Raw genomic sequence first — 45934 nt, 5'->3', positions numbered from 1 at the left:
AATTTTTTTTTTTATTGGGGTCTGGGCGTCCCGCCCGTCATTGTTGGCCGGGCGGGACGCCCATCCCACTTTCAAGAGTGGAAGTTATTTAATTCTCATTCCTAAGAAGCATCAGGTTGAGCGCCTCTGACACCTGTTTTGGCGTAGCTACAGTTGACCAGCAGTCTCATTTTTATACCTTTAGCAATGCCCAATAAATTGATTAAGATGACGATAACTCCATTGTCATCAGCATGATCTGGCCCGACTGCTGCCATTTCAATCCTCAATAGTCCGTTTTAGTAGGATTTTGCTCGATCGTACTCCGGCTGTTTAATAATTTCTATATATTCATCCCAAGTCACTGTAATCCAGGTATCGGTTAGTAGTTGAGGTTTGGAGTTGACTCATCATTACCTCACCGGAAAAAATCTTTGACTTTTGAGGGAAAACTTCAGAGTATGGACGATCGCATTTTTACCATTCAGCAGTAAGGTACGCAGCGCGCACCTTACAAACTATTAACCTAGGACTATTCTGCCACTTCCTCAGATTCCGATTCTTCCGCCGATTCTTCACCAGCAGCCGGCACTAAAGCCACAGCTACGATCGAATCATCCTCATCTAACCGCTGCACCCGCACACCCGTTGCTGTGCGCGATTGAGTAGAAATTGCACTCACCGCCTGACGGATAATAATACCTCGGTTGGTAATGATCATCAATTCGTCATCTTCGTTGACAATTCGCAGGGCTGCTACCTGATCTTTACCCTTTTTCGACTTAAATTTAGTAGCCGTCAATCCTTTGCCTGCCCGTCTTTGTAGGCGGAATTGAGAAACAGGAACCCGCTTGCCGTAGCCGTTGGTGGTGATTACCAACACCGAAGGAACTTCGCTGCTAACTGTCGAAATTTCTTCAACCTCTTCGCCTTCAATTTCCTCTGCTTGCAATTCTAATTCTTCATCTTCCGTTTCCAATTCAGCACTTTCTGCCCCTTCAAATTCCGCTTCGTCCGTTTCTAATTGAGCAATATTAGCTCCCTCAAATTCGGAGTCTTCAGTTTCCAATTCAGCAATTTCGGCAACTATTGAACTGGGCAAAATGTCCATGCTAATCAACTCATCGCCCGATCGCAATTTCATTGATTTTACACCCCGCGTCGCGCGGCCGACTGGGCGCAACTGTTCGTGATTAGTGCGGAAATGAATTGCCATGCCTTGGCGCGTACCGATGATGATGCTGTCACCCACTTTTGCTCTCCGTACCCAGCGCAGTTGGTCGCCTTCTTCTAGAGAAATGGCGATTAATCCATTAGTGCGGATGTTGCCAAAAGCTGAAAGTGCGGTTTTCTTGATGTAGCCGCCGCGAGTCAACATTACCAAGTATTCTTCGCTGGTGAATTCTGTGACTGAAACCATAGAAGTGATTTTTTCTTCTATAGGAATCGGCAGCAGTTGCACCACGGGAGTGCCGCGGGCTGTCCGGGAACAGACGGGGATTTGATAAGCTTTGACAGAGTAAACTACGCCCCTGTCGCTGAAGAACAAAACGCTATCGTGATCGCAGCAGGAAAGGAAATGTTCTACTCCATCGTCTTCTTTCATTTTCGCGCCTGCTTTGCCGCGAGTAGCGCGACTTTGGGCCTCGAAAGTGCTGACTGGCATCCGCTTGATGTAGCCTTGCTCGGTGATCAGAATAATTGCTTGTTCGTTGGCAATTAAATCTCTTTCATCGATTTCTCCTTCGGCGTGTTCGATGACGCTGCGCCTAGGAGTGGCGATTTTGGTTTGGATTTCGACTGCTTCAAATTCGGCGATTTCTAAGATGCGCTCCCGACGCGCTAAGATATCTTCCAAATCGGCGATTTTAGTTCGCAGTTCTTCGTGTTCTTGCTGGATCTTTTGCGCTTCTAATGCTGTCAAACGCCGTAACTGCATTTGCAGAATTGCGTCTGATTGCTGTTCCGAAAGACCGTAATTATCCATCAATTCTTGTTTCGCTGCTGCGGAGTCGGCTGCGGCGCGAATTAGGTGAATAATTGCATCTAAGTTGTCTAGGGCAATTAATAAGCCTTGCAGAAGGTGGTCGCGTTCTTCTGCTTTGCGGAGCTCGTATTGAGTCCGGCGAGTAATTGTCTCAATGCGGAAGTCTAGGAAGACATTGAGGAATTGGGAGAGCGTAAGTAGTTGGGGTTCCCCATTTACTAGCGCTAACATATTGGCTCCAAAGTTGGCTTGGAGGGGTGTTTGTTTATAGAGGTTGTTGAGGACGACGCGGGGATAGGCGTCGCGCTTGAGTTCGATCACGATCCGCATTCCGTCTCTATCGCTTTCGTCGCGAATGTCGGAAATACCATCTAATCTTTTGTCGTTGACAAGTTCGGCAATTTTCTCAATTAGGGCTGCCTTGTTTGTTTGGTAAGGCAATTCGGTGATAATAATTGCTTCTTTGTCGGGGCGGCCGGGATGTTCGATGGTTTCAATGCCGGCGACTCCGCGCATTGTAATCGAACCGCGCCCGGTGGTGTAAGCATCGCGAATGCCGCCTCTACCCAGAATTTGCCCTCCGGTGGGAAAGTCCGGGCCGGGGATGTACTGCATCAATTCCAGGTCAGTAATTGCTGGATTGTGAATTAGTGCTACTAAACCGTCAATTATTTCGCCTAAATTGTGGGGCGGAATGTTGGTGGCCATCCCTACAGCAATCCCGGAGGAACCGTTGAGCAAAATTTGGGGGATGCGTGCCGGGAGTACAAGGGGTTCTTGCTGGGAACCGTCGAAGTTGTCGCCGAAATCAACTGTTTCCGAGTCGATGTCGCGCAGCATGGAGTCGCTAGTCAAGGCTGTGAGGCGACATTCGGTGTACCGCATGGCAGCGGGCGGGTCGTTGTCAACGGAGCCGAAGTTGCCGTGGCCGTTGATCAGGCGTTCCCGCATGGAGAAATCCTGAGCCATCCGCACCAGGGCGTCGTAAACCGCTGTATCTCCGTGCGGGTGATACTTGCCCAGCACCTCCCCCACGACGCGGGCGCATTTGCGGAAAGGTCGATCGGGAGTCAAGCCCAATTCGTTCATGGCGTAGAGAATGCGTCGGTGAACGGGCTTGAGACCGTCCCTGGCATCTGGTAGCGCCCGACCGACTATTACGCTCATGGCGTATTCCAAGTACGATCGGGACATCTCATTACCCAGATCCGTCGGGATTATCCGCGACTCAGAGGTGCTCATAGGTTGAAAAACTCCGTTAAAAATTTAAATTTGACGGCTATAAATCTCAAAAATGCGATAAAATCGGTTTGGATTCAGTAGAGCTGCCAAATATTGCCAATTACTCCTGAAATTATATCACAATTTGCCTTGGAATTTATGGGAAAGTTGCCAGAAAAATTAAGGGACGAAACCAGCACAATTGATAATTTGTCAGTTGGTGATTTTGTCAGCAGTTGGCAAAAGCTAAAAAGGTTTTTTTAGGCGATCGGGTTTCATGCTTTCGTGAGTTTTTTTGACGGCCATCTAAGAAATTAAAATGGTTACTCGATCGAAATTTTAATTTCACAAAACCGAAGGCCTTCTTAAAGCTAACTAAAAATCTAAAATCTAAAATCTAAAATCTAAAATCAGCCGATGCTACCCGTCATCTACTCCGAAGATTTCTTGCTGCACAAGACTGGAATGCTTCACCCAGAGCGACCAGAACGTTTAACGGCGATCGTCAACGCTCTGAAAGCTGCTCCTTGGGCGGATCAAATTGAGTGGCAACTGCCCACCCCAGTGGCGCAGCGCGAACAACAACTGTTATCGGCTATCAAAAAAGTTCACTCGCAAAGATACATCAAAGAAATCGAACATTTGGCTCATCGGGGAGGCGGCTACCTCGACGGTGATACGCCGATTTCTGCTGAAAGTTACGACGTAGCGCTGCTGGCGACGAGTGCTTGGCTCGATGGGGTCGATCGAGTGGTGGTTGCGGGGGAACCGGCTTTTGTGCTGGCCAGGCCGCCGGGACACCACGCTGAAAACGCCCGCGCGATGGGTTTTTGCTTGTTTTCCAATGCTGCGATCGCCGCTCACTACGCCCTGGAACAGCCGGGAATCAACCGCGTCGCCGTCCTTGACTGGGACGTGCACCACGGCAACGGCACTCAATCTTTGGTGGAAAGCTGCCGGCAAATTGGCTACTGTTCCCTGCATCAATCTCCTTGCTATCCGGGAACGGGAGATGCCGAGGAGCGAGGTGCCTACGACAACGTGCTGAACATTCCCCTCTATCCTGGCAGTGGCATTGCTGAATACCTGAGCGCCTTTGAATCTCTTGTCGTGCCTTTTTTGTCCAAATTTGAACCGGATTTGTTGATTGTCAGCGCTGGTTATGACGCTACTGCGTCCGATCCACTGGCGAGTATGACTCTGGCGCCGTCAGATTACGGTACTTTCACCGGATACTGCTTGCAAATCACCCGCCGCATCGCCTTTGGTTTGGAGGGGGGTTACGCGCTCAAAGAGTTGGCCGAGTCGGTTGTGGCGACTATTGACCGATGCCTCAATTAGCTGGAAAATTGGAAGATGGAAAAATGAGGTTGAGAAGCCATGAGGACGAGATGGAGAGTTGTTGAGGGCGATCGGGCTGCAAGGGCTTTTTTCCCTCTAACTTCTGACTTTTCCCCTATGACTTTAGTGACAAGCATCACCAATTTAAGAGATCCAAGTCACGGGGCATCAAAGTCTCGGTCACAGAGTTTTAGCCGAAAAATCACACTGTGTCAATGTTTTCGATCGCCTTTGAAGTCGCTCCCAGAGTGCATAATACAAATACAACAAGCCTGTTAAAATTTTATCTGTCTCAATCAACTAGGAGGTTTATCATGTCAGTATCCCAAATGACACTCGAAGAGTTATTTGGTCAGGTCATGTTCTCCAGTGTCGTGACTCGCCACGACCGGAGACAGCTCAGATCGGCACTCTTAGAAAGAACATTGAATGAAGATGAGTATGCCATCATCAACCGACTGCTGTACAACGTTCGCCGCGGTTGGGTAAAAATTGTCGATTAAAGACCTGGCAACCACTCTCTGTAAAGGAGTTAATACCATTTTCGATTGTCGATTTTCGATTTTCGATTAAAGAATTGGTGATGACTGATAACTATCGGGATTGAGCTCACGAGCCTACAGTTACATTTTTTGGGAACTCGTTACAAGGAGAACTTGCCAATTCGGGAAGTTTTTTGTGTTTAATAGTTGGCTCGAAAGTGTGATGTGTTTGACCAGTGTGTTAATTATCAAAATCTCGCTACACATCAGCCTATAGGTAGAGATAATTATAAAATAACAGGTTTCGGGTGCATCTCTACTTGTTGAACAATTGTGAGTTTTGAGTTGTTAACTGCAAAGTTAGAATTAACTCAAAACTCATAATTTTTTGGATTTGATATCATGTCCGATCGATTGACCGCGATTAAAGGCCAGGGCGGGTTTACAGATTTTCCCGTTTCTATTCAATATCTTGGCTCACGGGCCCCTACAGGAATCATGGTTAATTGACCGGACATGATTTGAGATGGGAGATTAAATAGTGGGAAAACTGATGAATATCAGGGTTGGGAACCGCTATAAAGCTGAGATTTTTTAAACGGATATTAAAAATCAAAACTATAAGCAGTTTCCGGTTGAGGAGGATTGTGCGATCGTTACAAGCACACCGAGTCGTATAGGTCGATCGACCATTCCGGCAATTTGAGCTCAGAAGTGTCAAAATATTAACAACCAGTTCATCCCCAAAATATATGGCTCCCGCCGTTTTAATTGAAAATCTTCAGAAACGCTACGGCACTGTAGAAGCCGTTAAAGATGTTTCCTTCAAGGTAGAACCGGGGGAAATATTTGGTTTGCTAGGCCCCAACGGTGCAGGCAAAACCACAACCCTGCGGGTACTTTGTACTTTGAGTGCGCCCGATAGCGGACGCATTGAAGTGTCTGGCATTTCTGCTGTCAGCCAGCCGAGAATTGCCAGACAAAGACTAGGCTACGTCGCCCAAGAAGTTGCTCTCGATAAGGTGCTGACGGGGCGGGAACTCCTGCAACTGCAAGCAGCGCTTTACCATTTGCCGCGCCCTAGGATTAAAGGGCGGATTGACGAAATGGTGAAACTCCTCGGTTTGGAGGAGTGGGAAAATAAAAAGACGGGTACTTATTCCGGCGGTATCCGCAAACGCTTGGATTTGGCTGCTGGATTGTTGCATCAGCCTGATGTTTTGGTGTTAGACGAACCGACTGTCGGGCTGGATATTGAAAGCCGGGTGGTGGTGTGGGATTTCCTGCGGCGCTTGCGGGAGGAAGGTACGACGGTTTTGATTACCAGCCATTATCTCGAAGAAGTTGATGCTTTGGCCGATCGCGTGGCGATTATTGACAAGGGTACAGTAATTGCTGAGGGTACGCCGGAGGAGTTGAAAAATCGGGTTGGGGGCGATCGGGTGACTTTGCGGATTCGGGAGTTTTCGCCGATCGAAGAAGCGGAAAAAGCTAAAACTCTGATGCAATCTTTGCCTTTCGTGCAAGAAGTAATTGTCAATACGGCTCAAGGAAATTCTCTCAATTTAGTAGTAACACCGCAAAGCGATGCGCTGGTGACTATTCAGCAAGCTTTGAAAGATGCGGGATTGCCTACTTTTGGGATTGCTCAATCTCGGCCGAGTTTGGATGATGTGTATTTGGCTGCGACTGGTAAGACGCTTTTGGATGCGGAGTTGGCTGCTGCTAGCAACCGCGATTTGAAGGCTGAGCAAAAACAGGCTATGCGATCGTAGTTTGAGGGAAGGGAAAAGTTCGTCAGAAACAGGCAAGATGCCTGTTCCACAAAGAGTGAATTTTCTTGTGGAACAGGCAAGATGCCTGTTCATAAACCAGTATTCCGGCGGTTTCAATCGCATCTGCACACACGAAGTCTGCCTTCGCAGACAAGCGAGATAAGTTAGCTATAATGTTAAGAGTGAATCGAAAAAATACTATAGTGATTTTGGGGGATATTAATAAATGAATCTTGTTTTGGAAGTTGAAGCGCCTCCTTTCCGAGAAGATGCAACAGGTGCTATTCGGGTGGGAAACTCAAGAGTTTTGCTGGAATTGGTGATTCGAGCTTTTCAGGATGGTGCGTCGCCGGAATCTATTGTGCAGCGTTATTCAACTGTGTCATTGTCTGATGTCTATAGTGCGATCGGCTATTATCTCCGACACCAAGAAGCAGTAGAAGCTTATCTCAATTATCGCGAGCAATTAGCCGATTCCGTGCGTCAGCGTTTGTTGGATATTCAACCGGATCTGAGCGTTGTGCGATCGCGCTTGTTAGCCCAAAAAATCTTGAGTATTTCGGCGGTTGAAACCGCGTCTACACAAACGAAGTCTGCCTTCGCAGACTAAGAGATAAACCGATATTTAAGCTGGATTTAATATCATACATCCAATACTTGCTCTGCTGTCAATGCTAATTCTGGGAAAGTTCGGGATATAATGCGATCGCTCCCTCGGTAAGCAGTCATTTGATAAACGCCATTTTCATCAAGGAGGTAAACAAAAACAGTTGGCTCTTTCGGGTTGCCCAAATAGTTTCTACTACCCAAAGCTAAATAATCGACAATCCAATATTCAGAAATTCCCAGCCGCTGATATTCATCCAGCTTGTCGATATAATCATCTTCCCAATTTGTTGATACTATCTCTACTGCTAATTGCAGCGGTTCAGTTAGTGCTGAGTAAGCGAAAGGATCTGAGTCCCAGACCGTTTTATCTACTACACTCACATCAGGATTGCGGCCTTGTTCTTTACCATTTGGAGTTAACGTCCTCACCACAATTCTGCCAGATACCCAGTAGTTGAGCTTGAGTCTTTTTACCTCGTCTTTGAAAGCGTCTGAAAGAAATTCAGCGAGGGTTTCGTGCAGTCTGATTAGTAATATTCTCACAATTTCTCCATTCACAAGTTCATAGCGGCCTTCTTCATCGGGAAGTTGCTTGACAAATTGCTCGAAACTGAGCATCTGCTTAGGTTGGGTAGGAGTTGCGGTCATGGTTTGCTCTCATTTAGCTAGATATTTAAGACTATTCTGCAACCATTTTAACATACTGTTTTAACACAGGTGGAATCGTGAAAACTGTTTCAGCTTCACAGCTCAATTTTTCGATCATTCCCCGTCTATCTAAAGATTGAATGGCTTTAAATAATTCGCCCTGCGAACCTTGACATTTTGACATGAATTGAGTAAACGAAACAGGTTCTATTTCATTACTAAGTTGCGAAATAGCCTGTTTTTCTATTTCCGACAACCGCTGATAATGCTGCTGCAATATCGGTGTCAATTCATCGCTTAAAAATACAGGTTGATAGCTGAAATATTGAGAGACTCTACCGCCAAATAAGTTGTTAATGGTTTGAGCGACTAATTTTAACCAGAGGGGATTACCTTGATAAAGGTTAATCAATTCTGGCCAGTATTCTTCATCCAACAAACCTTTTTCTATAAGAATTTCTGTTGCTGCTTCACCTAAACCGGTTAACTGCAATAAACGTACTGCTGAATTATCGTCGGTGAATGTGAGGATGTCTGAGGGTGGTTCCCAACTATTGAGAATTAAGCAGCTATTGTGGGGAATTTCGCCGATAAGTTTAAATAAGGTTCCGTAGTTTTCATATCCGGGTTTATAATGTCCTGCAAGTTGCCCGCTACTGAGAATTTGCTGCACGTCATCGAGGATGATGAGACAGCGATTTTCGCGCAATGTTTCTATTAGGATTGACAACTGAACATCGGTGTTTGTGGGGACAACCCTCTCTTCGCCCCCCCTTGGTAAGGGGGGGTTGGGGGGGTGTTGATTTGAGAGAAATTGAATGAGGGTTTTGAGGGTTGTTTCGAGGGGTGGGGAGGTGCGGAGACTGCGCCAGATGATGCGATCGAATTGAGTTTGAATTTGGGGGATGAGGTTACGGGCGATCGCACTTTTGCCGGTGCCTGCCATGCCTGTGATGGTGAGGAGGCGGCAGTTTTGCTCTAGAATCCAGGTTTCGAGGGCGGTGAGGGGTGAGTTGGGGTAGTTGTAGAATGTTCTGAGCTCCGGTGCATCTCTTAAATCGAGTCGCGGTTTCTGTTGGGTGTTGTCTTCATTTGATGTTGGTGTTGAGGGTGAGTTTTGGGGAGTTTTGGGAGGGTGGGATGTTTCTGTGCAAACGTTGATGTTACCTTTGTTTTGTACAAAATTAAAATCACCAAAATTTGAAACTTTAGAAAATTCATACCTCTCCATTGTGGAGCGCAAATTTGATTTCATTACATCTTCATCTAATATTTCTGAAAGAGTTTGCCATAACTTTGAGGCAATATTTCTGACATGGCGTTCAGTACAATGAACCTCTTTAGAAATTTCGGAGTATCTTTTACCTTGCCACGTTCCCCGTACTACTGCCTGTTGCAGATCGTCCAATCGTTTGCCGGTCTTAGCGAACACCAAGCCATCGGCCAACCTTAAGAGTTCTTGAACATCCATTTATTGGGTAAATGTAGGAGGTTTTATCTATTGTATCAGACTTTTTCTGACGTTTTATGGCTAAGAAGGACAAAATATGACTTTTAACGGCTAGCTAATTTTATTAACTCCTGGCAAATTGTGACATTATCCTACTTTCCAATACATAAAAATTAAATTAAAATTAAATCACGGGCTTTAAAACAATCTTAGGCAACCTAAAAGATTTTAACAATGTAAATCTGACAGGCGCAACTATGCCAGATAGCACCGTCCATCCCTAACGGTTAAAAAAAGTTGCTCCAAAGGTGCCTACATCCGCTACTCCAGCGGTTAAAGAAGTTGCTCGCAATGTTGCTGGATCGGTGAGCAAGTCTAGGGGATTTTAGCCTCGTGAAATGTTCGTAAAAATTTGGTAATTTCCAACAGGATAAAAAATTATGTCTAGTGCATTATCCCTACCGCAAGCTAATTTAAAAATGGCTCTCTGGCAAGTCGATGCTGATGCAATGAGTAGCAGCGACTTGTATGTGTGGTTAAATGATATCGGCTTGCCGCATGAAGTCTCGATCCGGCTGCATGAACTCGCCACATACACGAAAAAAGCTGCTAACAAAGTTTTATTCATCGGTAAAATTCTCCTGATTAAAATCATAGAATTTGTCAAAGCGCATCCTAATTTAGCGATAGGCGTTGCTGTTGGTGTCGCTGTAAGAATTTTGGCACGTTCGATACCATTTGTCGGCCCGTTATTAGAACCTTTGGCAACAGCGCTGGGTATCCCAATTGGTGCAATAGCCGGCCACCGACTCGATCGAGGCAAAGAGGTGTCTGATGGAATTATTGGAATTGTTCAAGAAATTATTGAGATTGCCAAAGCATTTTTTCAATTAATGATAGACGTTTTCAATACAATTTTCTGCAACGTCATCACTGCTTAACTGCCTAAATTAGCAAAAAGATTGAGGTCTAATATGTCTGCAAATAAAACGCCAACCAAAGAGCAACTTCTGAAGGCAATTGAGCAACTGGAAAAAAACCCACACGATAAATTAGGGATTTTAGCAGATATTGGCATTGGCGTGGTGGGGGCTGCCGGTGCTGGTGCGGCGGTGGCAGCTTTCCGTGGTGTACCAGTTCTATTTGGGTTAATAACCGTTGCACCTCCCGTAGGATTAGTTGTTGGCGGTGCAGCTTTAGGTGCTGCTGCTCTTGTAGGGGTAAAACGAATATTTGATGGCAATTTTAATTTTGATGGCAATTTTAATGAGGGAAAACAAGCAGAAATGCTTAAAAACTTAAAAGAACAGCTAAGAGATGTTGAAGCCAAAGAAAGAGCCTCTAAGCTGGAAGACAGCGATAAAACTAAATTTATTGTTTCCTTGAAAGAACCCGTCAGGCTCAATTTAATTAGCCCGCAAGACGCTCAGGATTTAATTAGCGCCGTAGAAAACGGTAAAATGGCAATCAAAGAGGCGATTAAAATGGTTGAAGATGTGGTTAAAGCTGCTAAACCATAACTGCCTTCTGACTGCGTAACCTGGGAATGCTAAGTTGTAAGTCTGCGATCGCCCTTCCTTGAGTCAAGTGCGATCGCCCCCTAATTTTCTGGAAAATAACGCTCCAAAAATTCCTTAGCCGTAACAATAGGAATCCCCTCATATTCCTGCAACACTAACAAATCCAGATCGCCCGTAACAATTGCATCAGCACCAGCAGCGATCGCAGTTCCTAAAATCATATTGTCATTAGCATCCCGTAACTCAGGCACCTCGATCGTGGAAATCGGATAAACTTCCACTAACTCTCGCGTTCCGCTCATTAAATCATTGAGATTCAACCTTAAATTCTGAAGTTTAGAACGAAATTTCTCTTTACTCAATGTGCTTTGCAGTTCATCGAGCAACTCTTCAGAGGCACACACAGTAATTAGATAAACTTCTGCTAATTTTAATATTCTATCTGGCATACCTCCCCACAACCAGCCAGAGATAAAAATATTAGTATCCAGTACAAGTTTCATTCTTGCGACTCTCTTTCCAAACGTTTCTCGCGACGCACTTCCCGCACAAGTTCGCAAATTTCTTCCATTGTCATTGGATTGGGATCTGGAGGTAAAGACTCCCTGCGCCGCCGCAGTTCCTCCCAGTCGAAACCTCCTACCTTCTCAAAAACAATACTATCTCCGGTGACAGTCACTGCATATCGATCCCCAGGCTTCAGTTGAGCCTCAATCTCAGCGGGAATTTCTAACTTACCGTCAGGACTCACAGCAACAGTAATATTAGATTGACGAATGTATTCTCGCAAGTGTTCAACAACTATATTTTGCACAGTTGCCGGCAGAGATTCCATGATTTTGACCAAAGTGGCGATCGCCCTTGATGACATAGCTTTATCCTCCTAATAAATCAAGTTTTTATTTAGCATATTTGATGAGCTTATTCTCAATTTTAGACCGATCGCCCGCCCAACACCACCAATACCTCCAGACTTGCTACTGTAAAGATAGTGAGATTTAATCAACAAGCAATTATGAGCGGTACTGTTACATCCCCCAACAACCTCAACCAGCAGCGGCCACTCTCCACGGCATCCGCTGACACATCCAGTTCCCTGCTGGCCGACTTCATCCAAGAAACACTCGCCTTAACCAAGCGCCTGTTTATTCAATTGCAGCGCCGCCCCTCCACGCTAGTTGCAGGCATTATTCAGCCGCTGATGTGGTTGGTTTTGTTCGGAGCTCTGTTTGAAAATGCACCCGCCGGCTTGTTCGGCGAAAGCCAGAATTACGGACAATTTCTCGGCGCTGGTGTAATCGTTTTTACGGCATTTGCAGGGGCGCTGAATGCTGGTTTGCCGATTATGTTCGATCGCGAGTTCGGATTTCTCAACCGCTTGTTAGTCGCGCCGTTGGCTTCGAGATTTTCGATCGTCCTGGCTTCGGCTATTTTTATCGTCACCCTCAGCTTTATCCAAACCGGCACAATCGTTACAGCAGGCGCGTTTTTGGGCGCGGGATTCCCCGGAATTGCCGGACTAGGGGCGATCACCCTAATAGTCCTGCTATTAGTTTTGGGCGTCACCGGCTTGAGTCTGGGTTTAGCCTTCGCTCTTCCCGGTCACGTAGAATTAATAGCGGTAATTTTTGTTACTAACCTGCCGCTGTTATTTGCCAGCACAGCCCTCGCGCCGCTGTCATTTATGCCAGAGTGGCTGCAAGTTGTGGTGACTCTCAATCCTCTGAGTTATGCGATCGAACCCATCCGCTACCTGTACCTGCACAGCGATTGGTCGCTAGCGAGTGTCGTGATGCAGGCTCCTTGGGGTACTGTCACCTTTGGAGGAGCGCTATTAGTGCTGCTGGCGTTTGATTTGGTGGCGCTGCTGAGCATTCAACCCCTGCTGCGGCGCCGGTTTGCTTAGGGCGATCGTTTCACCTGCACCGTCAATTCTAGGATGCCTTTCGTCCTGTCAACTTAAGCTAAAACCGATAGTCCGTCAGGGGTTGAAACAACAGCCTCCAAGCCAAAGTCCTCTTGCATAGGACTAATGACTTCTTCAGTCCTCTTTCAGAGGACTTTCGCTATGAGACAGGGAATTCATTCCCTGGCGGACTCTTGGGTAAGCGAGAGGACTGGCGGACTAAAAGCTTAAGTTGACACGACGAAAGGCATTGCCCTGTCCTTAGCCCCAGCGAAGTAATATAATATTTAGTCACAAGTCAGAATATTGTTTAGATACAATTGTTTTTTTGAAGATTCAACTAATAAATTATGAACCCCAAAACTTCCAAATCCGGCAAATTGATGATTGGGATTGCTGCAAGCGCGATCGCATCCTGTGCTCTGTTCTCGCCTCAAGCAAGCTTCGCTCAAGCCAGCGGTTTAAATAATGCCCAACCGCTGCAAGACTTTCAAACTCAAGACAATACCGACCCCTTTTCCGGCCGCAGCAGCGGAAGCGGAATATTTGATTTAATTCACAGATCCAAATTGGGCGGCGGTCGCAGCATGGAAGAATTTAATAGCGAACAGCGCCAAAATTTGAACGATGCGGCCGCCGAATTTCGGAACAAACAGCGCCTACTACTGGAAAAGCAAGCAGTACCTACACCAGGGGCGATCGCACCTACAGAAATTACCGCCCCTGTCCCTTAAATTGATTTCTTAGTCCGCGAAGGCGGACTTCGTTTGTCTAGCAGCGGTTTCAACCGCCAAGTTTTAATCTTTATTTATTAGTCCGCGAAGGCGGACTTCGTTTGTCTAGCAGCGGTTTCAACCGCCGAACGATCTAAAAACCATCCCCCTTAATCCCGTTCCAACCACGCCCGCATTTTACCCGGATTAAGCAAACCGTAAGGATCGACCAACTCTTTAAACTGCAACTGTTCCACATTAATACTTTTCATCCCTCCATCTTCCAATATATAAGTGTGAGGATTAGCAATCAGCGCGCCTTGCTCTTCATGATAGCGAATAATTTCATTGAGCCGTGATTCCGTAGTGTAGCGAACTATTTGCAAAGCCGCAGCGATCGCCCTGCCATTCATCCGCAAAAACTCCAAGTGCATCATCACCTCATCCCCATAATAATTGTACAGTTCCTCAATCAATTTCAAACCTTTATCGGCGGGAAAAAGCGTCTGTAAATAAGTCAGAGACGGGTCAGCGCTGCGAGCGTGGAGAGTTGTATGATTCCAAGTAAATTCAGCAATAGCTGCACCTTTGCTCGCTGCTTGCGCGTTTTTTTGATAGCAAATTGTGCCGCCATATTCGCGCACCAAATCTTGCAGCGGTTCCAGACAAGATTCAGCTACCATTAACAAAGCGCAGTGCTTACCTTCAGGAATCGCATCGCGGAAAGCAGCAAAATAAGCAGGAATCGGCCAAGCACAAACACAAATTAGTTTTTTGATAATTCCGTCAGCATCGCCCAAAGCTTGACCGAAGTTTGCCGATGTCATAAAATCGTCAAAAGCGACGATGATTTCCGCCCAAGGATAAGCAGGGGCGAGGGGAATTTCTAACTCAGTAATAATCCCATTTGTACCGTAAGCGTGATTGACTTTTTGCACTTCATCGCCGCGCAATTCGATGACGCGGGGCTCGTCTTCCATTGTAACGACTCGAACGGCATGAAGATTTCCCCGATCGCGCAATTGCCCATAAGTTATAGAACCAATTCCCCCGCTACCGCCGCCAATAAATCCCCCAATCGTTGCGGTGCGATAGGTTGAGGGAACCATCCGCAATTCCCAACCAGTTTCTCGCGCTTGTTTGTCGAAAACCGACATTTTCACCCCTGGTTCTACGCAAGCTAAACCCGGTTTTATCCAGCGGATACTGTTCATTTTGCTGGTATCTAAAATGACGCCGCCCTTGAGGGGAATACACTGCCCGTAATTGCCCGTTCCTGCACCTCTAACAGTTAGCGGAATTTTGAATTTGACGCAGGCCACAGCAATCCGCAAAACATCGGCTTCGCTGGCGGGACGAACTACTAAATCTCCTGTTTTATCACTTAAGAGAGGTTGCAAAACAGGACTGAAGTGATAATAGTCTTGAGATAGCTTGACAACTTGCGCGCGATCGCTAATTATTTCAATTCCCGATAGTTCCGAAGAAAAAGCATCCCAGTCAATACTTTGAATCGCAGTTGCAGTCATTTTGTTTACTCCATCCTGGGAGTATTATATATTTTCTCAAGCCGAACTTAGTAACATAAAATACTAACTGCAATCTTTCTTTAAGCATTAAGGTGCGTCCAGGCGCACCCTACACATAGAAGTTCTGCCTCCCGGACTGCTTTTTTCAATGAAAAAATCCCCCAAACACTGCCATACCGTAGTATTTCCAAGGCACTGCAACAGTGTCAAATCTAGCTTTTACCAGCATTTCCAACTGTGCCGAAAGTGTAGCTAGGCGATCGGGATTAGAATACCCGTAAGAGACACTCGTCCCCACATTTGCGCGAATTTGTGCTAAGGTTTCTCCCTGATTTAGCGCCCAATCTTCTCGCGCCGCTTGATAAATATCTTTCATTGCTGCTGATTCTGCTAAAAGAGGATCTGCATTCCAAAAACAGCCACCAGCATTTAAACTTTCGCGAATCCGTTGAAACAATTTTAACTTAATGTCATCCTCAAGATGGTGAATTGCCAGAGATGAAATGCAAGCATTGAATTTATCGCCCAAGCCTGAGAAATTTGGATTGTTTGCCCATTCTCCAAAATCCATTTCTATGCCAGTCCACCGGGCTGCGTATCCTGCAGACTCAATTTTGGCGCGGGCAAAATCAAGCATTCGCGGCGAGTAATCGACAGCAACTATTTCCGCAGACGGATAGAGTTTGAGAACTTTTAAAGTGAGTTCCCCCGTACCGCAGCCGAGTTCTAAAATGCGGTGGTTTGTGTTAGCAATGCAGCCTGCTACTACATCCAGCATTTCGTCATACTTAGGTAAAAGTCGCCGAATGCCTGTATCAAAATTGGCAGTATTGACGAAAACTTCTCCCGGCAAAATTTCGTTGCGCGCAGGTGAGGCAGTAGAGTCAGAATTCACGATCGTCAACCATAGACTACAATTGCTATCCTAACTGAAATAGAGCAAAAAGTGCGTGAAGTAGGGACAAGCCACTGCCCTGTCCTTACCCGATCATCTGTACTTCACTCAACACAAAACCGCTATATAGTTATGCGTATTTTTACGGATAAGCCAAACACTCGTGGTAAACAATAATTAACCGAAAGCATCCACGATACCCGCCACGTGATTCATCTGTCCAGAAATAAAAAACCTGTATCCGATGAAACTTGCCCCCGAATTTATCCGTGGGGTCAATGCTTCAATTCTTTAATCTAAAATCTAAAATCTAAAATCTAAAATCTAAAATCGATTGACCCTCGGTTGCACTCAGAGAGTCTTGCTTTACCCCGGACGCCAGCAAAACACTCTGAACAAGCAGTGTTATGTTAGTAGTGCATAAATTGAAATAAAGATTAAACCTCAGACTTGAGGATACCATGCGCCAATTGATTTCTCGCAGTCGGGCTGCCATCAGCCAATTAGTTTACAAACAAATTCTCCTTGCTTTGACAATTTTATTTGGTGTCGGCGTAGGGATAGCGATGGCAAGTATGTCTGAGCTTTCCTCCATCCTAACGGGATTGCAGGCGCGATTCAAGTCACACAATCAACTTACGATATCTTGCAAAATAAGTATCTGTTTGAAAACAGAGGAATTATTCACATCAAAGGCAAGGGCTATATGAATACTTATCTGCTTGCAGGCAGGCTAGTCAGCGCCGTTTCGGTTTAATTTGTTTATTATATTATGAAGGGGTCTGCTAGTTAGTCGAGAGCGATCAGTCATTAGTCAGCAGCAAGCAGCCAAGAACTAACAGTTAGTCGCTGCTGACTGCTGACGGCGGACTATTACAGGAATTACACAGGGGATGTGAGAACCCGGTTTTTGCGCGGTTGCTTCGTTGACAACCCAAAATTGATTACCAGAAACCCGGTTTTTTTCCTATGTCCTACATTAGCCATTTGCCAAATAGTAAATTTTATGCCCTTGTCAATTTTATCATTCTTGAAATTTTTCCAATCTCGCTTGTCTAGGCAAATAGCTTTGTGGGTATTTGCTAGCATTCTTGTCATAGAAGGAATTATTTTAGTTCCCTCTTATTTTCGGCGAGAAAATGAACTTTTAAGCCAACTGGAACAGGTATCTCGGGCAACTGTTGATTCCCTAGAGTTTGTGCTCCAACAAGATATTTCCGATCGCACTTTATTGCAAGAAGAAGTAAAAAATATTACTAAGGATTCTCAAGTAGTCTTAGGACTATCTATTTACCAAGCTAACGGTGAACTAATATATACACTTGGCGAACCCCCAGAAATCAGTTTAGAGCAACTAAAAGAATCTCGTATAGTTCACAATCACAATTTCGATGGCAAGAGGTACGATATTGCTTGGACGGAGCGACATTTGGGAGGCGATTACATCTTAATTGTTCGCCACGATGCTTCCACAGTCCAGCCGGAACTCTACGCATTTATCGGACGGATTGCTGTTCTAGTCATCATTATATCAGCCTTTGTCACTTCTGTGACTATGTTGTTTTTAGGGCTGACAGTAATTTCACCTATCTTGAGATTGCGCGATGACTTGATCGCTGCTGGAGACGCTTTGAGCAAAGATCGAGAACAACCTGATTTCTACTCTCTGTCTGTCAAGCGGGATGACGAGTTGGGAGAACTCATGGTCGCCTTCAATCAAATGTTTCACCGAGTATACCAGGAAATTGCACAGCGGAAACAAGCTGAGGAAGTATTGCGCGCCGAACAAGAAAAGTCGGAACGTTTATTACTAAATATATTACCAGTAATGATTGCCGATCGCCTAAAACAAGGTCAGATAAATATTGCGGACGGATTTGCCGAAGTTACGGTTTTGTTTGCTGATATTGTGGGCTTTACCGAAATATCTTCGCGCACATCTCCTGAAGAATTAGTCGAGTTGCTTAACAAAATATTTTCATCTTTCGATCGCTTAAGCGAACAATACGGCTTAGAAAAAATTAAGACGATCGGCGACAATTATATGGTAGCAGGCGGTTTGCCGCTTCCCTGTACAAATCACGCCGAATCTATTGCCGAAATGGCCCTGGAAATGCAGCAAGAAATTATGAAATTCCGCGACGAATGCGGTAAACCTCTCAATATCCGCATTGGCATTAATACTGGGCCTGTTGTAGCAGGTGTCATCGGCACTAAAAAGTTTATTTACGATTTGTGGGGAGATGCTGTGAATACAGCAAGCCGCATGGAATCTCAGGGACTTCCGGGTAAAATTCAAGTTAGCAACTCAACTTATGAATTGCTGTGCGATAAGTATTTGTTGGAAAAGCGCGGTAAAATTAATGTTAAAGGCAAAGGAGCTATGACAACTTATTTGCTGAAAGGTCGAAAATTGTAACTGACAATTTTAACCATCGCCCGGGAATAAGTGAGATGGCGGCAGACGTTACAGCGCAGCCGCCCTCGACACCAAACTAGATTTTTTTTGAACGAACCGCGAAGACGCTAAGGACACGTAGGAAGAGAAGAAGAAAGAATCAAAAATAAAAAGTTCATAAGGTCGTTATTATTGCTATATTAAAAGGCAGGTTAATATTAGTAATCGGGGCAAAAATGACTGCGAATCAGGAACAGAATTCTTCAAATTCACCGATTTGGCAGCCCTTCACGCAAATGAAAACGGCTGCCCCGCCACTGAAGGTAATTCGCGGCAAAGGAGCGGTGCTGGAATTAGCAGACGGGCGGCAAATTCTCGACTGCATTTCTAGTTGGTGGGTGACTGTTCACGGGCACAGCCATCCGGTTCTCGCTGAGGCTCTTTACGAACAAGCCCAAAAGTTAGAACACGTAATTTTTGCGGGGTTTACTCACGAACCTGCCGAGAAACTTGCCAATAAATTGCTAACTCATACGCCTCCTTCTTTAACGCGAATTTTCTTTTCTGATAACGGCTCGACTGCTGTTGAAGTTGCTCTGAAAATGGCATTTCAATATTGGCAAAATATCGGAGAAACTAATCGCACTAGCTTTATTAGTTTTGAGGGAGGTTATCACGGCGATACTGTGGGCGCGATGTCGGCTGGCAGAAGTTCGCTGTGGTGGGAATCTTTTGCACCTTTAATGTTTGCTGGGGATGTTGTTCCTTTTCCGGCAACTTTTGACGGCGATGAGGAGGTGGAAAGCAAGGAGGCCGCGAGTTTAGAGAAATTGGAGTTTTTGTTAAAGCAGGGCGGCTATGCGGGAATTTTTATCGAACCTTTGGTGCAAGGTTCTGGGGGGATGCGAATGTGCCGCCCTGAGTTTTTGCGGGCGATCGCACAACTTGCCCGCCAGTTTAATGTATTGTTGATTTACGATGAAGTAATGACGGGTTTTGGGCGCACGGGGGAACTGTTTGCCTCGGTTAAATCTGCAACTTCACCGGATATCCTGTGTTTGTCTAAAGGATTGTCTGGTGGTTGTTTGCCAATTGCTGTCACAATGGCATCGGAGGATATTTATCAAGCTTTCTGGCGAGATGAATGGGACAAAGCTTTTTTTCACGGTCATTCTTACACCGGAAATCCCTTAGCTTGTGCGGTGAGTGTAGCATCCTTGGAGCTTTTGGAGCAAAACCCCAATGTCTATCAAGGGATGGAAAAACTGCACCACAAATATCTGAATCAATGGCTGAGAAATCATCCTAAACTCGAACGGATTCGGACTTGCGGCACTATCGCAGCAATGGATGTGAAAACCGAAAGCGTTTCCGGTTATTTTAATGACATTGCTCCTGTATTGAAAGCCAGATTTCTCGAAGCGGGGTTTTTGCTCCGCCCTTTGGGAAATACGCTTTACTTGATGCCTCCCTACTGCATTTCTCCTGATGAACTCGAATCGATTTATCAGGTGATTCGTCAGGTTTTGGATACTCTGTAAACCCTTTAATTTTAGTAATGAATTTACCCAATTGGAACGATTTGGCTGACGACGCGCTGGCGGGCAAATGTCTCTCTCGCGAGCAATCTTTAGCCGTATTGCGCGCACCGGATGAGGTTTTGCTGGAACAACTAAACGCAGCTTATCGGGTGCGCCACCACTACTGGGGAAACCGAGTCAGGCTGCACTATTTGTTAAATGCTCAAAGTGGCCTTTGTCCTGAAGATTGCCATTATTGTTCTCAGTCAAAAATTTCGACTGCGGAAATTGAGAAATATCCGCTTTTAGCTAAGGAGAAAATTCTGGATGCGGCCCAACGCGCAGCAGACTTAAAAGCTGGTACGTTTTGTTTGGTGATTTCTGGCCGCCAACCCAGCGCATCTACTTTCGATCGCGTTTTGGATGCTGTCGAGACGGTGAAGGCAAATCATAACCTGAAAATCTGTGCTTGTTTGGGATTGTTGAGCGAGGAGCAAACTCACCGTTTGGCTAAAGCTGGAGTCGATCGCGTAAATCACAATCTCAATACTTCCGAATCATATCACACGGACATTTGCACCACTCACACTTTTGGCGATCGGGTGGAAACCGTCGAACACGTCAAAGCAGCGGGAATCACAACTTGTTCCGGCGGAATTTTGGGGATGGGCGAATCGGATGATGATGCGATCGATTTAGCGCTTTCGCTTCGCAAATTGGGCGTTACTAGCGTGCCGGTCAACTTTTTCATTCCGATTCCCGGCACACCATTTGCAGATGTGAATCGGTTAACTCCCCGCCAATGTTTGCGAATTCTCTGTATGTTCCGATTTTTGCTTCCCAGCCAAGAAATTCGGATTGCTGGGGGACGAGAAGTGCATTTGCGATCGCTGCAACCTCTCGGACTCTACCCCGCTAATTCTATCTTTGTTGGCGATTATCTGACAACTCCCGGACAAGCTGCCCATCAAGATTGGGACATGATTCAAGATGCGGGATTTGCGATCGAATCCCCCGAAGGTTCTCTCTTAGAGGTTGATTCAGCAGTTACCAAATCTGAACAAAAAACCCTGGTTGTTTAACTCTTATACCAGTTTTCAATCAGATGAAATAGAGTAGGACACGGCAGTGCCGTGTTCCTACCCAATATCTCTATTTCACGTTTACACATGGGCAAGAGAAACCGGGTTTCTGAGGTAGCAAATGGGTAAGCCGTAAGTTCTTAAATTGTAGCCAGAAACCCGGTTTCTACGGTTTACCTTCTTCAATCTAAAATCTAAAATCTAAAATCTAAAATAATACAAGAGGGGGAAATTGTGGACAAACGCGAAGAAATTACGATCGCAGAATACCAGCTAACTGCCGAATCTTTCCGAGAAGGAACTTGGCATCACGACGTATCCCAAAATCGATCCGCATTGACCGCTGCTATGCCCCGCAATCCCGGTAAAATTCTCGATATAGGATGCGGGCCGGGACGAGACTTAGTAGCCTTCAAAAGCCAAGGACACACAGTTGTAGGCTTAGATGCAACTCCAGCTTTTGTAGAAATAGCAAAAGAGTTGTCAGGATGCGAAGTTTGGCAACAATCTTTTCTGAATCTCGACTTGCCAGAGGCAGAATTTGACGGTATTTTTGCCAATGCTTCCCTAATTCACGTTCCCAGGGACGAGATGGTAAAAGTGCTGCAAAATTTGCACAAAGCCTTAGTTGTTAGCGGTGCAATTGTCATGTCAATGTGCCGGGGAAATTGGGAGGGATACGACGAGAGACCAACGGGAAAACGCTATACAGCCGGATGGGAATATCATACTTTAGCGCCTTGTTTAGAACAAACAGGATTTGCAATTGTCGATCGCTACTATCGCCCCCCCGGCTTACCCCGCGAAGCTCAATCTTGGGTAGTAATAGTGGGCAAAAAACTCTAACGTAAATGGGAAATTGCCAATCTTTCCCCTCTCTTCCTCTGCGCCCTCTGCGGTTAAATAAAAAAACTCATTCACCAATACTTCGGACAGTTTTTTAACTGCCCTGTAAGCCTTATGGAAAAAGCCCTGCCATTTGTAAGGATTCAGGTCAAAAAAACTTAAGTGGCGGCATCTGGTAAAATAAACGGATGAAAAAGCCCGCACCCACGAGAGAGCAGAAAAAAACCGAAATCGAGCAGTTGAGCCAAGCTAAACTGGTAGAAATGGTACTGGGGCTGCAAAAAATTATTGAAGAATTGCAAGAAAAACTAGCCATTGCTACGGGCAAAAGTCGAACCAGCAGTCAGACTTCATCAAAACCCCCATCAACGGATCTACTCCAAAAACCAGAGAAACCAACAGTTAAACCAGAAGCAGACCAAAAAAAGAAACCAGGTGGACAACCAGGTCATCAGGGAAAAACCCGAAAAGGGTTTGGACGAGTAGACAGAACCGAAATTAGCTCACCGGAAATCTGCCTCAATTGTGGCAGTCAAGAATTAAGTGAAGTAATTAACATCCACTCTCAGCAAGTAGCAAGTCTAGGGCGTCGGTTCAGTATTAGGAGTGGACAAAAAAAGACTTTATGAAATTAGCCAGTGCATGAGTTCGACTTTATGCCTGGTGTAATTGGTCGAACCTTATCCATTCGAGCAATGACATGAAGATTATGAACAACAGGGACTCGCCGTAGTGAGAAGAGATTTTTCCGCAGTCAAATATAGCGAGCACGGTTAAGAAAGCCAATGACCAATAGGAGCCAGAGAGTGTTCAACTGTAGTACGTTTTCTCGGTAGTGCCCTGAAGGAAAGGATCAGAGTACGTTATGATTAGAGAAGTGTTTGCCATAGCGTGATATGACATTAGAAATTAATTGTTGCCCTAATTGTGGTGCGGAAGAAGTTAGTCGAAACGGTCAAAGTCGGCATCATAAACAAAATTATAAATGCCGAACTATTCGACAACGAGTGTCTCGATTGGTAAGAAAGAGCTTAGCCTTATCTAAAAAATTAGAAAATCATATTGCTGCCATTTGGCGCTTTGTGCATCATTACAATGCTAATTTACAAGTCTAAACCCCTACTTTCTTTGAATTCAGTTTAATTCTCTTGATGCTTTCCTTCACGGCACTACCCAGTAAACAAAGTATCTTATTGGTGTATAAAGGGAGATCCCGACAATTTAGAAAGTCTAATAGATGAGAGGATGAAGGGAAATCACAAAAAAGCCACAGATAAATATATAGAAATATTATTAGAGACTATAGAAAAAGACCCTCAAGAATTAGGATATAATTTTGGACGATGGACAGCGCAGAGATTAGCAACATACTTAGAGGAATCCACAGGAATAAAATTAAGTGGAGGACAAGTTCGGAGGATATTAAAGAAAAAAAAGTATGTTTACATCTGGGCTAAGTATAGCCTAGAGTCCAAGAGAAATACTGAAAAAAGGACAGCGTTTAAAATAAAGATAGCCGAATATTTAAAAATAGAAAAAGAATCGCCAGAACGTTTACAGGTATGGTTTTGGGACGAGAGTGGATTTAGTTTAAGAGTCACCAGAAGAAAGAACTGGTGTAAAAAAGGCAGCCGAATAAAGGTTCGAGGAGACAGAAGAAAAGGCAGAGTTAATGTAATGGGAGGAGTGAGGAATTCGGATAAAAAAAGGTGGGTACAGTTCCTCAAAAAAGGCAATTCATATAATTTTTATCAAGTGCTAAAACTCTTTTATGAAGAGCTAATCAATGAATGGGTATCAGCAGGGAATCAAGCCTCAGAATTTGCTGAAAAAGGAGCGAAAATAGTGATTATTCTTGATAATGCTAGTTTTCATAAGAAAGAAGAGTACCTGAAAATAATTGAAACAGAAATGCCTAACCTTCATTTAGAATTTCTCCCCGAATACAGCCCCGACTATAACTTAATTGAATTAGTATGGCATTCGGCAAAAGAATATATTGCCAATCGACTTTTTACATCTATTGAAGAGCTAGAGTATTTATTGCACCGCCTCTTAAATGAAGGGCAATTAATAATTAAATGGGGTCGCAAAATTAAAAATAAGGGTAATGCTTGTATCACAGTTTAAATGTGCAACAGCTTATAAGTCTTACTGATAATCTGATCCTCATCAGGAATAAACATGGGATATACAGACCATCCATCAGTTACATAAAAGTAGCAGTTCCATGCACTTACTTGGTTCCATAATGGTTCAAATGTCTTAGCACGCACGATCCCCTAATACCCATCCTAAAATTCCTGGTCGAAAGTGGTCAACCGCTGTCCACAACCAGATTTTGTCTGTTTTTTTTTTACATAAGTTTGTAATTCATCGAGCTCACCAACTTCTGGAATGACTTCAGGGTCATAAACCTCTGGTAACAGTTTTCCGACTTGTTTTACCCAATTTATTACCGTGGTATGATGAACTCCCTTAACTCGTTCTATCGCCCGTAAACCCATACCATTGACGTACATTTTTAGGCAATCACGTTTGATGCTCTCGCTATAACCAAGGGTGGGATTCATACTGATTAATGAATTGACGACCACATTGGACACAAATGTGATTCTGTTTTCCTTTCTTCTTGCCGTTTTGGCGGATATGGGTTGATTTACATTCTGGGCATTGCATAAATTATTCCTCCTATTCATACTCTAACTCAGCAACGCCAACTTTCAATATCCACCCATGTATCAGCACCGCCAATCACGGCACAAATTGAGATGGTGATAATATCAATTAATTGATGATGTCTCGTCCGCTCAATTCTTGGATCTTCTAAGTCGGAAAAATGGTCGGCGATGGTGATTTTAGGTTTGAGTTTCATAAAGGGTAAACTCTAATTAAATGTTTTGTAGGTACTCAATAATTCTTCTCCAATATACCAGATTATGTTAACATAAAGTTGAGATGCGTTCGCCCTGCAGGCATCCCGCCTGTGAATTTCTGTGAATTTCTGCGCCTCAAAAATCAAAATCCCAATTCCCCAAAAACCATAGCGGGGCAGGCCATCCAGCCCGCCCCACATTCTCCAAAAGCCCCAAAATCATTCACTTCAACCAGGCAGGATGAGCCATCAAAGCTGCAAAAGGCTGCACTCCCCGCAACTGATTCGACAGCGGCAAATGACCCCTAGGCGCGCTCAAATCCCAAATAAACTCTTGCGGGTATCGCGTCCAATTATTCCCCTTTTTCCAGCCAATTAGCGGCCACAATTTATCCCAATTCTTGCCCGAACCGAGCCAAATTTCCCGCTGCACCGAAAAGCCAAATTTGCCTTCAGAATGAACTTTCCACAGCGTATTAATTGTTTGCAAATCCGTTATCGGCAAACTCTCAACTTGGGTAAAATACAGCCACTTTCTCACAGAAGCTGTATCACCAGCCAATTCACAAAGCTTGTCTAAAGTCAAGCGATCGGCTTCTTGAAATTCCTGTAACGCCAATAATTGTTGCAGCGGAGTGTAATCAATGTTAGAGTCCGATCGCAGTGGCACAACCCCAGTCGGAAAATTCGCTTGCAAAAACTCCGTCGCTCTCGGAGAATTAGCACTGTAAAGAATTTGGTAAGCCTTACCCATTACCGCAGTCGGTGCCTCTGACTTGCGCTCTAATAAAAATTCCATCAATACATCCCAACCGGAATCTGCTATTTGTTGTTGCAGCAGTTGCAGTTGAGCTTTTTCCGAACCCGACCTCAACTGAGAGCGGAGTTCGGCTGTATCGGCCGCCGAGTCTAGAGGAGAAGTAGAAATCGAGTCAGTCATGAGAAACTATCAGCTATCAGCTATCAGCTATCAGCTATTAGCTGAAGCCCTGGTTTTCCCCCATTGTACAATGGTACTGACTCCGATTCACTTCTCTGTACTCGGATGCCTGCGCGCAACGCCGCCTGGTTTAGCCGATCGCCCGATCGCACACTTTTCGCCAATGTCAGCAATCGCAAATAAGTCTACCATCTGAAATTTACGATCGATGCCATACCAAAGAGTTTTTTTTGAACCTAGTCGTCCACGATTGAAACCCATGCAGGGAAGGAAGGCGGAAAAAAGTTTATGTCATATTCCGAGTCTTCCCACTCTTTGACCCAAAGCGGCACGGCGCCTGGGCTAGGAGTTGCAGAAAAGGTGCGTTCTTTGACTTCGATCGAGTGAAATAGCTGTTTTAAAGTATCTCCCCGATCCAAAGCTTCGCTGAGGATGTCGTCCAAGTCAGGATCGACCCGTTTGACACGGTTTTTGTCCTCCTCCAGCCACAGCAGTTTCAAAGACTTCAGATCCCTCGGACTGAGGATGCTCTTGTAGTACACGCGCTTAAGGGTTGCTACGGGCTCCAATGAACGTTCTATCCGGCGAATTTGCTGAACTCGCAGGTAGTGCCATTCCGCTAAACGCTTGCTTTCCGAAGGCGGGAGAGTACCCTTGCCCGCTGCGTGTTTGTAGTCGTATTTAATCAAGCTGCAAGCCATATTGGCTAGCAGGTGAATCAACTGTTTTTCTTTGGGTGTCGCCTGACGCCGTTCCTGGGTTCTTGTCAATACGCGCTGTCTGCGGGTAGTTTCGAGAGTATTTTCCATTGGGTTTTTACGAGATGAAATACGATTGTGCCAGATCCAAATCCCGAACATCAGAAGGTAAGGAAGTTGATAGGCGGGGAAACTCCACCAACAGACTCGCCTTACCTGTTTATTTTCCCATCCACCGTTCTCTGAAACTGATTACCACACCTGGGATTAGGTAGACTGATCTTGGGATCGAGTTTTAACTACCTCGATCAGAGGCGGTTGGGACAACAAGCACCACAACTACAACCACAACCGCATCAGAGCGAACCACACTCCGGGCGCCAATTATTTCCTGCCTTTACCCGTTTTTACCTCTTCTTGGTCCCCATCCTCATTCGTTCCAGTGTAGTTAAAGTCAGGACGACTCTCCCAAGCCGTCAAACTACTGGCTGATGAAGGTTGTGTGGCGATCGCTGAAGCGCTGGCGCTGCCTGCCTGGAAAAAGCCGAAGCCAGCCGAGGCAATTACCCCTAATACTAAGATGCTGTTTTTCATGTTCGATGACCCTGATTTGCGTAGATTGACACTTTTTGGCTCACCCGATCTGTCAGAAATGGGTTGATGCAATAGCCCACTTGTCTTCTGATAAATCTGCCTGCCATAATCAATTCAGACAGGCACACCCGCTTGCGATCGGAAACGCCAGAAGTGACGTGTTACTAATGTCCACGATCATCCACCAACCCGAATCTTTTGGGTAGTGGAGCGAAAGCCATCAGGGCGTCGATCCATCAGGGAGTTATGCCATCAGGGTGCTAATCCATCGGGTAGTTAAGCCATCAGGGCGCATCTTCTACAATTAGCCACAGACTTAACTTTTAGAGTTGAGCGAGTGGTTAGCCAGTTTCTGACCACGCCTTTAAGAATTAAACTTTTTGTGGATGCATCCTGAAAAGTTTGTTCTTAGGAATCCCCGAACGCGAAAGCCCGGGGAAAGTCAGCAGCATGGAATTCCATGCAATCTAAGTCAACTAAAAAAACGCAGATTAACGATATCTCCCACTCAAGCAGTCCTCAGCCAAACGCTGGGGTTTTTTATTGGCAGCCATTGCTCTGTCTTTTCCTCCAGCATTCGGCAAGCGCAACTGAAGGCAGAAGGTTGACGGCGCTGTGGTTATGAGTTTCCCTGCCAACATCATACCACCGGGTTAATTTTAAAGTATTATTGTAAAAAAAATGTGAAAAAAACGGCGTTTTAGCGTTTTCAATCCGAGCGAGTGAAAATTCATCTAATTATGTGAACGAGTGTAAAAAATCAAGTGGCGGGGTACAATTGGGCCGATCATAGGATTTGGGGCGAACGCTTGCAAAGATACGGTAAAGATTGACGAGAAGAAAGCTGACCTAGTAGACAATAGAGAAAGAAGAACAAAAAATTTTCCACCATAGTAAGGCCGATTCAAAAAAAAACAATGCAAATGCAACAGGCAAACTCCAAACCCTTATTGAATAAGTCATTGCCCAATCTAAAATCTAAAATCTAAAATCTAAAATGGTATCAGCGGGCCATAACTCCAATTTGTAACCTTTCGATCGCACAGCATAGGGGCGTAAAATCTTGATGAATTCCCAGATGACAGCATCCGTCAACTCAACGTACCAATATCAAGTTGGAGGCTATTTGCCTGCCGGTGCGCCCACCTATGTCAGGCGATCGGCAGACAGCGAGCTCTACGAAGGACTCAAAGCCGGAGACTTCTGCTACGTGTTGAGTTCGCCACAAATGGGAAAGTCCAGCCTGCTAGTGCAAACGGCCAAAAGGTTGCAAGCCGAAGGTACAGTTTTTGCCGCCATCAACTTGAGAAGCATCAGCAGCCCAGATATCTCCCCCCAAAAGTGGTATGGCGGAATCATGTACCGCATGGCCAGCAGTTTACACATCACAAACAGGTTTGATGCCATCAAGTGGTGGAACGATCGCGAACTGCTGCCGCCGGTGCAGCGATTGGAGATATTTATCGAAAAAGTTTTGCTCAAGTCACTTCAGCAAAATCTGGTAATTTTTCTAGATGACATTGACAGCATCAGCCGCCTAAATTTCAGTACCAAGGATTTTTTTGCTTTGATCCGGGCTTGTTACTCCAAGCGGGCAGAGCAACCGGAATACGATCGCCTGACTTTTGCTGTTATGGGAGTAGCAGCCCCCTCAGAATTGATCCGAGATCCAAGATGCAACCCTTTTAATGTTGGACGGCAAATTCATTTAAGTCGATTCCAACTGCAGGAAAGTTTGCCGCTAGCAAAAGGATTAGCCCTGAAAGCTTTTCGCCCCCAAAAAGTCCTCCAAGAAATATTAGCTTGGACGGGCGGGCAACCGTTTCTAACTCAAAAAGTTTGCCACTTGGTACTTGAATACGGGCCTTTTATTGGCAGAAATTCGGAAGCTCAGCAGGTTGAAAAACTGGTCAAACACAGAATTATTAAAAATTGGGAAGAAGAAGACGAACCCCAACATTTGATACCTATACGCGATCGCATTTTCCATAACCACTGCGACCTCACGCGGCTGTTAACGCTGTACCAGCAAGCTTTGCAACCGCCCAAGGCAACAAAACCGGGAGAATCCCAGGGAGTACCAGCAGATTACTCTCCCGAAAAACTCGAATTGCAACTGTCAGGACTGGTTGTTAAATTTGAGGGTAAATTAATAGTTTCCAACCTAATTTATCAGTCAGTTTTTAATCAGTTCTGGGTGGAAAAAGAGCTGGGAAAATTGGCTCCTTACCGCTTGGCCCTAGCAGCATGGCTGGCTTCAGACCGCGAAGATGAATCACTGTTATTGACAGGGGAAAGTTTGCAGTCAGCTTTGGATTGGGCGGAGGACAAACAATTAAGCCAAGAACACTATTGGTTCTTGAATCCCGATCGAACTTTTGGGAAAAAACCCACAGTGGTTGTCGCACAAGTTGCAGACAGCAGCGTAGACACAGATGCAGACAGCCACATCCTCACCCCACCCTCAGAGAGTCTTCCAACTGGCAACAACGAACAGAGATTGTACGATCACATCGTCTCCTGCGTGGAAACAGAATCCCCCGCACAGGTGATCGAGCGGTTCCGAAAGCTATTCATCGACGGCATGGGCTATCCCGATCGAGAGATTGAAGCAACTTTGTATAGTATAGTCTCCGTCAAGCGATCGGATCAGGACTTTAAATATCTGCTCCACCGCTGCTGCTACATCCCCATCAACCGCTGGCAATTGCAATCACAAAATCAGTTCGCGATCGCCAAGTTGGTATCTTTATTTAAGCAGACTTCTCCCCGATTCGGGATGGAATTTTACATAGTCAAGCGCTTACAAGAACAAATAAAATTTTTTAATAAAAGTGAAGAATTCCAGACTATAGAGCGCTTAGTAAAAGCCTTAGATAGAGATGCGGAACTGCAGCAACAAGATACAGATTTTCCTTTGGGCGAATTGATCTGTCGGTATCCTTATTTGTACGGCTATTCTCTACTGAGCAAGGACAGCATTGAGGAAGACCAACAAACCATCCAAAAACTGGCATTTCAAAGACAGCGACAATTTGAAACACATTTGTCTAAATATTTGAATTATATGGTTGAGCCGAGAAATACAGAAATAGGAATTGTACAGCGAGCGGCTAATCCCACACTTTTGAACGATGCAGAACTGCACTTAGCGGTCAGGGAATTTGCCGGAAAAGTAGCAGGCGATCGCACCTACAAAGAAGCGGCTCAATTTTTCCTGAGAGATTCCCGAAAAACTCCATCTTACGCCTCATTTAAAGTGGATTTATATGAATATTTAATATCGTCTATCGAACCAGAATACGGCGGGCGTCAATTTAATGACCGTTTGTACAAACAAATCAAAAATACATTGCGAGAAAATGACTCGGTGAAATTCAATAATCCATTGTTAGTTCGTACTTGCAACCAGTTGTTCAACTTCTTAGTAGTGGAAAATTCCCAACATCCCAGCCACTACGTTTTTTACGATTTGGTGTACAACCTCGGCGCCAGCAGGACAATGGGTTTACTGATGAAAATTGTGCTGCTTTCGGGCAAAGTAAAACCAGAGTTGGAAAAGCGATTTTCTATTTTGTTCAACCACTATGAAGGTAAAGCTTCTAATGAAATTATGTGGTTTGTCAAATCGTTGGAAAATTTCAATGTGGCTTTGGTTGTGAATTTTGGTAAGATGGATTTGTCTTTAGTTAAAGAGCATCTTATTTTGACTTAAAAAAAACCAACTCCCTGGTGCAGGGTTTTATAATAGTATTAATTTCAAAAAAACCAGGTAAAGCACATAAAAACCTTTGTTTACTCACGTAACCAGAGCCTGTAAAGGAGTATTTTTTACTACTCTTGAGTTAGGAAAAAAAACATGGCAAAAACTCATACTAAAACGGGCTTTCTGTGGTAGTAAATGTGAGCGATAAAATTTATGAAACTGGCCGAAAAGTAGCTAAGGGATTTAAAGAAACAATAAAAATTATTTTTGATGAATATCTACCAAAATGGAATTATCGTGCAGTTCCGACTATTTAGCAGATGCTAAAGTTATTAAATTGTCATTCCTTAGAATTAAAATTTCTCATGTAAAAGTCAAGATAGTTAATTTTATATTATCGCTCTATCCAATGGGTATTTCTAAACCCGGTACGCTATATCTAGTGGTCGTGCGTAAGTCCTGACGCTTCTTGACGAGCTTCCAGTTAATGTTTGCCCAGTCTTGAAGTGGTTCCTTTGTTCCCTACGTACCGCTAAGCATTTTGCAGCCCAGGACTTCATCAACAACTTTTGGAGTCTGCGAAGTGCCTTAATACAGCCTGTTCGGTGGTTCATGAAGTACACTATAAAGCTATATTGTGTGGTGTTAATCCTCCGGGTGCGGAGCGGCGAAATATTGGTCGATAAAACTTACAGATTGACGGGTGTATCAGCACCTTACACGGGCTAGAAGATTGTGTGTACCACATCTACATGGAATATGCTGTATCACCACGATTGGCGGCTTGATAGATTCTTTTCTGCAACTTGAACACAACTATTTCCAGCTTTCGCCAGGGAGTCTTGTTCCATTCATACATCGGTTTTACCGTGCTCATGACTTTTAGATTGCTACTGGAGGTTCTATCTTCCGAGACACCGTGGGTCTGTCTGCATATCTCCCTCGTTACAGGGGAGCTTTCGCTTTTGACCCAATCTCTCCTTGCCGTTGCATCCGGGAACGCACCTACTCTGAAAATCGACTTTTTCAGAGAGCAAACGGTAGGTTATTTCGTTCCTGTTCGTCTTTGTTTAGAGTTTTTAGGGTGGTACTTTCCAGCGAATTTATTACAGAGTGCTGAGTTGGTCAAGCTAACAATTGCCAACCCTCCGGTACATTGAAGGTAAAGTCCCTTTCTTACCAATCCTTGCCCTTTTGGGACTCAAGCGCGTATCAACCTGTTTCGCTGGTTATCGCTCACGATGGTTCGGATGTACCTTTACTTTCGCTACCCATAAACTCTTGCTCGACGGGATTCTAGAATAGGTTTTCCAGTTACCGCCTTTTCACCCCGCTTTACGAATTGATGGCTAATCGCTACCGTAGGGGTGATGCTTTCACCGCAGCACCAGCGGGATGGGACTTGAACAGTGTTCTCACCCACAAGACGAACAAGTTGTCATCTAACAAGGGATTAAAGTGCGAACTCAATCCATATTGGATTACCTTGTTAGAGCCTGAATTCCCCCCATTTCTGGGTTTCTTCAGAACGAAACGCACGCTAGAACGAGAAATATAGGAAGAAACCGGGGCAACCGGGTTTCTGAGGTTGGCGTGTATCCAGGACACGGCAATGCGATGTCCGGTGTTTAAATTGTTGACAATCGAGCCGATAATTGCTATAGCATAATAGAATCAAAAAGTTAATAGCAAAAGTCTCTAAAAATGCCTTATTTAACAGCAGCAAACGATATCAAAGCACTCATCGCTAAATTTTCCCAAGCTAAAATCCTGTGGGTGGATACAGAAATAGCAGACTATAAATCCAACCCCAGATTATCTCTGATTCAGGTGTTAGCTGACTCCACAGATTCCACGGGAGATGCCACTTTTCTACTAGATGTCTTGGATAAACCAGAATTGACCAAAGATTTCATCAACCAAATCATGGTCAATCCACATATTGAAAAAGTCTTGCACAACGCCAGCTATGACATCAGATTTCTCGGCAATGACGACGCTCAAAATGTCACTTGCACATTCAAAATGGCGACAAACATTCCCACTTACATCCTGCCATTACCCAACCGAAAACTCAAAACTTTAATAGAAACACTTTGCGGCATTGCTTATGTAGATAAAACAGAACAAAGCGGCGATTGGGCAAAGCGTCCCCTGACCCAGAATCAGCTAGAATATGCCAAGATGGACGCGGTTTATTTAGCTGGAGTGCATCGCCACCTGCTAGAAATTCTTGCCCAATGCTACCCCGAACCAGCAACGGAAAACTTGACAGCATTGGGTGAAAAATATCAGGAAATAGAATCTCGGTGGAAGCCGCTAGATTCAGAAATTGCTGAAGTGAAAGAACGCATTAAAGCAGGGATGCTGGCCCAAAAGCTCAAAGACAGTTCTTATTTTGAGCTTTCCAGTTCGATAACGATGAAAGTTGATTTTATGACGCTGGCCAGACTGATGGAAAATGAGGGAATTGAGTTAAATTTTCCGGTGACGCTGACGAAAGAAATTCAAAAACAGTTAGGCAACCTCATCGCTGATCCATCTTTGGAAGTTGAGGATATTGCTAGTTGGCGGTTAAATTCTAATGTACAGCAACGGCGGAAATCCACTAAGAAAATTGCGCCGGAACCGGAGAGTGAGGATTTAACAGTATTGGGGGAAAGGTATCAAAAAATTTTGCCTGAATGGAAGTTACTGGATTCAGAAGTTGAGCATTTGAAAGAGCGAATTAAAAAAGCAATGTTGGTGCAAAGTAAGGAAAATACTCCCCATTTTAAGTTATCCAGTTCCTCAATTTTGAAGGTAGATTTTGCTAGATTGGCAAAACTTGCGCTATCTGTGGGAGTTGAGTTAGATTTTATGGTGACGCTGACTCAATACATTCAAAAGCGGTTAGGGGAAGCTATTAACAAAATTGATGTGCAAATTGAGTATCTTACGAGTTGGCGGATGACGGCTAAGACTATGGAAGAGGAAGATGATGATGAAATCCCTTTTTAACTACTAAAATATCATGTTTCTTCTCATTTTTATGTGTTCTCTGGGGTCTGGGAGGGTGAGAAAGAGGTCTAAGAACAAGACCCAATAAGGGTTGCAGCCGGGAGCATCCCGATTTTGTAAATATAGCCTTTCTCATAAAGATGAGGTACAATAACAGCAGTGTGTAAACCAGTTAAAAATATTTGACGATGTAACTTGTCCGAACGCAAACTAAGAGTGCTTTTCCTAACTCTTGATAATTAGTAGTCTTGATAGAACGGAGAATGATTTTAAGTTTTGACCACAGATTCTCAATTGGTGAAAAATCTGGTGAATAAGGTGATAAGTATATTAATTTTGCGCCTTTCTTTTCAATCGCTTTTTTGACTTCTTCTCCCAGGTGAATAGGACAATTATCCATCACCACACAAGCACCTTTCCAGAGTTTTGGTACGATTTTTCTGATAATAAAAGCTTCAAATGTAATTGCATCAGTTCCGCCTATTAGATTAACCGATGTCAAAATTTCATTGACTGACATTGCTCCAATTATTGAGAGATTTTTGCCACGTTTAGTTGGTTTTAGTCCCTGGGTTCTTTCACCTTTTTGCATACCTAGCATATAACCTAACCATTGCCAAATTAACTCCCGATTCGTCAATGAATATTAAGTCTTTCAAACCTTACTTTTTAATGGTTTTCCAGAACTCACATCGCAGGATTTGAACTCGCTCCGTGCCTTTACCTGAAGGGAAGAGAGTTTTTTTTTGACAGTAATGTTTAAGAGTTTTATCATTCTTCCTATTGTTGCTCTACTAACGGAAAATCCCATTTTTCCATAAAGTAAATAACGGAGTTCTTCAACAGTTGCATCATTATTTGCTTCAACCAATTGGGCACTCGATGAGTAGTTGCTCCGCATTCAGTTTGCCTTTGTTTGACTCCACATCGGTCAGTTCTCGGAGTAATGTTTTTTGTTTCACGATATTGTTTAAGCAATTTTTGTACAAAACTCCGAGGCTCCAGAAAAACGCTTAGCTATTGCTTTTTGTGAAATGGGTTCAGCATGATAAGTATCAAGGATTTTTTGCCGAAAATCAATCGAATAAGCTTTGATTTTTAACAATGTATGATGTTTGGTACAAGTAAACGTGTTGTGAGTCAAGCAGATCGTGGTGTAAAAAAAATGCTATTATGTGTGGTATGGCTTTCGCGTGGCTTTACTGAACCATGTAATTAGAGTTCATTTGAGCTGATCTTCTCTGTTTGACCCTCACGAGTGAGTGTCAGTAACATGATACCTCATCTTTCGCTCGAAAGGCTATAAATTTGTAGGGGTAGTGCTAAGAGTGCCTACACCCTATCTATCGGGCAACCGGGCGTGGGATTGCCCCTACAATAATTATGCAAATGATGCGAGGATTGCTATAGCAGGCAGGGCAATCACCCTTTAGCGGCTTGTAGTTCAGGATCCTCATAAACGCTATATATGGTGTTTATGCGTAAGTCCTGAACCATTTACTCAAAATCCGTTAAGTGAAGCTATCCCGAAGGGAATCGAACAGATATCAGCCTCAACGAAATCTGCAGCATCATCGCCGAGTTTGACGAAAACGAATAGCGGTGTATTATAAACTCTATGATTAGCTATCTCAAAGGCATAGTCGCCGATATCGCCAAAGGCAGCAACCGCGTCATATTGACTCTGGAAGTCAATCACATCGGCTATGAAATCCAAATTTTGCCCCGTGTGACCGGTCAATTGCCAGCATCCGGCGAAGTCGCCCAAATTTTTACCCACCAGCAAGTTAAGGAAGACCAAATCGTATTGTACGGTTTTGGCAGCGCGGCAGAACGCGATTTGTTTCGGCAGTTGACGAGTGTCAGCGGTGTGGGTGCTCAACTGGCGATCGCACTTCTGGATACTTTAGGATTGCAAGATTTAGTCCAGGCGATCGTCGGCGGTAACACCCGCATCCTCGCCAAAACTCCGGGCGTGGGTACAAAAACCGCAGAACGTCTCGCCCTGGAACTCAAAAGCAAACTCTCGGAATGGCGCCAGCAAGCAGGTTTGACAACTTCAGTCGCGGCCGGAGTCCCCCCAGCTATTCAAGAAGAAGTCGAGATGATCCTGCTGGCGATGGGATACACTGGGGCTGAAGTCTTGCAAGCGCTGCAAACCCTCAGTCAAGACAGCACTTTGTCCGCCAAAGGTGATGCGGATGATTGGATACGTGAGGCGATCGCCTATTTGAGCCGATAATTGCCTACAATGATAATCCCCTACAATATCTAGCCGCCGGGAATAAAAACCCTGGACGGGCGGGACGCCCATCCCACAATTTTTTTTCCTGTGGGATGGGCGTCCCGCCCGTCCTAAGTATGTTTGCAATTCAAGTCTATTCTGCTCAAAAAACAAACCCATCCGTAGCAAAAATTTTATCGTTGTTATGCTTCCCCTGTGATAACATTGGAGATCGTGACAATCGTACAAAAAAAACTAAAATCAATTCATGGCTCTTACACAACAGCGCAAACAAGAAATCATGGGCGACTTCCAAACCCATGAAACCGATACCGGTTCAGCAGATGTCCAAGTCGCCATGCTGACCGATCGCATCACAAAACTCAGCGCCCACCTGAAAATCAACCAAAAAGACTTCGCCTCCCGGCGCGGTTTGATGATGATGATCAGCCGCCGCAAGCGCCTGCTGGCATACATCCAAAAGCAAAATGCCGATCGCTACAAAGCATTGATTGCCCGTCTAGGCATTCGCGGCTAAACACCAAAGCCAAAATTTGCGACAATATTCTTTAATCTTGGACAAACACCAAGACTTATTGAAAAATGTTCGAGATTTCAGGTCAGAGATAAAATATGTCCTCCGAACCACCCCGCAAGCGCTTGCCCTTTGAACCGGCAACAAATCGTAAAAAAACGCCTAAAAAGCCCCCAGAACCCCAAGCAAGCATAGCCTTAGAGTCGGATTCTGCCGACAAGCAGCCGAAAGCTAACAAAACCGGAAAACAGGCGCAATCCATCCCAGAAGTAGTCAGCCAACGCATGATATCTCGCATAGCGGTATTCTGCGGCATACCGACAATCCTGGGAATTTCCACATTTTTTGTCAGCTATTTGATAGTCAGCAAAGGCTTGTTTGATTTGCCCAACACAGCAGTATTGCTGGTAAGCATGGGCTGTTTTGGTCTAGGCGTTCTGGGATTAAGCTACGGAGTCCTCTCAGCTTCCTGGGATGAAGAAGTTTCAGGAAGCACTCTGGGGTGGGAAGAATTTAATACCAATTTTGGACGGATGCGAGAAGCGTGGCGCGCCGCGAAGCCAAAAAGTTAGTCATTAGTTATTAGTCATTAGTCATTAGTCATTAGTCAGTAGTCATCGGTGTCAACTTAAGGTTAAACCCAGTCAGAGACTTCTGTTTGACGATTAGCCCCAGATCCCCCCTAGCCCCCCTTAAGAAGGGGGGGACAAGAACTTGCTCAAAGTCCCCCTTCTTAAGGGGGATTTAGGGGGATCGAGGCTTAGGTAAAAACGGGATTTTTCGCATTCCATCCGTGTCATAATTCGTGTCTAGCCCAACTAAAAAGGCAAAAAAAATATGATTATAGTAATGAAAGCCGGCACTCCAGAAGCCGAGATCGATCGCATCGACGAAGAGCTCCGCACTAACTGGGGTTTGATACCAGAAAAAATCGTCGGCCGTTACAAAACCGTCATGGGTTTGGTGGGCGACACCGTTGAACTAGAACCGATGCAACTGCGCGAAATGAGCACCTGGATTGAAGAAGTGCTGCGCGTGGAAAAACCCTACAAACGCGCTTCTCTGGAGTACCGCCAAGGAGAAGCCAGCACAGTAGAAGTTGCTACTCCTTTAGGAACTGTGATGATCGGCTTGCATCACCCGATCGCGATCGTAGCAGGCCCTTGCTCGGTCGAAAACGAAGAAATGATTGTGGAAACGGCAATGCGCGTCAAAGCTGCTGGAGCTCATTTTCTCCGTGGTGGCGCGTACAAACCGAGAACTTCTCCCTATGCTTTCCAAGGCCACGGCGAGAGTGCTTTGGGATTGCTAGCTGCGGCCCGGGAAGCTAGCGGTTTGGGAATTATCACAGAAGTTATGGATGCGGCGGATTTAAGTGCGATCGCAGAAGTAGCGGACGTGATCCAAGTCGGGGCGAGAAATATGCAGAATTTCTCACTGTTGAAGAAAGTCGGAGCTCAAGACAAACCTGTTTTGCTGAAGCGCGGCATTTCCGCAACCATTGAAGAATGGTTGATGGCTGCTGAGTATATCATGGCTTCTGGCAATCCGAACGTGATTTTGTGCGAGCGCGGAATTCGCGGGTATGACAGGCAATATACACGCAATACCCTCGATTTGTCGGCAGTACCAGTATTGCGGACTCTGACTCACTTACCGGTGATGGTTGACCCCAGTCACGGCACCGGTTGGGCGCAGTTTGTACCTTCGATGGCGTTTGCTTCGATCGCCTCTGGTACTGATTCGCTGATGATTGAAGTGCACCCGAATCCCAAAAAAGCTTTGTCTGACGGGCCGCAATCTTTAACACCGGATCAGTTCGACAAGTTGATGGAAGAATTGGCGGTGATTGGTAAAGTCATGGGACGTTGGCCACAGCCGGTGCCAGTTTTGGCATAAAAATCGCGGTAATCAGTCAATACGCTTGGGTTAACCCAGATCCCCCCTAACCCCCCTTAAAAAGGGGGGGACAAGAATGTTCTCAAAGTCAACCCCTACTCCCCTTCTTAAGGGGGATTTAGGGGGATCTCCGAGGAATAAATAGTTTTAACGGAACCGTATTGGGTTAAATCCCCGACTTGTTAAAGAAGTCGGGGATTTTGTTATTCGGTTTTTGGAATAGAGGCCCAAGGGCGATCGTACTTCTAGGAAAGTTGGGAAATTTTGTATAATTGATATTTGAATTAATTAGCGAGAGGGCTGGGAGTCATGGTAGGCATCGGAACCAAACTCACTTTAGCAGAATTTCTAGCTTTGCCCGACGGAGATGTATATTGTGAGTTTGTAGATGGTGAAGCAGTTCCTAAAGTGTCTCCAAAATTTTTTCATTCCAGTTTACAGGGAGCTTTGTGTGACCTGATTCGTGTATGGTGTAAAGGACGCGGGCGAGTGCTTCCAGAATGGGCAATTTTGTTAAAACGTCAGGATAAAGATTGGGCACCTGTTCCCGATTTAACGTACATTTCTTATGAACGTCTGCCGAAAAGTTGGCGGCGAAATGAAGCTTGTCCCGCAATTCCTGAACTGGTGATTGAGATTATATCGCCCGATCAAAGTATGAAGGAATTTGAAGAGAAGGCGAAAGATTATTTGGCTGCGGGTGTTCCGCGAGTTTGGGTAATCGATCCAGAGGCTATTTTAATTAGAAGTTTTTTGACCGATGGTTCTAGTCAAGTTTATACGGATAATACACCGATTGTGGATGAGTTGCTGCCTGGTTTGGAGTTGACGACTAGACAGATTTTTCAGGAAGCGGAATTGATTGATTGAGGGCGATCGTACTCTGTGCAAGATATCAGTCGTAGGGTGCGTGACAACGGGAAAACTTCAACTCGCGGCGGTGGGACTATTGACTGTCAAGCACTGCGACAAAACCATAGTATTTACAAGGTAGTATGGTTTTTTTGCGCTTACCTGTTACTCATTGAATTAGCGAACACTTTGATTTAAGATTGTTTGAATTTGATTTTGTACTTGTTCGAGTTCTCGACGTTTGTCAGCCAGCCAAACCTTTTCTGCCTCGCAATCTGCTTGCTCTCGATCGCGCTTTTCCTGCTGTTCTAATAAATTTTCCCACAGCGAGATCGCTTTTGACATCGCACCGCTATTCGCATCAGCGCGATCGTCAAATACTGTAATAATTCTTTCTTGTACCTTCTCAAAAATAGACTGGGCAGATTCGTCAAATTTCTCAACGCCTAACTCGCAAACTTTTTGCTTAATCTGATCTTTAACAGCATCGCCATCTAAAAAACTAAAGCCAAAACCGCCACCAGCGCCAGCAGCTAAGCCACCCAAAATAACTCCTATAAAACCAAGTCCTGTAAAAAATAGCAACCCAGCACCTACTAATGCACCGAGACCCAAACCAACGCCTAAGCTTTCATCACTACCGATATTTGGGTTAATTGAGGAAGCAATTCCCCTTCCACTTGCGCCAAATCCGCCTAAGCTACCTGCTGTTGCTAAGTTATTGAATTGAGCGACAAGGCTAGTGCTGAGTTGCTGGTCAAACTGTTGAAATTCTTGCCGTATTGCATCAATATCTTCACCGATTTGGCTGTCTAGCACTCCCATATTTTGTTTTAAAATAGACTGTACTTTTTGATTGCCCCAGTCATCAATTTCTTCGGTGATGTCTCGTACAAATTGATCTGCATAATCTTTAGTCAACTTGTCTTGACTCATGATGTGTCCGTGTTCGGAAGTCCAGCGATGACTTTTTGCCATCAGGCGTTCTCCCAATCCTTCCACCCATTCATTCCAAGATTCAATAGCTTCTTCTACAGATTCCTCCCTCAGTTCATTAGCTAAAAGTTTGATTTTCACATCGCGGCCGCTTACTTCCGCCATTTGTTCAAAAATCTTCGCCTTATCTCCTTGAGAAACTGTCAATTTTCCTTCTAAGATTTCCCTATATTGAGTCAATTCATTGCAGCCAGTATTAATAATTTGCTTAATTCCGGCGGCTGATTGCTGAAGTGCGATCGCCCCGCGTTCAACTGTCAGAAACTTCTCAACCGAATCAGTAAAACCCTGAAAAGATTTTAGATAATCATCATTTTCATGGCCTGCTAAAATCGCTTCCAATGCAGATTGAGCAGAAATAAAATGAATCCGATTTTCACCAGCAATCAAATTTTGACTTGTAACAATTGTTTCCACCCTTTTTCGTACCTGCTGGCGACTCTCTTCCCGCCGCAGCAAATCGAAAAAATTAACTACCATAAAAATATTACTCGCGCCTTCCTTATTACCATAATTTAGTTCTTTTTTTAAGTACAAAAGCAGTTCTCGCTCTTTCTCGGTTAAAGCATTTTGAGCATGAGTTAAGAAAATAACCGCATCAGTTGTTTTGAGAACCTGTTGGGTGATTAATGTGCGTTCGGCTTGTTCGTTCAATCCAGGAGAATCAATAATTTCTACCCCATTGCGGCACAACTCTAATTCGGGATGTTCAAAAACGATTTCGGCAATTTCCGACTTGGCAATTTCATCGGCATAGGAACCATAAGCCGCTTGTTCCGAAATCGAAGCTTTCTCTTGATATTGTGCAGGTGAAATTTCTTCCTCCCGTCCATTGTGGTAGCGACAAATAACCCGGCGCTGCGAACCATATTTCAAAATAGTCACATTACCGCTACAGGGAATATCGCGCACTGGTTGGATTTCCTCACCAAGTAAAGCATTTAGTAAGGTTGATTTACCTTTACTAAATTCGCCGACAACAGCAACGCGAAAACATGGAGATTGCAATCTCTGAGATACTTTCGTTACTTCTTGTGCTAAAGTAGGAGATAGCACGTTGCGATCGATTCCATTTTGCAGAGTTAAGCCTAGTTTTTCACAAAGAGCATTCAGTTGTTGCCGATACTCCTGAAATTTTTTCAACTCCTGATAGGATGAAACTGATTGCTTTTGATTTGTTTTGTGTTTCGGTTTGGCTGGTAAATGTTCGATAATGTGACTGGCAGCACGGACAAACATAGAATCGAGAGATTGAAATTGCGCTGGATCTAGTAACGAGTGGACTTCTGCTAAAGCTGCTGTATCGCTGATGGCTTGACTGCTAAAACTCGCTTCCAAAACACTCAAAAATCGCGCATTAACTCCGAGTCGATCGGCAATGATGGTCAAATACTGTTTTTCTCGTTCATCTATTGTCCCATCTGCCGCCGACATTTGATACCCAAAACTAATCAACAGCAGTTTTTCCTCTTCGGAAAAGCACGATGTGAGCGCCAGCAACGCCGTCAATTTCTTGTAAACTTGCTGTTCCCGCACGCTCTTAACCATCGGCATTACGAATTGGCGCAAACTGTTGTTAGCGGGAATAAGTTCCGTAAAAATTGTCCGCAATCGCTGTGTTTCCTCAGCACTTACCGTACCGTCGGCATGAATGACTCCCAGCAATACCGTCACCAATCCCGCCAGGAAAAGCACAGGCGGAGTAATATCCTCTTTTCGGAGGTTTTGCCCGGTCAGCCGCGAAACAAGCTCAACTGTTTGAGGACTAATTAGCGAAGTGTGCATTTGCAGGGCCTATTGATAATTTTTTTTTATTTAAACTAGCATAATATATTAGTTATTCTGTGGATTGGTAACACGGTAGAAATTGATGATGAACTTTGTATTTCCCCCGGCGGTACAGGCTGCGATCGAGGCTGGCAAGTACGTACAAGTGTTTACATCGGCTGGAGTGCCGATCGGCATGGCGAGGGATGCAGCGACGGGACAGTTTGTGGCTCATGCGGTTGGCGCGGTGGTCAACAACAGCCCCCTATCGCCGTTAGTGTCTCCCGTGCAGCTTGCAATGGGAGGCTTGCAGATGTACCAAAACCACATGGGCTTTCAAGCCGTCCAAACCAGTTTGGGCGTGCTGCAAGCGACAACAGCCGTCATTGGTGTGGGAGTTGCGGCTGGGGTAGCCTTGTCGGCGGTGAATTTGCACCAGACTTTGAAACTAAAAAAAGCAGTAGAAAGGCTGGAAGTTAAAGTAGAAAATGGTTTCATCAATTTAGAACAACTTTTGAAAGGCCAAGGCGCCGAAATTAAGCAATTAATTTCCGAAGTGGTTGCAGATATAAAATTTGAGAACCATCGCCTAGTCTTAGTGCGGGCTTACGGGTTATTTAATCAAGCAATTCAACGAATGCGATCGGCTTTGCAAATTCAAGACATTAACCGTCGCAATGCTGAAATTGACGCAGCGCGGGGGATGTTGTTTGAAGCTTTAGCAGACTACAGAAATCCGCATTTATTAGAAGAAACTTGTGCGGCGGGACAGTTGCGGCGGTTAGAGTGCAGTTGGGCGATCGAGCAAAGTATTATCGGCACGTATCAGGTGCAAAATGAATTTGGTGCAGCGGGCGATCGTATTTCTCAACTTCAACAACAAATCCGTCAAGATAGCCTCGGTATTATACACTGTTGTGACTCAGACGAAGAGCTTGACTTTCTTTTTCCTGAAATTACGTGCATTCACGATCGCGATTTAGTTTTATTAGAGAGTTGGCAAAATCAGATTGAATGGATGAAAGCTTTACCGCCAAGTGAATTAAAACAGTTGCAAAGTGCTGATTTTAGTAAATCTGACTCTGCTGTTAAGGTGGAGAAAAACTCAGCCGCAACAGCTTTAGCAATCCCAGAGGAACAGTTATTTTATGAAAATTTGAAGCCGAAGTCTCATTTTTACGCGCTTCGCACTCAACTGGAATGGATGCTCGATCAGGAGCGACGTGAAGAGTATGAAGATTATATCATTGAACAAGGGGAACTAGGGGGTCATAAAAGTTTAGTATCGTCGAATTTGGAAAAAGCCTCTGATTTGGCTGTGGCTAATCTATTTTGGTACTTCAAAGTCCGGGATGAATCCGAAGAGGAATTAGAATTAGATTCTGATGAAACTACGAATAATACTGCTACTGCTACCGTTGTTGCAGAATCTTTCCCAAGCGATAAGGTTAAGCAGCAAATTTATGAAAAAGTCAAAGCCGTTGTTGCCAAGCAACTAGAAGTTGATGCAAGTCAAGTCACCATCAACGCTAATTTTGCCAGTGATTTAGGAGCAGATTCTCTCGATGCAGTAGAGCTAATCATGGCCATCGAGGAGGAATTCGACATTGAAATTCCCGATGAAGCTGCGGAGAACATAGAAACAGTTCAACAGGCTGTTGATTACATTTACAAAAAAGTTGCTGTTTAAAAAGCAAAGACAGTAACCAAGTTCAAATTCCTTAAACAGAAGAAAGCACTAGAAAGACTTCAAGCTTTCATGTAATACCAACTCACCAGAGCGATCGGTGTAAGGACACAACCAAAGCCCGTGTTTCTACCAAAAATTGTACGACCAATGTCATTATTATTACAACAAACATCAAAAAAAATGAAGTCTAAATCAGTTACCCAAATCAGCGGGATTCCCGGTCAATTAGTCGGTGCAGTTCCCGTCCGAACCAGCGGTACAGGAACTCTTAAAATTGTTGGGGACACCTTACAACGAAATTTTATAGCCTTTCTCGGAAAGATGAGGTATAATGTTACTGACACTCACTCAGGAGGATAAAGCAGAGAATATCAGAGCAAACGAACTATAATTACATGGTTACGCACAAGCCACGCGAAAGCGATAGCATACATAATAGCATTTTTTTGACAGCACGAGCTGCTTGACTCACAAAAAGTAAATTTGTACTCCTCTTCATACATTGTTAAAAATGAAAGCTTATTCGATTGATTTTAGGCAAAAAATCCTTGATACTTATCATACTGAACCGATTTCACAAAAAGCAATAGCTAAGCGTTTTTCTGTAGCCCTGAGTTTCGTACAAAAATTGCTTAAACAATATCGTGAAACAAAAAACATTACTCCGAGAACTGACCGATGTGGAGTCAAAGGCAAACTTAATGCGGATCACCTACTCATCTTGGCGGAATTGATTGAAGCAAATAATGATGCAACTCTTGAAGAACTCCGTCCCAAACTTTATGGGAAAATTGGATTTTCCGTTAGTAGAGCAACAATAGGAAGAATGATAAAACTCTTAAATATTACTGTCAAAAAAAAACTCTCTTCCCTTCAGGCAAAGGCACGGAGCGAGTTCAACTCCTGCGATGTGAGTTCTGGAAAACAATTAAAGAGTAAGGTTTGAAAGACTTAATATTCCTTGACGAATCGGGAGTTAATTTAGCAATGGTTAGGTTATATGCTCGATCTCTAAAAGGTGAAAGAGCCCGGGTGCCAAAACCAACTAAACGTGGCAAAAATGTCTCAATAATTGGAGCAATGTCAGTTAAGGAAATTTTGACATCGGTTAATTTAATAGGCTCAACTGATGCAATTACATTTGAAGCTTTTATCATCAGAAAACTTGTACCCAAACTATGGAAAGGTGCTTGTGTCGTGATGGACAATTGTCCCATTCACTTGGGAGAAGAAGTGAAAAAAGCTATCGAAAAAAAAGGGGCAAGATTAATATACTTATCACCTTATTCACCAGATTTTTCACCAATTGAAAATCTGTGGTCAAAACTTAAAATCATTCTCCGTTCTATCAAGACTACTAATTATCAAGAATTAGCAAAAGCCATAGAGTTTGCGTTCGGTCAGGTTACATCGTCAAATATTTTTAACTGGTTTACACACTGCTGTTATTGTACCTCATCTTTCTGAGAAAGGCTCTACTTCATTTTTTGGGTTAGAAATCAAAGAAATCAGGGCTATTTCGTTCTAGACAGTAGGCATGGTTTAGGTTTAGAGTTTAGAAGTCGGATTCACCCTAACTTATGATTTATGAGTTCGCTAGCAATTGTAGAAGCATTTTCGGAATTACCCGACCCACGGCGTGGAGCGGGCTGTCGTCATGAGTATGCGGTCTGTTTAGCGTTATTTACCCTGGCGATTAGCGCAGGATGTGGTGGTTTTCTAGCCATCGGGGATTGGTTAAAGGCTTACCGCGAACCTCTGATTGCGCTGTTTGGGTTCCCGAAGCATGGGATTCCTTCCTACAGTACGCTTCGTCGGACGTTACTGGACTTGGATTATCAATCCTATGGCGCTTGCGTCGCTTCTTTCTGCAAAATTGAACCGAAAAGAGGTGAAACCATGGCCTTAGATGGAAAAGTCCTCCGTGGCTCTTACAATATTGAAACGGGTGATAATCGGACCCCATCCCATCCAGCGATTCAATTGGTGACGGTCTACTTGGTCGAACGAGGACTGATTTTAACTCCCCAACAAGTGGATTGTAAAACCAATGAAATCAAAGCGATTCCACCCGTTTTGGAAGCCTTGGCCCAACGGGGAGTCGTTTTTGCCTTCGATGCCTTGAATACTCAAAAAAAACTTGTGAGCTAATTATTGAGTCTGGGAATGACTATCTCGGTGCAGGGTAAACGCATCTAAATTAATTTGACAAACACCTAAATTTGTGCATTACTAAATAACTAAAAAAAACTTTTAA

The 45934-nt window shown here is 44.4% G+C and carries 39 protein-coding genes and 8 pseudogenes; 29 read left to right on the top strand and 18 right to left on the bottom strand.

Going from position 1 to position 45934, the window contains the following annotated elements; translation table 11 throughout:
• Positions 1-101 precede the first annotated feature (101 nt).
• On the bottom strand, positions 102-257 hold the full coding sequence (locus tag QT987_RS21870) for a hypothetical protein (protein ID WP_333244257.1): 156 nt from the start codon (positions 255-257) through the stop codon (positions 102-104).
• 254 nt (positions 258-511) lie between these two features.
• Positions 512-3208 carry a DNA gyrase subunit A gene (gene gyrA, locus QT987_RS21865; protein ID WP_333244254.1) on the bottom strand — a complete coding sequence of 899 codons (2697 nt, stop codon included), beginning with the start codon at positions 3206-3208 and terminating at the stop codon, positions 512-514.
• Positions 3209-3604: 396 nt separating this feature from the next.
• Here gyrA and QT987_RS21860 point away from each other — a divergent pair, with 396 nt between their 5' ends.
• From QT987_RS21860 to QT987_RS21845, 4 genes are all read left to right on the top strand, one after another.
• Positions 3605-4528: a histone deacetylase gene (locus QT987_RS21860; RefSeq protein ID WP_333244251.1), complete on the top strand. Its 924-nt coding sequence runs from the start codon at positions 3605-3607 to the stop codon at positions 4526-4528.
• Positions 4529-4842: 314 nt separating this feature from the next.
• The gene (locus tag QT987_RS21855) at positions 4843-5031 is read left to right on the top strand and encodes a hypothetical protein (RefSeq protein WP_015175516.1); all 189 of its coding nucleotides are present in this window, start codon (positions 4843-4845) and stop codon (positions 5029-5031) included.
• 731 nt (positions 5032-5762) lie between these two features.
• Positions 5763-6785: an ATP-binding cassette domain-containing protein gene (locus tag QT987_RS21850; protein ID WP_333244248.1), complete on the top strand. Its 1023-nt coding sequence runs from the start codon at positions 5763-5765 to the stop codon at positions 6783-6785.
• Between the two features lie 226 nt (positions 6786-7011).
• Positions 7012-7395 carry a DUF433 domain-containing protein gene (locus tag QT987_RS21845; RefSeq protein ID WP_333244245.1) on the top strand — a complete coding sequence of 128 codons (384 nt, stop codon included), beginning with the start codon at positions 7012-7014 and terminating at the stop codon, positions 7393-7395.
• 32 nt (positions 7396-7427) lie between these two features.
• On the opposite strand, the gene QT987_RS21840 is transcribed toward QT987_RS21845, so the two are convergent.
• Positions 7428-8042, bottom strand: coding sequence for a Uma2 family endonuclease (locus QT987_RS21840; protein WP_333244242.1), 615 nt, complete (start codon positions 8040-8042; stop codon positions 7428-7430).
• 31 nt (positions 8043-8073) lie between these two features.
• On the bottom strand, positions 8074-9513 hold the full coding sequence (locus QT987_RS21835; RefSeq protein WP_333244239.1) for an NB-ARC domain-containing protein: 1440 nt from the start codon (positions 9511-9513) through the stop codon (positions 8074-8076).
• Positions 9514-9932: 419 nt separating this feature from the next.
• Between QT987_RS21835 and QT987_RS21830 the strand changes: the two genes are divergently transcribed.
• Positions 9933-10433, top strand: coding sequence for a hypothetical protein (locus tag QT987_RS21830; RefSeq protein ID WP_333244236.1), 501 nt, complete (start codon positions 9933-9935; stop codon positions 10431-10433).
• 33 nt (positions 10434-10466) lie between these two features.
• Complete coding sequence (locus QT987_RS21825) at positions 10467-11012, top strand: hypothetical protein (protein ID WP_333244234.1); 546 nt, start codon at positions 10467-10469, stop codon at positions 11010-11012.
• A gap of 80 nt (positions 11013-11092) precedes the next feature.
• Here the strand turns inward: QT987_RS21825 and QT987_RS21820 are convergent, their stop codons facing one another.
• A complete protein-coding gene (locus tag QT987_RS21820; protein ID WP_333244231.1) occupies positions 11093-11515 on the bottom strand; it encodes a putative toxin-antitoxin system toxin component, PIN family in 423 nt (140 codons plus the stop codon).
• Positions 11512-11883 (bottom strand): hypothetical protein, encoded by a 372-nt coding sequence (locus QT987_RS21815; RefSeq protein WP_333244228.1) that lies wholly within the window; start codon positions 11881-11883, stop codon positions 11512-11514. Before QT987_RS21815 ends, QT987_RS21820 begins: the two co-directional genes overlap by 4 nt.
• A gap of 144 nt (positions 11884-12027) precedes the next feature.
• On the opposite strand from QT987_RS21815, the gene QT987_RS21810 reads away from it, so the two are divergent.
• Together QT987_RS21810 and QT987_RS21805 are read left to right on the top strand one after the other, a co-directional pair.
• Positions 12028-12918, top strand: coding sequence for an ABC transporter permease (locus tag QT987_RS21810; protein WP_333244263.1), 891 nt, complete (start codon positions 12028-12030; stop codon positions 12916-12918).
• A gap of 350 nt (positions 12919-13268) precedes the next feature.
• Complete coding sequence (locus QT987_RS21805; RefSeq protein ID WP_333244225.1) at positions 13269-13652, top strand: hypothetical protein; 384 nt, start codon at positions 13269-13271, stop codon at positions 13650-13652.
• 149 nt (positions 13653-13801) lie between these two features.
• Here QT987_RS21805 and QT987_RS21800 read toward each other — a convergent pair whose 3' ends face one another.
• Together QT987_RS21800 and QT987_RS21795 are read right to left on the bottom strand one after the other, a co-directional pair.
• Positions 13802-15160, bottom strand: a complete 1359-nt coding sequence (locus tag QT987_RS21800) for an FAD-binding oxidoreductase (RefSeq protein WP_333244222.1) — start codon at positions 15158-15160, stop codon at positions 13802-13804.
• 145 nt (positions 15161-15305) lie between these two features.
• Positions 15306-16055: a class I SAM-dependent methyltransferase gene (locus QT987_RS21795; RefSeq protein WP_333244220.1), complete on the bottom strand. Its 750-nt coding sequence runs from the start codon at positions 16053-16055 to the stop codon at positions 15306-15308.
• A 604-nt stretch (positions 16056-16659) separates the two neighbouring features.
• Here QT987_RS21795 and QT987_RS21790 point away from each other — a divergent pair.
• From QT987_RS21790 to QT987_RS21765, 6 genes are all read left to right on the top strand, one after another.
• Entirely contained in the window at positions 16660-16812 is a 153-nt protein-coding gene (locus QT987_RS21790; protein ID WP_333054555.1) for an adenylate/guanylate cyclase domain-containing protein, read from the top strand.
• 249 nt (positions 16813-17061) lie between these two features.
• Entirely contained in the window at positions 17062-18474 is a 1413-nt protein-coding gene (locus QT987_RS21785) for an adenylate/guanylate cyclase domain-containing protein (RefSeq protein WP_333244217.1), read from the top strand.
• A gap of 215 nt (positions 18475-18689) precedes the next feature.
• Complete coding sequence (gene bioA, locus QT987_RS21780) at positions 18690-19994, top strand: adenosylmethionine--8-amino-7-oxononanoate transaminase (protein WP_333244214.1); 1305 nt, start codon at positions 18690-18692, stop codon at positions 19992-19994.
• A 17-nt stretch (positions 19995-20011) separates the two neighbouring features.
• Positions 20012-21055, top strand: coding sequence for a biotin synthase BioB (gene bioB, locus QT987_RS21775; RefSeq protein ID WP_333244211.1), 1044 nt, complete (start codon positions 20012-20014; stop codon positions 21053-21055).
• Positions 21056-21289: 234 nt separating this feature from the next.
• Entirely contained in the window at positions 21290-21901 is a 612-nt protein-coding gene (locus tag QT987_RS21770) for a class I SAM-dependent methyltransferase (RefSeq protein WP_333244208.1), read from the top strand.
• Positions 21902-22089: 188 nt separating this feature from the next.
• On the top strand, positions 22090-22530 hold the full coding sequence (locus tag QT987_RS21765) for a DUF6444 domain-containing protein (RefSeq protein WP_333244205.1): 441 nt from the start codon (positions 22090-22092) through the stop codon (positions 22528-22530).
• A gap of 2 nt (positions 22531-22532) precedes the next feature.
• Here the strand turns inward: QT987_RS21765 and QT987_RS21760 are convergent.
• A pseudogene (locus QT987_RS21760) lies at positions 22533-22743 on the bottom strand (hypothetical protein); the annotation flags it as partial.
• 54 nt (positions 22744-22797) lie between these two features.
• Here QT987_RS21760 and QT987_RS30020 point away from each other — a divergent pair.
• From QT987_RS30020 to QT987_RS21750, 3 pseudogenes are all read left to right on the top strand, one after another.
• Positions 22798-22884 (top strand): annotated as a pseudogene (locus QT987_RS30020) (hypothetical protein); the annotation flags it as partial.
• A gap of 9 nt (positions 22885-22893) precedes the next feature.
• Positions 22894-23016 (top strand): annotated as a pseudogene (locus QT987_RS21755) (IS1 family transposase); the annotation flags it as partial.
• A gap of 70 nt (positions 23017-23086) precedes the next feature.
• Positions 23087-24031: pseudogene (locus QT987_RS21750) on the top strand (IS630 family transposase); the annotation flags it as partial.
• Positions 24032-24045: 14 nt separating this feature from the next.
• Here the strand turns inward: QT987_RS21750 and QT987_RS21745 are convergent.
• The 5 genes and pseudogenes from QT987_RS21745 to QT987_RS21725 all read right to left on the bottom strand — a co-directional run.
• Positions 24046-24580: pseudogene (locus QT987_RS21745) on the bottom strand (IS1 family transposase); the annotation flags it as partial.
• Between the two features lie 37 nt (positions 24581-24617).
• A pseudogene (locus tag QT987_RS21740) lies at positions 24618-24776 on the bottom strand (transposase family protein); the annotation flags it as partial.
• Positions 24777-24999: 223 nt separating this feature from the next.
• Positions 25000-25716: a GUN4 N-terminal ARM-like repeat domain-containing protein gene (locus tag QT987_RS21735; RefSeq protein ID WP_333244202.1), complete on the bottom strand. Its 717-nt coding sequence runs from the start codon at positions 25714-25716 to the stop codon at positions 25000-25002.
• 236 nt (positions 25717-25952) lie between these two features.
• Entirely contained in the window at positions 25953-26525 is a 573-nt protein-coding gene (locus QT987_RS21730) for a hypothetical protein (RefSeq protein ID WP_333058257.1), read from the bottom strand.
• 273 nt (positions 26526-26798) lie between these two features.
• Entirely contained in the window at positions 26799-27008 is a 210-nt protein-coding gene (locus QT987_RS21725) for a hypothetical protein (RefSeq protein ID WP_333058256.1), read from the bottom strand.
• Between the two features lie 1078 nt (positions 27009-28086).
• Here QT987_RS21725 and QT987_RS21720 point away from each other — a divergent pair.
• Entirely contained in the window at positions 28087-30723 is a 2637-nt protein-coding gene (locus tag QT987_RS21720; protein ID WP_333244199.1) for an AAA-like domain-containing protein, read from the top strand.
• A gap of 176 nt (positions 30724-30899) precedes the next feature.
• Positions 30900-31031 (top strand): hypothetical protein, encoded by a 132-nt coding sequence (locus QT987_RS30015; protein WP_445300368.1) that lies wholly within the window; start codon positions 30900-30902, stop codon positions 31029-31031.
• Between the two features lie 102 nt (positions 31032-31133).
• Here the strand turns inward: QT987_RS30015 and QT987_RS21715 are convergent, their stop codons facing one another.
• Positions 31134-31328, bottom strand: coding sequence for a reverse transcriptase N-terminal domain-containing protein (locus QT987_RS21715; RefSeq protein ID WP_333244196.1), 195 nt, complete (start codon positions 31326-31328; stop codon positions 31134-31136).
• A gap of 134 nt (positions 31329-31462) precedes the next feature.
• Positions 31463-31573, bottom strand: a complete 111-nt coding sequence (locus tag QT987_RS21710) for a reverse transcriptase N-terminal domain-containing protein (protein ID WP_445299724.1) — start codon at positions 31571-31573, stop codon at positions 31463-31465.
• An 845-nt stretch (positions 31574-32418) separates the two neighbouring features.
• Between QT987_RS21710 and QT987_RS21705 the strand changes: the two genes are divergently transcribed.
• On the top strand, positions 32419-33714 hold the full coding sequence (locus QT987_RS21705) for a ribonuclease D (protein ID WP_333244193.1): 1296 nt from the start codon (positions 32419-32421) through the stop codon (positions 33712-33714).
• A 132-nt stretch (positions 33715-33846) separates the two neighbouring features.
• On the opposite strand, the pseudogene QT987_RS21700 reads toward QT987_RS21705, so the two are convergent.
• Positions 33847-34810 (bottom strand): annotated as a pseudogene (locus QT987_RS21700) (IS630 family transposase).
• Between the two features lie 522 nt (positions 34811-35332).
• Between QT987_RS21700 and ruvA the strand changes: the two are divergent.
• The 5 genes from ruvA to QT987_RS21675 all read left to right on the top strand — a co-directional run bounded on the left by ruvA (position 35333) and on the right by QT987_RS21675 (position 39242).
• Entirely contained in the window at positions 35333-35956 is a 624-nt protein-coding gene (ruvA, locus tag QT987_RS21695; protein ID WP_333244189.1) for a Holliday junction branch migration protein RuvA, read from the top strand.
• 250 nt (positions 35957-36206) lie between these two features.
• Positions 36207-36476: a 30S ribosomal protein S15 gene (gene rpsO / locus QT987_RS21690; protein ID WP_015174482.1), complete on the top strand. Its 270-nt coding sequence runs from the start codon at positions 36207-36209 to the stop codon at positions 36474-36476.
• A 95-nt stretch (positions 36477-36571) separates the two neighbouring features.
• Positions 36572-37045: a PAM68 family protein gene (locus QT987_RS21685; protein ID WP_333058252.1), complete on the top strand. Its 474-nt coding sequence runs from the start codon at positions 36572-36574 to the stop codon at positions 37043-37045.
• A gap of 265 nt (positions 37046-37310) precedes the next feature.
• Positions 37311-38372 carry a 3-deoxy-7-phosphoheptulonate synthase gene (aroF, locus tag QT987_RS21680; protein ID WP_333244186.1) on the top strand — a complete coding sequence of 354 codons (1062 nt, stop codon included), beginning with the start codon at positions 37311-37313 and terminating at the stop codon, positions 38370-38372.
• A 309-nt stretch (positions 38373-38681) separates the two neighbouring features.
• The gene (locus tag QT987_RS21675) at positions 38682-39242 is read left to right on the top strand and encodes a Uma2 family endonuclease (RefSeq protein WP_333244183.1); all 561 of its coding nucleotides are present in this window, start codon (positions 38682-38684) and stop codon (positions 39240-39242) included.
• Positions 39243-39401: 159 nt separating this feature from the next.
• Here QT987_RS21675 and QT987_RS21670 read toward each other — a convergent pair whose 3' ends face one another.
• Positions 39402-42005, bottom strand: coding sequence for a dynamin family protein (locus QT987_RS21670; RefSeq protein ID WP_333244180.1), 2604 nt, complete (start codon positions 42003-42005; stop codon positions 39402-39404).
• Positions 42006-43446: 1441 nt separating this feature from the next.
• On the opposite strand from QT987_RS21670, the gene acpP reads away from it, so the two are divergent.
• The 4 genes and pseudogenes from acpP (at position 43447) to QT987_RS21650 (ending at position 45828) form a co-directional block, all read left to right on the top strand.
• Positions 43447-43677, top strand: coding sequence for an acyl carrier protein (acpP, locus tag QT987_RS21665; protein WP_333244260.1), 231 nt, complete (start codon positions 43447-43449; stop codon positions 43675-43677).
• 180 nt (positions 43678-43857) lie between these two features.
• Positions 43858-44037 carry a hypothetical protein gene (locus tag QT987_RS21660; protein WP_333244177.1) on the top strand — a complete coding sequence of 60 codons (180 nt, stop codon included), beginning with the start codon at positions 43858-43860 and terminating at the stop codon, positions 44035-44037.
• A gap of 151 nt (positions 44038-44188) precedes the next feature.
• A pseudogene (locus tag QT987_RS21655) lies at positions 44189-45144 on the top strand (IS630 family transposase).
• 120 nt (positions 45145-45264) lie between these two features.
• Complete coding sequence (locus QT987_RS21650) at positions 45265-45828, top strand: ISAs1 family transposase (RefSeq protein ID WP_333042589.1); 564 nt, start codon at positions 45265-45267, stop codon at positions 45826-45828.
• Positions 45829-45934 lie beyond the last annotated feature (106 nt).

Source organism: Microcoleus sp. SVA1B4 (assembly GCF_036700545.1).
GTDB lineage: Bacteria > Cyanobacteriota > Cyanobacteriia > Cyanobacteriales > Microcoleaceae > Microcoleus.
Note: the sequence above shows the minus strand (reverse complement) of the source record. Positions and strands in the feature narration are given on the sequence as shown.

Bases quoted from the DNA above. Each gene is read 5' to 3' on its own strand.
- QT987_RS21870 (WP_333244257.1), bottom strand. From the start codon at position 257: ATGGCAGCAGTCGGGCCAGATCATGCTGATGACAATGGAGTTATCGTC.
- QT987_RS21860 (WP_333244251.1), top strand. From the start codon at position 3,605: ATGCTACCCGTCATCTACTCCGAAGATTTCTTGCTGCACAAGACTGGA.
- QT987_RS21815 (WP_333244228.1), bottom strand. From the start codon at position 11,883: ATGTCATCAAGGGCGATCGCCACTTTGGTCAAAATCATGGAATCTCTG.
- ruvA (WP_333244189.1), top strand. From the start codon at position 35,333: ATGATTAGCTATCTCAAAGGCATAGTCGCCGATATCGCCAAAGGCAGC.
- aroF (WP_333244186.1), top strand. From the start codon at position 37,311: ATGATTATAGTAATGAAAGCCGGCACTCCAGAAGCCGAGATCGATCGC.
- bioA (WP_333244214.1), top strand. From the start codon at position 18,690: ATGACTGCGAATCAGGAACAGAATTCTTCAAATTCACCGATTTGGCAG.
- QT987_RS21845 (WP_333244245.1), top strand. From the start codon at position 7,012: ATGAATCTTGTTTTGGAAGTTGAAGCGCCTCCTTTCCGAGAAGATGCA.
- QT987_RS21785 (WP_333244217.1), top strand. From the start codon at position 17,062: ATGCCCTTGTCAATTTTATCATTCTTGAAATTTTTCCAATCTCGCTTG.
- QT987_RS21715 (WP_333244196.1), bottom strand. From the start codon at position 31,328: ATGAACCACCGAACAGGCTGTATTAAGGCACTTCGCAGACTCCAAAAG.
- QT987_RS21685 (WP_333058252.1), top strand. From the start codon at position 36,572: ATGTCCTCCGAACCACCCCGCAAGCGCTTGCCCTTTGAACCGGCAACA.
- QT987_RS21705 (WP_333244193.1), top strand. From the start codon at position 32,419: ATGCCTTATTTAACAGCAGCAAACGATATCAAAGCACTCATCGCTAAA.
- QT987_RS21660 (WP_333244177.1), top strand. From the start codon at position 43,858: ATGAAGTCTAAATCAGTTACCCAAATCAGCGGGATTCCCGGTCAATTA.
- QT987_RS21675 (WP_333244183.1), top strand. From the start codon at position 38,682: ATGGTAGGCATCGGAACCAAACTCACTTTAGCAGAATTTCTAGCTTTG.
- bioB (WP_333244211.1), top strand. From the start codon at position 20,012: ATGAATTTACCCAATTGGAACGATTTGGCTGACGACGCGCTGGCGGGC.
- QT987_RS21735 (WP_333244202.1), bottom strand. From the start codon at position 25,716: ATGACTGACTCGATTTCTACTTCTCCTCTAGACTCGGCGGCCGATACA.
- QT987_RS21840 (WP_333244242.1), bottom strand. From the start codon at position 8,042: ATGACCGCAACTCCTACCCAACCTAAGCAGATGCTCAGTTTCGAGCAA.
- rpsO (WP_015174482.1), top strand. From the start codon at position 36,207: ATGGCTCTTACACAACAGCGCAAACAAGAAATCATGGGCGACTTCCAA.
- QT987_RS21825 (WP_333244234.1), top strand. From the start codon at position 10,467: ATGTCTGCAAATAAAACGCCAACCAAAGAGCAACTTCTGAAGGCAATT.
- gyrA (WP_333244254.1), bottom strand. From the start codon at position 3,208: ATGAGCACCTCTGAGTCGCGGATAATCCCGACGGATCTGGGTAATGAG.
- QT987_RS21835 (WP_333244239.1), bottom strand. From the start codon at position 9,513: ATGGATGTTCAAGAACTCTTAAGGTTGGCCGATGGCTTGGTGTTCGCT.
- QT987_RS21850 (WP_333244248.1), top strand. From the start codon at position 5,763: ATGGCTCCCGCCGTTTTAATTGAAAATCTTCAGAAACGCTACGGCACT.
- QT987_RS21800 (WP_333244222.1), bottom strand. From the start codon at position 15,160: ATGACTGCAACTGCGATTCAAAGTATTGACTGGGATGCTTTTTCTTCG.
- QT987_RS21730 (WP_333058257.1), bottom strand. From the start codon at position 26,525: ATGGAAAATACTCTCGAAACTACCCGCAGACAGCGCGTATTGACAAGA.
- QT987_RS21710 (WP_445299724.1), bottom strand. From the start codon at position 31,573: ATGTATGAATGGAACAAGACTCCCTGGCGAAAGCTGGAAATAGTTGTG.
- QT987_RS21820 (WP_333244231.1), bottom strand. From the start codon at position 11,515: ATGAAACTTGTACTGGATACTAATATTTTTATCTCTGGCTGGTTGTGG.
- QT987_RS21855 (WP_015175516.1), top strand. From the start codon at position 4,843: ATGTCAGTATCCCAAATGACACTCGAAGAGTTATTTGGTCAGGTCATG.
- QT987_RS21810 (WP_333244263.1), top strand. From the start codon at position 12,028: ATGAGCGGTACTGTTACATCCCCCAACAACCTCAACCAGCAGCGGCCA.
- QT987_RS21720 (WP_333244199.1), top strand. From the start codon at position 28,087: ATGACAGCATCCGTCAACTCAACGTACCAATATCAAGTTGGAGGCTAT.
- QT987_RS21765 (WP_333244205.1), top strand. From the start codon at position 22,090: ATGAAAAAGCCCGCACCCACGAGAGAGCAGAAAAAAACCGAAATCGAG.
- QT987_RS21725 (WP_333058256.1), bottom strand. From the start codon at position 27,008: ATGAAAAACAGCATCTTAGTATTAGGGGTAATTGCCTCGGCTGGCTTC.
- QT987_RS21830 (WP_333244236.1), top strand. From the start codon at position 9,933: ATGTCTAGTGCATTATCCCTACCGCAAGCTAATTTAAAAATGGCTCTC.
- QT987_RS21670 (WP_333244180.1), bottom strand. From the start codon at position 42,005: ATGCACACTTCGCTAATTAGTCCTCAAACAGTTGAGCTTGTTTCGCGG.
- QT987_RS21650 (WP_333042589.1), top strand. From the start codon at position 45,265: ATGAGTTCGCTAGCAATTGTAGAAGCATTTTCGGAATTACCCGACCCA.
- QT987_RS21805 (WP_333244225.1), top strand. From the start codon at position 13,269: ATGAACCCCAAAACTTCCAAATCCGGCAAATTGATGATTGGGATTGCT.